The organism is Paenibacillus sp. Soil787 (assembly GCF_001429545.1).
Classification (GTDB): domain Bacteria; phylum Bacillota; class Bacilli; order Paenibacillales; family NBRC-103111; genus Paenibacillus_E.
Window position 1 is genome coordinate 252,743 of record NZ_LMSP01000048.1, and the last position, 57,671, is coordinate 310,413.

The following is a 57,671-nucleotide window of genomic DNA, read 5'->3' on the forward strand; positions in this document are numbered from 1 at the left end:
AAAGATCCCTATTGGGGATACCGAGAACTTATACCTTCTGTGGTAAATAAAGGGTAAGCTTCGCTTACCCCAAACCCAAAACATATAAATTCTTATCTGTAAACAAAAACCCGCATTATGCGGGTCATTAACGGAATATTCTATTGTTTTGCAACACGTGCGTTATTCCTCTTCATCTTTTTTCCGTTCCCAATAACTTCCCTCACCAAAGTAATCCTGACAAACGTTATCAAGGGTCTGCAACGTATCAATAAATCCTTTTAAATCACATGTGTGGAAAGTATCCTTAAGCTCACGATTTTCTTCTGTAACTGAATATACGTGAATTTCTGTACAACCATCCCATCTAACATTAACATCAAGACGCTTATCATCGGTTTCCAGTTCTAGAGCTACAGTTCCACCATCTTCATCTCTTTTATGTTTTGTTTTTATAATCCACAATATAAAACACCCCTTTTGGTATATGATTACCAAAAGGGGAATCTTTTAAAAGCAATTGTTTACTGTGGCGGTGTCTGTCCGATAACATTTATTCAACTCTTGATTCCCATCATTGTCAATATCCGGATATTCGTCGATTGCGCGATTGTTGCCGTCACCAGCAAAGTTCGCCGTCACCTGTTAACTTAATTGAAAGAGCCTACCGCATTTTCGAGATGAGCGGAGGCTATCGTGTCAATCATTAGTTCTGCTCCCAACCGTCTGCGCTCCCGTGCTTCGTTACATTCACATCTATGCCATCTCTTCCCCCCCACGCTCGGCACTTAAGCCATTTTCCTGAACCCATGTCCACATAGCCGCAAAAATAGGCTGCAGATTCCACCCTCGCTCAGTTAGCTCATATTCGACGTGCAGGGGCACTCCATGGAACTGCATGCGCGTTATAATCCCCTTCTCCTCTAGCACCCGTAGTCGATCCGTTAACGTCTTCGGGCTAATCGGGTGTAGCTTTCGCCGCAGCTCTCCAAATCGCTTGGTGCCGACAAACAACTCTAATAGAAGAGGGAGGGTCCATTTACCATCCAAGATTTCCAGCAAAGGATCAATGGCTTCGATACAAGAGCGATCCAACATTGACGTTTCCTCCATAGTTCATTTTTTGAAACTATTGCACTTTATTGTAACTACTTTTCAAATATACCACAGTGTTGTAGTCTTATTGAAGAGCCATAACACAAAATTCTACTTCATATCGATATCAACCCCTGAGTGGTGCGCGCAACCAGGGCGCTCAATCGATATTAATAGGGCTTTGAGTCACAATAATAATCTGAATATTTAGATATATCCAAGAAAATTAAAACGCTGCTTAAAACAATGGCAGATTGGAGGCATAAATGCAAAGACCGTTTGATGTAGATGCATCGGAGTATCCGTTCAAGGACCACTGGATGCCTTATCGCGATGGCATGATTCATTACGTTGACGAGGGGCACGGGCCTGTCATTCTTCTCCTACACGGAAACCCCACCTGGTCGTATCTTTACCGGAACGTCATCAAAGAATTGAGTGGTGAATGCCGTCTGATTGCATTGGATTACCCGGGACTCGGAATGTCACGAGCTCCCTCCGATTATGGCTATACGCCAAAAGAGCATTCTGAGGCTGTCACCGAATTCATCCGGCGACTGAATCTCAAGGAATTCGTACTAGTAGTCCAAGATTGGGGAGGCCCGATCGGATTTAACTACGCCGTAAGGTACCGTGATAACCTGCGAGGAATTGTCGTGATGAATACCTGGGCATGGCCGGCCACGCTCCCTGCGATGAAGCTATTCTCGTTTGCCATGGGCGGATGGCCCTTCGGGTATTGGCTGCAGACAAGGCGAAACTTCTTCGCCAAGAAGATTGTCCCGCATGGGATCTATCATTCCGAGAAAATCACGGATATCTTGAGAAAGGCCTACACCGATCCATTCCCAACCCCAAAATCCCGGAAACCGACATGGGTATTCCCAAGGCAGATCCGAAAAGCGCGTCCGTGGCTCGCGGAAATCGAAGCAAAACTTCCGGTTCTATCCAATTTGCCAGCACAGATTCTGTGGGGGATGAAGGATAGCGCGGGCTTTCCACCCGAAGAGATGGCTAAATGGCAAGGTTATTTGAAATTGAACGAAACCGAGTTGTTAGACGATGCCTCCCACTACGTGCAGGAAGATCGGCCGGACCGGGTAGTCGCATCCATCCGCAGAGTCCTTGAACGGACATCGCGGCAATCCAGAAAGCTAGGCTGAATTATAATCACCAGTTATTTCTATCGACTTTAGGAGGCTAATCTAATGAAAACAATTCTATGGGCAACACTAACAGGCAATGGCAACTACGCGCAATCGAGTCCGAATAATCCCCCAAAGAAGGAAGCGCTCGGCGATTTTGCGGCACATGTTCAAGCAGCTGGTAATTTCATTGTCGGAAGGCGCACGTTTGAAGGGATGCTGGCGAGCGGAGGCGGGGGTGCTTTTACCGGTATGGATATCGTCGTCGTATCGGCAACCGTGAAAGAAATTCCCGGTGTGACGGTTGTCGGCTCGCCGTTCGAAGCCTTGAGCTACCTGCAGGATAAAGGCTATCAAACCGCCCTCATCTCGGGGGGCGCGGACCTTCACAATGCTTTTCTGGGGCAAGGGCTCGTTGACGAGCTCATATTCAATGTCGCGCCGGTACTGGAAGGGAAGGGACTCAATCTATTGATTGACACGGAGAAGTACCAATACAAGGATGTGGAGTTGTTGAACTTCAAATCACTCGGCAGCGGCGTCGTTCAATTACACTATGCGATTGGTCATTAAAACGGCAGCCAGGTAGATCGCACCAAACGTATGAGTGGGGCAATTGAGCAATGATCAAATCTTTACGGTTCAACGAGGCCGTCGATCGTTTCCGTGGCAGCCTCGTTGTGTATGTAATATGAACTAACGTTTCCGTTAGCGTAGCGAGCTAAGTTCGCACTATGATAAGGTTCCCCGAAAGAAATGTATCAATGACGCCAGTTTTTCTATAGGACAAATTATTTCTCTTATTTTATGAATTTGTGTCACCTTTTTCACTCCAAATCAAATCCATGTTTTATTGAAATTAGTTGTTCTTCTCGAATACGCCCAATAACAAATAACCAAAAACTAAGCCACTAATGGTAAATGATATTTGTCCAGAATTAAATAAAAGCATCGCAAAAGGTAACTTAATTGTATTTAAGCCTAAAACCATAAACAAGGGAATCAATACGATATAAAGTGAAGGTATTCCTATAATACAAAGTTTAACCCAATCAATCTTCCAAGTTCCATGCTTCCGAAAAGTACGATAAAAACTTGGCACAGAAAAGAGAATCCCAAGAATGAGAGGAAACATCACTGCAAAAATTAGAGTAGAACTAATTTTATACGTTTGTTGTGCCTCATTATCCAAATAATTCTGATACTTAAACCCAAGTGAAATTATACCAATCATTACAACAGCATAAATCAAGTACATTGCAATTCTTTTCATCGAATTACGCTTCATTTATTCAACCGCCTTTAATTGGTTTTTTTAAATCAAATTGCTCTCTCATCAACATATAATTGTCACCCCACTATACCATATGTTGGAATTTATATGTTGCTCTCTCGCTGCCGGCGAGGTAAGCTCCTCCACTATCGTTTCCGTTAGCTTAATGTTCGGAATCGTTTGTCCCATTTTTTATACAATTCTACTGAAACCATATACACCATATATCCAATTAGGCAACCAGTCATGTTTAAGATCACATCATCGATATCCGTTGCTCCTAAATTCGTTACATACTGGATAATTTCAATCGCTACAATTATTCCAAGAGATATACCCATCGTTTTTAGAAACGACGATTTTCGCAAAACGAACGGAACCAAATAACCCATCGGGACAAATAAGATGATATTAGCGATAAAAGCGATTGACGCAGGATGGTCAATACCAAAACGAAGGAATGAATCCATAGACGTACTCGCAAATACCGGCTTACTTCTTATTTACTTCTACATATAATCATGTTATCCAGTCACACGACTCACAATTTTTAGAACCGCATCTCTCGTTAATTTGTTTCCACCAACAGCGATGAGGTTTACCGTAGCATGAGCTNAATATATTTAAAAAGCAGTCCCTTACTTGGGATACCGGCTTACTTCTTATTTACGTCTACATATGGAAAATCATGTTATCCAGTCACACGACTCACAATTTTTAGAACCGCATCTCTCGTTAATTTGTTTCCACCAACAGCGATGAGGTTTACCGTAGCATGAGCTAGCGCTAGTGGTACCTTGCAAAATTTCAACGCTGGACCTTCCTTCAGGTCTGCGACATATGAGTCRGCTAGTTGTAAATTGCGACGTGTGTACTGTTGCATCTCCTTGAATCCCCAACCGTCAGGAAAGAAGTCAACGCCACGTTTAAGATCCTCCACTCTATTTCGGAGGATATTTACCGACTGAAGTCCTCTTCCGAAGGCAATCGCCTTCGTTAGATCGGATTGCGTCCCGTCATGCCACAACCATAGTTCTGATAGCATTTCTCCAACCATACCAGCCACGCTATAGGTATAGCGGTCYAAATCCTCTTCCGTATGAATGTTCCACCCGTTTTGAACCCATTCGGCCATTTGTAACGACATCTTTGCGATGTAATGATATACGATTGGAGCTCCAGAGGCTGGACAAAGAAGCGCCCACTCATCGAGTTGCATTGTAACTTCCGGTAATACTGCCCCATACGGTGATAGTAATTTTTGTGTTGCTTCGATACTATGTGGGGATTGGAATGTTTCGTGTATCCCGAGTAATAAATCCACTTTCAATTGGTCTGTAAGTTCATCATGATCCTCGATTTCATCTATAGCTCGCATACACAGATAGGCAGATGTTACAGCCTCCCTCAATCCTAAATCCAAGTAACTTATCGGAATATAAAAAGTACGGCTCGTTTTCTTCAACATGGTCATTGCATCATTCAGAACGACGTTATTAATAGATTTTCCCTCCAAGTAATAGCTTAGCTTCTAACTTATTCATAGCTTGATATCATGATAACATACGTTGATATTGTCAATCCAAATATACTAAGCCGCCTTTTAGNCCCTCCAAGTAATAGCTTAGCTTCTAACTTATTCATAGCTTGATATCATGATAACATACGTTGATATTGTCAATCCAAATATACTAAGCCGCCTTTTAGCTTAATAGCAAAAAGAGACCCCCAACAACGGGCTGAGGGTCTAAGTTCATATTTTAAAGGGGGGCGACTTTTAGTATAATCTTAAATGATTTATGCCACATGAAAATAAGATTTCAATCATGTAACAATTACTTAACTTGTTGTGCTTCCATTTATTGCTTCTGTATATTTCCCCTCGACTTTTGTGAATTTGTTCCTTGTTTGGACTACAACCTTTTGTTTCCAAATGCGATAAGAACTGAACAAAGCAATCATTAGCAACAAAATAAGCATGATTAACCAAATACCAGGTCGATTCATATCAATTAACCCTTTTGTATTTGCGAACACAAATACAGTAAGACCCAAGAACAAGATATACATTAAGACATTTGGAATAATCCAAGCAATTCTTAGTCCCATTTTTGGTTTAGTCATGATCAACCTCCAACTCGTTGCTGATAATCTATATACGTTTCCACACATTGGAAGTTGTATTAAACTGCCAGTTAGTGGAGCAGACTGCCATTATGCCGGCAGCCTGCTGTCATTGTGCTATCGTCTTCCGTTTGTTCAAGAAGCTTCATCATTATTTGCATAATATCTTTTTTCAAAAAAAACTACGACTGACCAATTAACGTACAGTACTTGTTTTCTGTTTCTTTAAGGTATTTTGCTGGATTTCTTCTAAAGCGACGACGCTTTTTTGTTTCTTGTAACCGAACAGACCATCTTTGTCTTTCGATTTGGAAAGTTTCATAGCTAACACTTTGAAGTCTGCTTAATAAATTCTTCTGGCGGAGAGCATCATCGACAAAAACGACACATTCTCCGGAGCGAACGATGTACTCGTTCCAACTTCGGAGTCCCGTCATTCTCCGATGGCGTGTTTTCGTTTTTCTGAAAAATCTCTCATGGTCATTATTTGTCCGTGGGACATGAGAGTGGTCGTAACAGGTAAAAAGTCCTTTCCAGAACCCCTTCGTACAGCTCTTTAGATTGAAACCATGAGTTGATCATCTTCTTTGGTATAGGTCAAATCTACCCATTGTAACAAACACTGCATGTGGAATCGCCAGGCAAATCCAGAGGAGGATTACCATCTTCCAATAGAACGGAACGTACTGCAGCTATTTTCTGAAGGACTAGATAGTACATTTTAACGCAAAAAAGCCCCTAAAAGAGGCTTTTCATCATTTCAATTTGTTATCGTATCGTTAGTTATAAGAGAAACATTTTCTTCAATGTCATTAAAATCAACTACCACTTCAACTCTCTGCTTTACCACTACTTGTGATAAGGTTCTCCATAACATCTATAGAGCGAAATCGAAGGCACCTGATCGGGTGCCTTCTTTGCGGAAGTTATTCAAAATATACGAATTCGGCCCATATAAATAATAATATAAAAGTTTAGGGGCAAAGTCGTATGAAAAAGATCCTCGTCATTGGTGCATTGGGTTCATCCTCTACGCTTGGCTTTCGATTTAAAATTTCTTCGCCAGCTCAATTGCTTGCTGCAGGGCCTTGCTCTTGATTTCCTGCGCTTGTTCTTTATATTGCGCGACACCTTCCACAAAGATGGATTGGAAATCTTCAATGCCAAGGAGTTTCATCACCGCTCTCAAGTAACTGTCGCTAAAATTCAATTCTTGATAGTCTCCGTGTGACAAAATGGTTCCTGAAGCTTGAATGTGAGCAATCTTTTTGCCGGTTGCCGTGCCTACTAAGCCACCTAATCCCCTAAGACCGTTATCAGCCTGCTTGAACGTCATGCCCGGTACAGTAATCGCATCAATGTATGCCTTCAACACAGGAGGAAATAAGAAGTTCCATACCGGATTTGCGATTACAATTTTGTCCGCCGAGACGAATTGCTCGACCAATTCCCTCATGCGAACGGCTTTCTCCTTGGCTTCGGGACTCAGTTCATCAAAAGACGGACCACTTGGCGGTTGTCCCCAACGTTTCAAAAGATCTGCATCAATTTGCGGAATGTCAGCTTTATACAAGCCCAGATGGATGATCGTATCGTTGGGATTGACCTCCCGATATGTCTTAATAAATTGTCTGCTGACAGATAGGCTATTGGTATCGGTGTCAAGCGGATGAGTGGTTATATACAGCAATGTTGTCATAATCATTTCCCTCAACTTTCATTTTTTGTATGGTTAATGTTAAACTGCTTGCTGACTTCTATGAGTACACCTTTATTTAACTTTGCATAGCATCCTCCTTATACACCACGCTCATCATAAATTTGACAGCAGCAAGGCTCTTTATTAAAATGACAGAGACAGGTCTGTATCACTTGTAATCAAATAATACAGACAGTTCTGTCTCGTGTCAAATTGAATTTTATAACTGTAAGAAATATGACATTATAGTGAGAGGAAGGTTGTTATGAAGAAAAAAGAATCCGCTAAGGAGCGTATTTTAAATGTGGCCTCCGAGTTATTCTATTCAGAAGGTATACGTGCCGTAGGGATAGATCGGATTATTGCCGAATCAGAGGTTGCCAAAGCCAGTTTTTACCGAAACTTCGCAACAAAGGATGATCTAGTTGTTGCTTTTCTGGAACAACGCCAAATTCGAAGCCTCTCCAAGGTCGAGGAAGCAAAAAATCTGTACCCGGATGAGCCGGTTAAGCAGTTGCACTATTTGATTCGAATATTATCAGAAAGCATAAAGCATCCCAATTTTCGAGGGTGTCCTTTCACGAATACGCTGCTTGAGTTCCCCGATGCTGCGCATCTCGGTCATCAGACAGCTTTGAAGTGCCGTGTCGATCATGAGGGCGAAATCGCAAAAATCGCCCGCCAAGCTAAGGCTAGGAATCCTGAAGCTTTAGCTGCACAACTAGAAATGCTTTATGGTGGTGCTATCGTGGATGCCTATATTAACAAGCCCACATTTGATAGCCATAATTTTTACGACGCTGCGATGGTGCTTGTTGAATCTCAGTTAACCTAAATCCCTGGTTTGTCTGTGAACTATCATTTTTTTAAAAAGGTGAAACTCTACAAGTCCATTTTTTGAAAAATAGGTTATACAATCACGCCTCTCTGTCTACTCCATCATACTTTATGGGTGTGAAAGGAGAGGATTGTCTTGAGGCATAGCCATCGTAAAAATATTTTCGATTAAAGCGTCAACCTTAATTGGTTGGCGTTTTTTGTTTTTAGGAGGGGAATCATTTTGATATTTAATAATAAAGAAGAGCTAGACATGTTTTTTAACTCACTAAATAGCTATTACGCTAACAAGAAAGTACGACAAGTTCTGCTATAAGCACCAAACAGTGCGAAAAGCAGGAGATTACACGAGTAATCTTAACTTTACAACCAAGGATGGGAATGACGGAACCATGTATCTCGAAACCATCTCGCCAATACTCCTGCGCGCGTTATGTTTAACAGAACATAAGGTGTGAAGTACAGGTGGATAGAAGGTTAGAGCCATTTTGAAAAAAAAAAAAAAAAAAAAAAAAAAAAAACATAAAGCCCTTGACTTCGAGTTTACTCTAATACGTATAATTTGATATCGAAATGGACTTCCCCCAGCAAGCAGCGGGGAATTAGACACGCTTAGATTAAAGGTGGTTTTCAGTATGTACTCAATCAGCGAAGTGTCGAAATTAACTGGCATTTCTGCATATACTCTCTGATATTACGAAAAAATAGGTGTGCTTCCTAAACCCAAACGTCTGGATGGAAGGCAAGACGGGATTAGGCGATACGATGATCAAGAACTTCATTTTATCAACTTTGTTCATGGATTGAAGCAAACCGGAATGAAAAAAGGAATTTTTACTACAGATTGTTAAAGAATACGGCAATGGAGATAAAAAAAATGGATAAAAAAATGCGTGTTGATATCATTGGGGGATCGGCTAACAATCAATGGGCAAGTTCAACTCACATTCCTGCATTGCAACGGCTTCAAAAATTTAGAATTACGGCAATCGGTACGACTCGAATGGAAAGTGCGGAGAAAAGTGCTTCCTTATATGGGGTTCCTCATGCATTTGCGGATTCAAACGTATTATCGCAACATCCTGATGTAGATATGGTCATTGTAAGTGTTAAGGTTCTTGGTCATTACGATGCGGTCATGACAGCCCTCAATGCTGGAAAACATGTTTATTGTGAATGGCCTTTAGGTTTAAATACTTCTCAAGCCATTTCGATGAATCATCTGGCATTGGAGAAAAAGGTTCACACTGCGGTTGGTTTGCAAGCCAGACAATCCCCTGAAGTTAACTTTGTAAAAGACCGGGTTATTAAGGGATATCTCGGAAAAGTGCTTTCTTGGATCAATATCGTTGGGTTCCTGATACAATCCCTAGCGGACCAATCCTCAATGTTGCACAAGCGCTCGAAAAATTCGGCAAGGATATTTTAGAGGGAACGGATTACGTTCCTACTTTTAAGGATGCAGTAAAACTTCACACACTCCTTGATCTAATTCAAAAAGCCGCCGAAACTGGTGAACGCCAGGTTCTTTAAGTTGCTGGGTACCGGATGCTAACAGCAACTTTTCGCTTTCTCCGAAGATCGGCAGGCAATCTTAGAACACAGAAATGTTAGTAAACTGCCGTTTACTTCAACGACCAGGAGTAGATCGCCGTGGCGCCTGCTCCTGTCATACTCATTTCGCTATAGTTTCCGTTAGTTCAACAAGAACCTTTCGTTATTTGAGAAAATAATTCCTTACCTCTTGCCAGTTGTTTACTCTAACATAGCCTGTTTCTTTAATATTATGTGGAGATGTAAACAAGATTCCCTGGCCGGGGAATCTTTTAAAATGTCTTACATTATCGTCAATAAGATAGTTTGCATTAATAACACTCTTATCACCACAAAAGACAAAGTTCATATCATTCAAGAAACTAAAATGTTCTTTTAACCATTCATACTTTGCTGTAAATGATGTTGGAAACTCCATTGCAGCCGTAGTAATAAAAATTTCGTAATGTTCGCCTAATTCCTTTATTACTTCTTGACTATCCTTCATTACTGCTAAATCCCGAAAAAAATTAGGTTCGGTTAAATAATTCATAATTTCTTCTTTCAACTGAGGGCGTAATTCTCTTAGTTTTTTCCCTTTCAAGTCTTCAACTGTAATATTTTCGTTGTACTCTCGATTAAAAAGTGCTAATTGTTTGGGAATAAAATCAGCAATTACTTCATCCATATCTATTGCAATTCTCTTCATAACAAATCCCCTTAATATGTACAGTTTATTTTATTATTCAAGATTTCTTATGAAACAGTGCTAATGCTATTAGTGTACCAATGGAAGCCGCAGCTAATATTATTCGAAAGTTTCCAGCAAGGTCAAATTCCAAATGGCTTTTAGCAAAATCAATAAAATTTCCCGTCATAGTTCCCTGAGATATATTTCAATGATTTTACGAATAACTTTGATCACTCCTCTCTTCTCTCCGTTACTTCAACAGGCTGCCGAGTAAGACGGCAGCCTGTTGTTATTGTGCTAACGCCCAGCGTTAGCTTAGCGCTCTTGTTTTATCCCGATTATTTGTCGGTCAATGATATTGTCTGTATTCCGGAGTCGCCTGAAGTAGCAACGAGAATTCCCTCGTCAGACGTGAGTACGCGCGAAATCGGATCCGCCACTTCTAGTCGCAGACGGCCTGAACCGTCCAGCAGTACGACACCGTAGTCTTCCTTTTCGCCAAGTCGGCAGATGAGTTGATTGTTCAGCACTTGCACTTCGGAGACTGGCGTCATCCATACGAGCGGGTCTTCTTCGTTCGGATCGGCCTGGTACAGATCAAATTGGTTCGCTTCGTTCTTGGTTGTGTAGTATACATTGCCATCGATGCTGTCAAACCATGACACAGCATGGTCGGACAGTTTCATTTCTCCCGTTCCGTCCAACGTAGACGAATATAATGCTTTGTCCTTGTCTTTTACATAGTATAGCTTGCTATTGATAATCCGGAACCAACTGACACTTGTGTCGACGATTATAGCGCTTTTATTCGTTTTTAGGTTGATTTTGCAAATTTTATTAGCGTCGGATTGGCCGCGTGAAGCCAGTACGTACACTTCGTCTCCAAAGATGGCGGTGGAGGAATCGCTGCTATATCCTTCGCCGCCGTTGTACGTGGCATGTACACCGTATTTCACGCCCGACTCTCCGACACCCTTACGTCTCGTCTCATCCAGCCCTGGTGGTAACAAATACAAGTTGCCACCTTCGAACGCCGAAGCACCTTGAAGGACGATCAACGTGCCGTAAGGCGTGTCCTGGAAGTTCAAATACCCTGAATGCATCAATACAGCTTTCCCGTCGTCACCGATTTTCACGAACTTGTCGCTACCCATAATATTTCCACCGAGGTGATAGGTAAACCACAGCGTGTTGTTACGGATTTGAAAGGTTAAATTCTTTTGCAGTCCTTCAGAGGTATTGATGTTATACGAATAAATCTCTTCCTTATCGGACGGCGTCTGCACAGGAGCCCGATATACATGGTTCGTCGTGTCCGTTGTCTCTACAAAATAATAATATCCCTTGAAAAAGGCAACATCGTTCTCTCTGGCATATACAGGAAGGCCTACCGTTTGCAGCTGTGCGTTATGGGACTGAATTGAAAGACCGTCCACCGTATTCCAAATGTAATCCCAGCTAAACTGGTCATGTGCGAACCTCCAGGTAAGGGGGAAGTACGTAACATCCCGGAAGCTTAGGAGCGGATACTCCTCCTTAGCGTTGTCGATTGTCTGACCGTTCACGGTAATGGCCGAAACTGGCACCTCCGCGCGATAGGATGCCGCATTGCGGTGATCCGACTTGTAAGAGGCATAGGCCGAAGCCACCTGCCCCTGATAAATCCGGAGCCCCTCCTGCTTAGACCAACTGGCTTCCAGCCCTAGCAGCCGAGAATCGTACCAGGTCATAGGGAAGTACGTGATGTCCTTATAAACCAACAAGGGGTACTCGCGATACGCGTTATCCACCAGGTGTCCATTCAATTTCACCTTATATCCTGGAATAGTCACCTTCACATCCGCCGAATTGGCATGCGCCTGTCTGGTATGGGCAAGCATAGGCAAGCTCAGCGATCCGATTAGAGCGAATAAAGCCAATTTATTCTTCAATCCCACTCCCCCTAACATCAAAAAATACTAATATTGGACGAATTCGGATATCTCTCCCACCTTACCAAGGATAAACGACTCCGTCGTTTTTCAGGGACGAGCGCGTTTATCAAGGTAGATGCGAAGCAAAAGTATCAAACTTATACTTTCTACTTAAAAAGCGTTCACCAAGTAGAGTGAACGCCTAATTACTTCAAAACTTTTTTGTCCTTCAACACCTGTAATTATCACCGTCCCAATATGGGAAGGGATTATCTAATTCGATGTTTTTCAGTTTTTTAGTCCAATGCCCCGTAAATGGCAGCCCGCAGTCGGGAATGAATGAAGGGCTCAAGGCTCGGAAGCAACTGCTGCATGTACACGACAGACAATTCTTCCTTCGGATCGATCAACAAGTACGACCCGGCTAGACCGGCCCAGCCAAATTCACCGATCGAGCCGTTGATGCCGCCGGCTGCAGGATCGATCATAACACGGACCCCCAAACCATAGCCATAACCATTCATATGCGGCCAGTTGAAATCCTTGAGCTGCTGTGGACTTAAATGATTGGTCGCCATCAATTGAACCGTTTTGGGACTAAGAATCCGCACTCCGTCCAGCTCTCCGCCCTTTGCCAGCAGCTGCGCAAACCGGCTGTAATCGCCGATCGTCGAAAGCAAGCCGCCTCCGCCGCTTTCATGACGACTTCCCGGTTGATAGTGGGCGTCCATCCTTGTATTAGGGGTAAGCGTGCCGTCTTCTGCACGATCGTACATGGTGCATAGACGAACCCGCTTCTCGTCCGGTATCCGGAATGAGGTGTCGGTCATCCCCAACGGATCGAAAATTTCCTTCTGCAGAAACTCTCCGAATGTTTGTCCGGATAGTACTTCGATCAATGCAGCCAAGACATCATGGCTTGTACCATACTTCCAGTGCGTACCGGGATCAAAAGCCAGCGGAACGGATGCCAACGCTTTGGACAAAGCTTGCATGTCTACGGTCGCAACAGCATTCTCCATGAATGTACGGGTTTGTCGTTCGGTTTCCGTGCTGTCCCCGCCGTAAGTTAGTCCGGAGGACATCGTGAAAAGATCCTTGATCCGGATCGGGCTCGCCGCAGGAGATAATGACTTGGCGCCGTATTCGTTATATCGGTACACCTGCGGACTTTTGAACTCCGTCAGGTATTCCTCCAACGGATCGTTAAGCAGACAAAGTCCTTTCTCATAAAGCATGAGCGCCGCTGCACAGGTAATCACCTTAGTCATCGAATAGATCCGGTAGATAGTATCCGGAGTGATCTCCTTCTTCTTCTCCAAATCCGCATAACCCAGGGTTTCCTGATATACAACTTCTCCCCGCCGAACAACAGTACAAGCACAGCCGGCAGGTCCCTTTTCCATGACGCTCTTCAGCAGCGGAGTCAACCGCTCATTCAGTCGCTTACTTGGGTTCATTTTCCTATCCCCTCCCAGAAACGTTTTCAACCATTATTATAACATAATCTTCCATAAGGGTTCCGAACCCTTATATTCCATCCAATTCATCTATTTCTTCTTTAATGTTAAATAACTTATTTGTCCCTCTTTTGAATCAGCATTAAAGAAAACCTGATATTCACCCGCTTGATACACATAAGCCCATCCGCCGTCAACACCTTCACCTTCTGAGAGTGGTTTCCCGATAATATCTCTAACTTCATTTAAACGATATGGTATCACATTCCCGTTAACTCTAATCGCACCAGCATTTTCATCAGGTTTCCAAAAAAAGAAATAGTAACTATGCCATCTATAAAATTCGGTTTGCCAGGAACCAATTTGATGTGGTTCTCCCCAGTTTTGAATTACGTCATTTTTATTTGCACCTAATCCGAACTCGATACCTTTGATTTTGCCTTCAGAAGCAAAGGTAAGAAATTCTTTATCTAACGTCAACTGTTTACTTAAATTAGTGTTTTCGATTAAAATGGTTTTCGTTTCATGTTCGTATTTTACGAGTGCCCCCATATTTTCAGCTACGAAACGAATAGGTACATATGCATGACCTTGGTGATTCAATACTACATATTCCTTACTATCCACTTCTTTGGTCACACCATTAAATTCAAATTTGGCAGGAAACAAGTACGCTTGAATTGTGTCTGAGGCATATACGGCAGTTGTCGCTGTTAAACCAATTCCGCAAATTAGACCTAAAACAAACTTTTTCAAAACTCATCACTCCCAACATGTAGTTCTTTAAACTAAGACGCAGGGAGGAAGTAAAAAGTTTCCATTCTTTATAACTTTCTTACACGCATGCACTAACCTGCCCGATAGTTGAGAAAGCTGCCGAACAATGATCATCGGCAGCCTTCTCGTGTTTTTTATTGAACTAAACAAATGGGGAACTGCTAAGAAGCAGGTCCCTCAATCCATCAAAAATGTAATAATTTTATAGCAGTGGGCTCACTATTGTTCCATGTATCTTTCAACGGAACTATGCGATTAAATACGAGTCTGTCGCCAATTGTGAGCTTCGTATCTACACAGAAGTAGCCATGGCGGAAAAATTGGTATTTTTGTGCCATAAGCGTATGTTCAACGATAGGCTCCAGCAAAATATCCTTTAAAATAACAATCGATTTAGGGTTGATCAAATCATTAATTCGTGTGTATGGCGTAGGCGCTTCCTATATGGAGATAACCATTGGGTTCGGGAGGAAATCGTGTGCACATCTACCTTCCGAATGCACTAACTTCAAGTTCCTCATTGATCAGCCTAAATAAAAAATTTTCGGTTTGATGCTCCTTTGCTCCTTTTCAGCTGCCGGAGCTCTCTGTGCAAGAACGTTTTTCCCTACTCTTCTCATCATCGCGTTTGATTATTGCTTAATGATAACAAATAATTTCCTTTTTTGTAAACTCTTGTTCTCCGCATTAAAAAGGAGAAATTCGTCATCTTTTCTATCCTATCGTTTGTTCAAAATCAAGGCAGGTCGATGAAGTGACTGCTTTGTTTATCTGGCTTTATTAAGCTAACGTTTCCGTTAGTTTAACAACTACACAAAAATTAGATTAGCTTATGAAGGCATCTTACTGTTCGCATATGCAGCCGCGCCGATCATGCCAGCTTGTCCACCTAATTCCGCTTGTTCTATCTTACAAGCATGGGAAGAAAGCTTTAAAGCATGATTTCCTACGGTTTCACGTACTGAATCTAACAAGCGATCACCAGCTGCCGACATTCCGCCACCAACTATAATTATTTCTGGATTTAATAGATTTACTACATTCGAAAGACCAAATCCAAGAAGCTTTCCTGTTTCATGCATAACCTCAATTGCAAGTAAATCTCCCAGATCGTATGCCTCTGAGATCATACGGGCAGTAATTGCCGTCCGATCGTCCCCCACCCATTGCAATACGATACTTGACCGACCTTCCTCAAGCTTGTCTGTAAAGGTTTTGACCATTCCTATTGCTGACACGTATCTCCCTAGACAGCCTGAGCTTCCACAACGACAAGGCCGACCTTCCCGGTACATATTCATATGCCCAATTTCGCCCGCGCTAGATGTTATACCATAGAAAACCTTTCCATCATTTACAATACCTGACCCTAAACCGGTACCTAACGTGATCAATACCAAGTTTTTGTAACCAGCGCCTGCACCAAACAGCCATTCACCATACATATTTACCCGCACATCATTGTCGATAAAAACGGGAAAGTCAAAACTACTTTTCATTTGATTCACAACATGAATGTTTTCCCAACCTGGAAAGTTTGGTGAAAATATGGATAGACCTTCATCTGGATTAAGTAAACCAGGGATTCCCATACCCATGCACTTAATAGAAGTTTGATTGATTCCTTCGAACAACATCATCTCTTGAACAATTTCTTTAATTCTGTTTAACACATGAGTAGGTCCTTTTGCTGCTTCCGTGGGGTCACTTCTTTCGTGAATTCTTTGAAACTCCATGTTGAAAATTGCGGACTTAATATTTGTTCCACCAAGGTCAATTCCAATAACATATTTACTCATAGCTATCTCCGCCCTCATATATTTACAAATATTGTAAATTACTTGTAAGATATTATTTGATGATCTAATGTCTCTTAAATCAATCCAAACACTTTAACACGACAAAGCAACGCAGTAATGAAATTCGTGGTTTCGTGGGGTTCACGTTCGCTCACGTTAGTTACTTTTCACCACTATCAGTTGGATAAAGTTTTGTCCACGTTTTCCCGTTGTTCTTCGTCTTAAAAAGTGCTGAATCTCCGTAACCACCGAAAATCGCGATCCCGCTTTGTTCCGAAAAAAACTGCGGGGCAGTCGCATATTCCACATCAGCAGGAGGATTGATCCAAGTCCACATCTTCCCACCATCCGTCGTTTCTGACAAACCACCTCTCTGTGTGGCTAGCCAGCCTCGCTTTCATCTAAAAAAAACAGATCTTCTACGTGACCACTTTCGATTTTTGGCTTGTTTACAAGACTCCACGTTTTCCCGGCATCAGTCGATTGAAAATAGCTTCTCTCCGACATTGCCGTCGCAGGTTCTCCGTTACATACCATTACGCCGCTTGAAACCGTTGCGAAATGTAAAATTTGCCGCCCGTTATCATTTGTCTTTTCGCATGGACTCAAGACGGGCTCCCAGCTTTGCCCACCATTTTCGGTACGAAGAAACGTATCGTTTTGAAGTGTAGCACTCCCCCACAAACCAGTTTTGTCCTTATAGCCAGATAAGAAAAGATGCCTTTGATCAAACGCTTGTACGCGGTTCACCTGCTGCATGCCGGAGACGCTTAATTTGGCCCACGTCTTTCCGTCGTCGATTGTATGATACAAACCGTCTGTTGCTCCAATCCAGCCGTGCTCTAGATCACTGAACGTGATAGAGTTAATGTCGGTCACCAAGAGACTAGAACGATCCGCCCAATGCGTGCCGCCGTCATCTGTGTAAAGCAGCTTATGATCGGCCCAATGCCAGCCATCCGATGCTTGCTTTTGTCCAGATGTAACAATATATCCGTGCGTTTCGTCCAGAAAGTGGGCATAGCGTATTTGCCGTTTGGTTTCTGGTTTTGTGGGGGCGTGAGTAAGAGGATGAGTGGAAGAGAATACAACTGAGGTATCCTCTCCAGGCGGTTTCGTGGTCGCAGGTACTGTAGACACTTCATTTGTAGTGGTGACAGGCAAATTCTTGCAGGCGGTTAATACCAATATAAGCAATACAATTGAGATTAATCGGCTTTTCAACATTGTTTCCTCCGTTATTGATTCTGAGTTGATTCCGGGGATTTCACATCCAAACGTTAGTATTCAAAATCTTAGACGTAAACCATGATCCGAAAGTTAACGATAAAGCAACAAATATTTCGAATTATAGAATAATATTGTCCATCAGGATGTTATGATGTTATACCAAATAGTTCGGTAAGTAGGTCAACGTTGGGGATTTGAAAGTGGGACGACGTCTACTAATCTATTTGGAGCATTTTACCATCCTCTTGGCTTTATTTCTGCTTGGACTGAGCCGCTTTCTGGGCATCATCCGCTTGTTTGGCTTGCTGTAATTGTTCTTGTCCTTTATCTTGAATCGTCTTAAGTGCTTCATCAGACGATTTCTCCCCATCGATGACTGCTTGAATTTCTTGATTGGCAAGCATACTGAACGGCTGGTAGAAACCACCTGGGATTTTCTCGTAGCCTTTAGTAATCTTGTCAGGATTAGGTTTCAGGAGATAAAATGGCTCTAAATTATGACCGTTCCTCTCTTTGGAGTAAGTGGTGCGGGTCATCAGGCTGCTCGAAGATTTGGACATGACTCTAGCGAATTCATCGCTGTTGATATATTTCAAGAATTCCCAGGCTGCCCGCGTATTGGGTGATTGGGCATTGATACCGAATACATTAGAAACGGAAATACTGTTAGAAAAGTCCGGATTTTGAGGATCAACGGGAATCGTGACGATATCCCAATTGACAGGCTTCACATCTTTCAGGCGGTCTTTGGCCTCTTGCAGATTTTGCATCATATAGTTGCCGTCAATAGTCATCGCAACCTTGCCCATGGCGAACAAATTCTCTTTGAGATAATCCTCGTACATGCGCGGTGCATTAGAATCGGCATTTTGATTTTTTGGTATGTACAACGCACCGGATTTTAGTGAGTCGACGGTAAGCTGCAGAGCCTTCTTCCAGGCATCTGTCTGAATCGTCAACTTCATCTGCTCAGGATCGATGAAAGACAGACCCAGCGTCGTGCCGATGCTGTTCATATATTGATAGGCGACTCCTTCACGCATGTAAGAGTAAGCGGAAAATCCGTATATACGCTGATCTCCTTGACCGTCGGTCGGGAAACGTTTGGCGAGATTAATGACATCTTCCCAGCTCATCTTATTTTTCGGAAGCTCTATGCCATACTGCTCGAATAGATCCTTGTTATAGTAAAGAGCCTGACTGTAGAAGTCTGGTGAAAGTCCATATAGCTTGCCCTCGCCTTTGAGCTTAATCGTTTCCAGTGTAGCTGGAAGGATATGCTCCACATCGAATTTATCTTGCTTTATGACATCGTCCAGTGCATACAGACGTCCTTTTTGTACGAACTTTTCTAGCTGGTCGGTCCCGTTAACAAGGAGAACATCCGGCTTTTCTTCATCGATGAGTTTATCAAGCGCTTCCTGAGGATCTTTGCCGGGCCCATAAATGCCTTGATTCGAAACGACCTCTACGTCAATATTCGGATTTTTGGCCATGAAAAGATTACCGTACTGTTGGTAAAAGGAATTCTTGTCATAATACATCACTTTAATCGTTGCTTTCTCGTCTTCCCCCAGCTTCTTAAGCGATCCGGCTTCTCTTGAAGTCCCGCTAGCCTTCTCCGAAAAATTACACCCTGTCAGCGAGGCAGTTACCGCAATCGCAGCGAGTGTACACATCCAACGTTTCATTTGATTCCCTCCACATTGTTTCTATTACCATTCTTTCACTATCATACACATATCGGAATTAAAATACAATTTATTCCAAATTTAGTAGAGTTGAAGAATGTTGTGTCGCGATTTGGCGGACTCCAAACTGTACGCTATCGGGAAGCCTTCCGATTCTCAGCAACCACGTATAATCTTTTTTATATCCATACTTTACCATGAAGTGAGCTTCCGGGCATGGGATAATGTCTAAGGGAGTTTACTTGAATAAGGTGGAGGTTGGAGAAGATGCCAAAGTTTGTCATCCGAAGGATGCGACAACCGGACGATTTTGTGGCGGTTGCGCCGTTGCTGAATATGATCTGGTCGGAGCCAATAACGGCTAAACGGCTGAAGGAAGACGAGGACAAAATTCCTCCAGGCAAATTGCATTACAATGAAGTGGGCGAGCTGATGGGATGGGACCGTCCCAAATGGGTAGCTGAAGATGAGGATGGACAAGTCGTCGCCTACGCAATCGCTTGGCGAGCTCCATGGACAGAGCCCGGAGCATTAATCCATACCGTTGTAGTTCACCCAGAAAGCCGTGGGAATGGGGTAGGAAGAGCCTTGTATGCTTCGCTTCGTCAATGGGCTGTAGAGGTCAAAGCCTCTCGCCTAATTGACTTCATGAGGGAGACAGACAACCGGTCGTTAGCTTTTGCGGAAAGTCGCGGTTACGTAAAGGAACGCCACACGTTCGAATCCGTTCTGGATTTGGCATCGTTTGATGGCGGCAAGCTGTATGATTCAATTAACAAGGCGGAGCGATCTGGAATCCGGTTCGTCACATTAGCGGAAGAGCCAGGGGAAGCGAACGAGAGAAAGCTGTATGAGCTCTATAAGGTCACGCATCCCGATATACCGGGTTACTCCGGCAGCTTTCCCTGGTTCGAAGAATGGAAAAAGTGGAGCATCGGACAAAGCGGTGTACGCCCGGAATGGATCCATATCGCCAAGGATGGTGATCGCTACATCGGGGTTGTCACTCTTCAGCAGAACGAGCAAACTCAGGCGATGTATCATGAGTACACCGGCGTGCTTCCAGAATACCGTGGCCGCCGTATTGCACTTGCCTTAAAGATGCTCGGCGTGCAAACAGCCCGCGCATGCGGTGTCCCTTATTTGAGAACACACAACGATTCAATGAATGGTCCAATGCTACGAATTAACCGTGATCTGATCGGTTTCCGGGCGGAGCCCGGGAATTACAAGATGGTGTGCGAGCTCAGATAAGTATGCAGTGCAATCGTTCAGGAAAGAAGCGGCAGTTTGTAGTGAGTTAATGGCTTTCGCTTTATGAGACCGTGCAGCATTAGACGCTCATTTTGAAAAGCAAACTGCTTATCTCATGGAAAGTTTGATTTAAGCTATTTTCTCCCACGATTTCCAGACTCGACTCGCATATGATAAGGGTATACTAGCAGTAGAGTAATACAAAGGAGAGATTTTAATGTCTGAGGTCGTTCTTAACTAGCAATTTCATAGTGCAATCTGTTTTGCTTGGCGTAGGCGAGTAAACCGTTCAATTGGACAGGTTTGTTTTGTCGTGCTCTACTGGCAGGTTGCATGTGATGCTGTTAAGAACATCAGTTTCTCCCTAAGCGGACTGGAAACGATTGTTGTTTCCAGTCCGTTTTTTTGTACCCAAAAGGAGGCATTCATTTGAACAAGACCACTTATCAACGTTTGGAATACGACCGCATTAAACAGCGTTTGGCCGACTTTGCCATGAGTTATTTGGGCCGCGCCCACATTGAGAACATGGAACCAAAAATCGAGATGGTCATGGTCGCAACACTACTTCAAGAGACCGAAGAAGCGGTTAGTGTCATCGCCCACGGTGCCAGTGTGCCTATCCCGTCCCTAGAAGGAATTGAGCCGCTTATAGGCACTTTCGGGAAAGGATTTATTTTTACGCCGCAGGACTTTATGCACTTCGCCAGATTCATTGAAAGTACACAGCAGCTTAAGAGTTTTATGAAAAAGAAGGAATCCGCCACCCCGCGCATCGCCTCATACGCGCTATCCCTATACGACCTGCGCGAACTGCTGGCCGAGATCCGGCGCTGTATCCGCAATGGTCAAGTCGATAACGAGGCGAGCGCTGCCTTGTCGCGTGTCCGCAAAAAGATGAACATACTCGACGACCGCATTCGCAAGAAACTCGACACGGCATTGTCCAAATACCACAGCTACTTGCAGGAAAGCGTCGTCTCGACGAGAGGAGGCCGGTACGTCTTGTCCGTGAAGAAGGAATACCGCAAACAAGTTGGCGGTGCCGCGCTGGACGAGTCGGCAAGCGGTCAGACTGTATTTATTGAGCCGGCTGATATCGCTGACCTGCATGTCGAACTTTTGCACCTGCAGGCCGCGGAGGCCGCGGAGGCCGCGGAGGAAACAAGGGTACTCAGCGATCTTACGGATCTGGTTGAGGGCAATAAGTATGAAATTTCAATCAATTTGGAAACGATCGGCTATTACGACTTTATGTTCGCAAAGGCTAAATTCGCGAGAATAATCGACGGACGAACGGTCAAGCTAAACGATCGCGGTCGGATCTCCATTCACAACGGTCGTCACCCGCTGCTCGGCGGGCATTCCGTGCCGCTTGATATCCACATCGGCGACGATTACCGCGCGCTTGTTATTACAGGGCCCAATACGGGAGGCAAAACCGTTTCGCTGAAAACCGTCGGTCTGCTTACACTTATGGTGCAGTCGGGTTTGCTCGTTCCGGTAGGAGAAGGAAGCGAATTTGCTGTGTACAGATCCGTTATGGTCGATATCGGAGACGGACAAAGTATTGAAAATTCGCTCAGCACATTCTCTTCACATGTCAAGAACGTGATCGGCATCCTCAAGGAGGCCGGACCATCGTCGCTGGTCCTTCTCGACGAGCTTGCCTCAGGAACCGACCCTGGTGAAGGAATCGGCCTATCGATCGCAGTGCTTGAGGAACTATACCGCCGCGGGGCAACGGTCATGGCGACGACGCATTTTAACGAGATTAAGAAATTTGCCGACGCTGCGCCCGGCTTCGAGAATGCGCGTATGGAATTCGATGCGGAAACGCTTGAGCCCCTTTACAAGTTGACGATTGGTCAAGCGGGCTCCTCCTATGCCTTCTATATCGCGCAAAAGCTCGGTATGCCGCTTGCGCTCATCGAGAGATCGAAACAGATCACATACGAGGCGACGCAGCGCTCACCCGAAGCGCCTGCAATAGCTGCGGCGGTTACAGGAGAAACGCCTGTAAAAGTCCCATTGAAAGAAAAAGCGGAGCGAGCGCCGATGCCGAATTTCGCTTTTGGCGACTGCGTATGGGTGCACTCGCTGCGCCGCACAGGCATTGTTTGCAGCGAGCCGGATCATCGCGGAAACATTACGGTGCAAATCCAGAAGGAGAAAGTGCGCATCAACCGCAAGAGATTGTCTCTCTATATCGAGCGCAGCAAGCTATACCCGGAAGGAGACTACGATATGGACATTGTGTTCGAATCGAAAGACACACGAAAGAAGCGAAAGCAGATGAGCAAACGTCATGTTGAAGGGCTAACGATCGAGTATAAGGAAAATCAATAAACCGAGACCTCAAAAAAATAATTTTTTGTATGCAGGTGACGAATACCCGGATCTGCTTGAAAGCGATTATTAAATAGAACGAATCTGGCTGACGTTACTTCATACCGGATCATTATTTCATGCATGGTTGCATCGAATTGGTTATCGCCATCCCCAGGAAGGTTATGATATTGCGCCTTATAACAACCTTCGTACCGGATGCCAAAAAGCCCGAGGATGTTTTCTCTCGGGCTTTTGTTTGTGTATAACCCAAATGGCTGTTTATATGTAGTTATAATATTGGGATTTTCATGTCGCAAGATTTGGGGTAATTGCGGCTGGCTAGGACTTGAAAAGATAAAGTCTTAGTCTACTGCCGCTGCTATTTGATTGAACTAACGTTTCCGTTAAGCTTAAGCCCTTAATTCCTGCAAGACTTAATAATCATGTCTGCGTACTCTAAAGGACGTGTCGCATCTAAGTAATGGTCTTCCGCTTTCCGTACCTGTTTCTAAATTTCTCGATGTTGCCTCTGACACTCTCCGCTTCACGTAAGAAGCGTGTTTCCCTCCGACAATCCAAATAAACAATGTAATCAAAAAACTCCCGCCACTCTTTACGTTGAAGAAATACACCCTCAATGATAACAACACAATCATCTGGAATTAACACTATCTTTGTAATCTGCTTGTCAAATTCAGCCTTGTAGAAGGGGAGATTTACCTCGCTATGGTTTCGTATTTTTGCGAATAAATTTTCCCTCAAATACTGAATATCCCATTGTAGGTTGTAATACTCATACCATTCCTCACTCCCAGTATGGTATCTATTCTTGCGTTCCACAATATGGTCGTCAATGTGAAAAATATGAATATTTTTTTGAATTTGATTTAACCTATTTCGCAAATCTTCAACTAATGTAGTTTTACCAGAACGACTTAAGCCATCTATTCCGAATATAAACCGATGACCGATATGCAAACTTAACGTACAATTATTTCCTCTATTCTGTTTTTGTTCGAAGAAAATGCTATAACATCCAATCCTCACCAACTAGTCACTCCGGTTACACCGCGTATAGTTCATTCCTTAAATTCGAATACTAGGGAAAAAGAAACATAGTATTTCGGGTGGTGCCTTTATGATTATTTCGTTTTACTTGTTTTTTTGCTGGTTCCTTTTTGGTATTTTGTTTACGTTAACCAAACGGTTACCTAAACAACACCTCTCTTTTGTTTTTTTGTTCGTCGATTTCGTGAATACGAGCATCTCTTATTTACTGTCCGACCCCTTCGATTTTTACATGATGGCGAAAGAAGCATCGCGTTACATTTCCTTTTCGCTGTATCAGAGCATCATCATCCCCGCCCTGCTGACACTTATCATCAATATTTTTATACGTTCCCATCCACTCCATAAACCAGTGGTTTTTTTGATTTCAATATGTCTGTTCCTTTCATTAGATTTCATCGCACGCTATCTGAACTTGTTTACTTATACCGGATTGTGGCATTTGCTTGCACTGCTCGGATATCGGCTGATTTTAATGCTTCTTACCATTTTCGCATTAAAAGGCTTCGGAAGGATGTGCTACAAATAAGATGAAAAGCTACATGCCCTTTGATGAAGGCGCATTCGATTTGAACGACTGTTTTTTACTTTCATGCATTGCAGTCGCTTATGGATTTATGTACATGCTGCCGAAACGTTTCCCGCTATCTGTTGCATTCCTGTTAATGCTATTTAGCTCTACAGTATCGAGCATGTTGGATAATTCGACTGGCGGCAATATCTTTGACCTGTACGATATTATGGACGGACCCGCGTATACGATCATGGATTTTGTCGTCTATTTGCTGTATGCTCCGGCCGGTTATTTTTTTATTTATTTCTACGATCGATTTCGGGTTAAAGAGATATGGACCATTGTCTATATTACTTGTTGGTCATTGCTATCCACCTTGTTTGAATGGGTCTGCTTGAATTTTGAAGTTTTTCATTATAAAAAAGGGTATTTAATTTGTTACTCCTTCTGCATTTACATCGCTTCCCAAACTGCTATCGTATTATTTTACCGATTCATCGCAGGCAAGCATGATCCGACAGCGGATCAGATTAAAAGAGCAAGCCAACACGAAAACGGAGATATGGCTCCATGAAGGTGAGGTATTCGGCCATTTTTTCCATGCTCGCTTCTACCAAACCTATATGGTTTCAGGTCGGATTATTCCCGATCGAATGGGATGGGCTTTATCCGTGAGACAATTGACTGTGTCATGTTTTATTGATTAGGGACAAATCCTGGAAAGAGTCATAGAGAGTGAACGCGTGTTTCTCAGCTGTCTTTTACATCATTGGATAGTTTTATAAAGGAAAGAGGCTAAAACAATATGGAAAAACAGTTCAAACTTTGTTTCATGATTTTGTCCTTATTGCTCACGCTCACTTGCTGCACTACAAAAGCTACCGGGCAGAAGCAGGGTACTGCTTCCCTTATACCGACGGATACCTCAAAGCCGTCAGGCAAAACGCTTGATGCGATCAAAAAACGAGGCAAACTGGTTGCCGGAGTAAAGTACGACACGAAGTTGTTCGGTCTGATAGACCCCGTTACGGGCAAGGTGGAAGGTTTCGACGTCGAACTTGCCAAGGCGCTGGCGAAGAAGATTTTCGGCGACGAAACCATGGTTGAACTGAAGGAAGTTACGTCCAAAACTCGCAACCCGATACTACCTCGTAGCCCAATGCTTCAAAACGGTAAGATTGATATCATAATCGCCACGATGACGATTAACGATGAGCGCAAACAGCAGGTCGAGTTCACAGACGATTATTTCAAAGCTGGTCAATCGTTACTCGTGGAAAAAGGCAGTCCGATCAAGGGCCTCCCTGATATTAAAAAAGGTACAAAGGTTTTGGCGGTGAAACGCTCCACATCGGAGAAAAAGATCCGAGACAAAGCGCCGGATGCAACAGTGATGCTATATGATAACTATCAAGACGCCTTTACAGCATTAAAAGCGGGTAAAGGTGAAGCGTTGACGACCGATAATGCGATTCTGTATGGGATGCAGCAGCAAGATCCGAATTACCAAGTCGTAGGCGGAACGTTTACCGATGAGCCGTACGCCATGGCCGTTCGGAAGGGCGACACCGATTTCCTGACATACGTAAACAATTTCCTGAAAGAAATTAAAGTGAATGGAGAGTACGAAAAAATGTATATCAAATGGTTCGGCGAAAGTCCGAGCAAATGAGAGCAGCCGCAGTAGTGTTGTATTCCCATTGCTGACCAGTATTCCAACAATTTAGACGAAGTCTACCACGCTCTACTGCCCGTTCAGTAACATTTTCAAATGGTATTTAGTAGCTGGAGTTCCTCTTCAATTCGACTAATTTCAATCCTTTGGAATAATACTTCAACTTGCGAAAGTTTTCTACCAGATGGGCTCTCAAGATAGACCCAGGAGGGCTCTAACAAGCCTAGGAAACCTCGAATCTTCTTACAGGAAAAGGGTACAAATGGTTCCAGAATAGTCGACAAATTCGCAATAATTTGTACACAAGTAAATAGAGTATTGTTACACAAGTCCACATTCTCTTTTATCTGGATCCACGGTTTTTGTTCGTCAAAATATTTATTACAGCTTCGAATGAAAGCAAACACTGTCTCCAACGCCTCTTTCAGCCTACCTTGTTCGATAAGGTCTCCACAGAGGGTAAACAGTTCCTCGACTTCTAGTTTAATTTTAATATCTATCGCACCATTTGGGATTCGGCCTTCATAAAACTTCTCTATAAATACCAAACTTCGATTCACAAAATTTCCAAAAGCCCCAAGTAACTCTCCATTATGGCTGTATATAAATTCTCTCCAGGAAAAATCTGTATCACGATTTTCAGGTCCATTTGCGATTAAAAAATACCGCACAGAATCCGCTTCATATTTTTCTAAAATATAGGGCACCCACACTGCCCAATTTCGACTTGTTGAAAATTTTTTTCCTTCTAAAGTAAGAAATTCACTAGATATGATTTGATCTGGTAGTTGCAGATCCTTCAAACCCAGCAAAATAGCAGGCCATATCAACGTATGAAAAGGGATATTATCCTTTCCATGGATATAGTAGGCTTTTACACTTTCTATAGCCCAAAACTTTTCCCACGATTTACCACTTTGATTGGCCCACTGTTTACTGGCGGATAGATACCCGCTTACAGCCTCTACCCAAACATAAATTTTCTTCCCTTCAAAACCTTCTAGAGGTACATCTACTCCCCAGTTCAAATCCCGAGTAGCAGCCCGATCATGTAGCCCTTCTGCTAAATAACGCCTTGAAAGTTTGAGGGCGTTCTCCCTCCACCCCTCCGCTCGATTAACAAAGTTTTCTAGCTCATTTTGAAATTTCGATAATGCTAGAAAGTAATGATCAGAAAACCTTGATGATGGACTCCCACTGCATAACTTGCATGAACGATTATGGAGTTCCAAAGGATCCAATAATGCCGAGCAGGTGTCACATTGATCACCACGAGCCGCACTACCACAATGAGGACAGTTTCCTTCAACGTAACGGTCTGGCAAAAAGCGATCGCAACAGTTACAGTAAGTTTGTTCAACTGCTTTTTTATAAAGAACACCATTTTCCAGCAGTTGAACAAATAGCTCTTGTACTACTTTATGGTGGAATGGATTATCCGTCCGAGTATAAAGATCATAGGAAAATCCGATTTTACGGAAACAATCAATAAATTCATTATGGTACCGGTCGGCAATTACTTTAGGGGAAACACCTTCATTGTTCGCTTGAATTGAAATCGGCGTTCCGTGACAATCACTTCCTGATACATAAAGTACCTCTTCTCCCTTTAACCGAAAATAGCGGGCAATCACATCACCAGGTAGCAAGCTCGCTACTCGCCCTAAGTGAAGTGATCCGTTTGCATAGGGCCACGCTCCACCAATAAAAATGCTCATTTACAATTCCTCCCTGTTATTCATATATTTTTGAAAACAAAAAAAGCTCCCGTCCTCAAAGGACGAAAGCTGTCGCTCACGTGTTTCCACCTAAATTTACCGATCCCTCACGGTGACCGGCCTCTACAGGTACGTCACCAAATGAGGTGATTATACCCTGGCACGTTAACGGGTGCGCCCGGTGCGGCCTACTACCTCACTGGGAGGGTTCGATGCACAGCTCTGAGACCATGTTCGTCAGACGTTTCTTTGCTCCTTTGCACCTACCGGAGCTCTCTGTTAAAAGAACGGGGTCCAACTACTCTTTCTCGTCGTCGCCTTATTCATATTCCTTATATAGCCAATTATATATATTTAATTCCAAAAATCAATATTATTTCAAAAAGCTCTAGATATGATTGAATGATGCCTGCTTAACACATTATCCATACAAACAGTTATTCATATTTACTAAATATGAGTTCAACTTTATCTATCAATTTTAACGGCAACTAGAGCGTAGAACTCTGGAAATCTATTCAGAGCGTTCTTCCTCGGGCAGCAACTTAGCAAAAGCCACTTGTCCTTCCTTAATACTATCATCAAAGTAATTACCAATTACTTTATAATATCTTAACCCTTCATTCCTTTTTGCTTTTTACTTTTACAGTAAAGATACTCAATATAATGGAAAGAATCACATATGTCCAAAATCCATGAATTTCAAATCCCGTTAAATACTTATCAAGAAGCCATAACTTTATTGGTGTCAACACAAGTGAAGCTACCACTAACAATGGAGTAGTTAAACAACCAATCCCAACTACCATGGAAATCATTGAAACTGTTAATAAAAAACCGTAAATGAAACTGATAACAAACATAAGCACTGTAGCAAGTATCAATGTTTTTGTATCCGATATGGATATATACGGATTGAAGTAATAACTCCCACACCAAAAAACAAGAAATGTAACCAGTAAGTTAAGTATGTTTCTCAAAGAACAGTCCTCCTTGCTTTCTACTGATAAAATTAGCCTTTCATCACCTATTGTACTGACCACGATATCTTTGTTCAATTTCACCATTTAATACTTCTTTATAAAATTTCAAGTACTTCTTATAAGTCAAATAATGCTTTTGGACATTAAATACTATATGAAAATTTCTTTCGTCACATGATTACTTCAACAATAAACCAAAGGAGGAGCTGCCTGATGCAAGCTCCTCCACTATCAAACGTTCTCATTAGCTTAACAATCCATTGCTGTTAACGTCTGCACACTTTATATAGTTTTTCGACCTATTGCCCCCACCATATTACTAAAGACCTCTTCCCAGTCAAGGTTTACATTTTTAATTGTATAGCTTGGAAATGGCAGCATATCAAGCAGCCTCAATTCGATCCGCTTGCGGTTTTCCATAAACTTTGTTCAGTTGCGAAGCGGGGTCTTGAACGGATGGAAGAAATCCAAACCTGCTGCTCCCGCACACTAGGCTGAGTTAAATAAATTACCACAGGATGCAAAGCAGCAATCTGATCGGCGATTCCCTGAATATGCTGCTCGATATGGCGATCAACAGCTTGATAATGACCTAACAAATCATGAATCTGATGCTGAAAAAACACTGCTTCTAGCACATATACCTCCTCTGAAGTGCTGGCAAGCTCAGCGAAACGTGCCCATTGCCGTTGAATCGAATATGTAAACTCTGACAGCGCGGTTACGGGCGAATCCGTCCAGCATAGCTCACGGGACTTCAGCTCTGAATAGAGTGCATCCAACTCGTTGAATTCCTTAATTTCACGATAAGGAATCAGATAATTGCTACCATTTTTTATGGCCCATGAACGGATTTCATTAGCGGTGTCTGGATACCGCATCAGAAGTTCCTTATATTCCTCTTCGCGGAAGAAAGCATGCCAATTCAAACTCGTTGGATGCCCTTTTGCACCCTCGTCATAGAAACGGGAGGAAATGCCTTGCTATACCAGGTAGCAATGCAATCGTTCTGCTAACGTCGATTTGCCCGTGCCGCACAACCCTTCAACCAAAATCAATTTGCAATTCTTTCGCATGCGATTTTTGCTCCTAATTCTTATTTACATCCGTAACTTCACTATATTTATCCGTTAGTTTAGTGACGACACCTGTTAATTAAGCACGAAATAGAATATCAATATCCCCATTCATCACAGACACTCTCCTCTGTTGATGTGGAGTAACACGTTGCAGTTTTATGGTTCAACCACGGACCCTACAAAAAGCCATGCACCGGTCTGGCGGTCTTCTATTGCGAAGAAAAACGGCCGGTTTATCGTCACCTGGAACGGTTCATCGATTGGTGCGGAAGCCCCTGCCATATGTACCGCCGAAAGAAGTTTACTTATTCTAAAATTATCATTCATTTCGGAACCCCCTGACCTCAGCTTTTGGACATCCCTCGCAATTACTTTCGTGACGATTTTGCATGTATTTATATCTACAAAATATAATCTACTATGCTTACTAATGGACTGGATCCCCCCCATCCGGTAGCAACCTTTCAAAAAGCATTTACAATTTTATTAGGAGGAATCTTTATGCATTTGCAGGCTGAAGAGAATGGCATCGTGTCATTGACCCCGGAAGGTGAAGAACTCATTAAAGACAGCCCTATGTATAACGAAGGGTTGCGTCCAACGAGGAAAGATGAACATAACTGGACAGCTTACAACTTTTCCAGCTTATGGATCGGCATGTGTATTTGTCTTCCGTCTTACGCGCTTGCTGCCGGGTTAATTTCGCTTGGGATGAATTGGTGGCAAGCGGTTGGAACGATTATTTTAGGCAATCTGATTGTTCTCGTCCCCATTTTATTAAATGCTCATGCCGGAACAAAGTATGGTATTCCATATCCGGTCTATGCTCGTCTCTGGTTCGGCTCAAGAGGAGCACATATTCCATCGATCGCTCGAGGCATTATTGGCGCAGGCTGGTTCGGTATTAACTGTTGGTTCGCCGCAGGAGCGCTTGATACCCTTCTAGTCGCCATGAGCGGATGGGAAAATGTGGCGGGACACCTTGGAATTTCCTTTGCAATTATGTGGGTCTTAAATGTCTGGATTGCTTACAGAGGACCTGATGCTATTCGCCGGATGGAATTCTGGGCAGCTCCTACTTTAATTGTGATGAGTCTTGCGTTATTGGTATGGGCTTTAACTTCTGCAGGGGGCTGGGGGCCGATGTTATCCGCTCCTTCTAAATTGACCTCCACAGGAGAATTCATGAAAGTCTTCTTCCCCTCCTTGACAGGAGCGATTGCTTTCTGGGCAACTTTAGCACTGAATATTCCTGATTTTTGTCGTTATGCCAAAAGCCAAAAAGCGCAAGTTATCGGTCAATCTTTCTCATTGCCTACAACAATGGGTCTGTTCTCCTTCATTGGCGTAGCCGTTGCTTCGGCCACAGTCGTTATTTTTGGCGAAGCCATCTGGGATCCCGCGACTATTTTAGCTAAATTTTCACCTTTTGTCATCTTCCTTGGAACCTTAGGAATTATTTTAGCTACAGTCACCACAAACGTAGCGGCAAACGTCATAGCTCCTGCTCGCGCCGTAGAAAATCTCATGCCTAAAAAGCTGACATATCGTACAGGCGTTCTTATTACAGGTCTTATTGCACTTCTCATACAGCCGTGGTACATACTGGAGAATTTCGGAAACTATATTTTTGTCTGGCTTGGAACATACGGCGCATTATTAGGTCCCATTGATGGAATCGCAATTGCCGATTACTGGTTTGTTCGTAAGCGCAGAATCCATTTATCTGAGCTCTATCAACTGGATGGAAGATATTCCTACAGCAAAGGCTATAATCAAAAAGCGATTTATGCTCTCTTAATAGGTGTTATCGTCCCATTCGTATGTAAAAATATAACCCCATTAGCTTTCGTGTGGGACGGAGCATGGATCTTCGGATTAATCCTCTCCATGTTCTTTTATACATGGTTTATGAACAACGATGGATCTTTGGTTTCCCATACGGAATATAAATCCTTCACTAAACATATTGGCGAAAAAACCTCTATGTGACGAAATGCTGAAGAGGCTGTCCCTTTGATCATGATAGACCTTTGAACTGCACCCTAGGGTGCAGTTCATTCGAGGAGCAGCCTTTTCAGCATTATTAATGAATCATCGGCGAAGTCGAGTAGATTCTCATATGTTACTACAACCATATATTTTTATTTCATTTCCTTCATCATCAGATTCTCTTATTGTCTTCTCATCATATCTTTCAAAATAATAAGACACATCATCGTTGATAAAGCCATTTCCTTCATCCACTTAGTTATATAATCATAAGCAGTCACCGTCTTGCTTGCAGGTCCAATATAATGAGTCATCGAATATGTTCGTTATTCACTCCCAAATTCAATTTTTATTCTTGATATCCTTCCAGGTACTGTATGAAAGATGCAATAATTTACGCTAAACTGCCCGTAGCGAGCACGTTATACGGGCCAAGTTCAATCGCGATTATGCGCATATGTTTGTGTCGTGGCCTCGCGACACAAACATATGCGTTTAATATATTGTTACACATTATATAATGTGTATTTTCGATCATCAGCTTCTACAATAGAATATAAAGTTCTTCTGCGTAATTCAGTTCATTCAGCCTCCGGAAAGACGATACACACTTTCGTTCCTTTTCCGGGCTCGCTCTCGTACTTCAGCGTGGCGTTCATCGCCTCCAGCAAGCGAAACGTCACCATCAGCCCTAAACCGGTTCCTTGTACCTTCGTCGTATAGAATGGGTTTCCGAGTTTTTGGAGTTGCTCTGAAGTCATTCCTTCCCCTGAATCGGAAACAAACACACTCACTTTTCCGCCCGACGAACATGTCTCTACATGAAGCGTCCCTCCGTCAGGCATGGCTTCGATAGCGTTTTTTAAAATGTTGATCAGCGCTTGCTTGAGCTTGCTTTTGTCACCGCTTACGTACAGGTTTTCGCTAATCTCGCTGATTATCTCTACCCGGTTCATTGATGCGTACGACGAAACGATTTTCAAAACGCTAGTCATTTTTTCTGAAACGCTAATTTTACCGACATTATTTAACTGCGGTTTCGCAAAGTCCAAGTAATCGCTCAGCACGGATGCGGCCCGATCCAACTCCGCAATGGCTATTTCCATGTACCTGCGAAGCTTTTCGTCAGCTGAACTCTTTCCAAGCTGAAGAAAACCACGGACGACCGTCAACGGATTTCTGACCTCATGCGCGATGGAAGCCGCCATCTCGCTTATGAGGGCAAACCTTTCGGAACGTTGCATTTGCATTTTTAAAGAAAAATTCTCTCTAATAATTTCAATAACGTTAATAGCGAGCACAATCGACAACCAGGCAAATAAAAATAACACCGCATAAAATCCCCAACCGAAAAAGGTTCTTTCTGAGAAAAAGTACCATAGGGAGAGACTTAAAAAGTAAGCGTAAGAAATCAGTCCAACACCGATTTCAATTTTTTGAAAACGTCCAGATTGCGTGTATTTATTTTCCAAAAAAATACAAGGCGCCGCGATGAGCAACAAGGCTAACAAAAATCCTAGACTTGAATAAAATCCCGCCAACAGGGAGAACCGATAAATCGAAATCAACGACGCTGAAATCCCGCCCCCCAAAATGCCTCCGTACAAAAAACCGATAGTGAAAGGAATCCACCGCATATCCACCAGAATAAGACTTTCACTAAGATGCAAAGGAAAGTTCATGCACAAAATGCCCGTAATTCCCGCAAAAAGGCCGATCACAATTTGTTGATGGCTCTTTTTTTCCAAGGGTCGAATTTCCATAAAAACCAATTGATAAACCAATATCGGCAATAGCACTATAAAAACGTTCACAATCAGTTCTTTTATCATCAATGTTGCTCCTCGGGAAGTTGAACTTATCGAATTATAACAGAATTCCGAAGGTTTTTGTCGAACATTTTTTTCGGAAAAATGTTGCTTTTAGTCGTGGAATGAAGAAAGGACGGTTGTAGTCCGCCCTGTTGCCTTTTCTTAATCTACGGGATCCCAAAGCGCCAGCTGTTGAAAGTCGCTTTCACCGTTTCTTGACCGAGAAACGTTTCAATCCCAATATCCCGATGACCGCCTCCTTGATGAAATCTGTATGAGAGAAACTTTTCATGCCGATTCAGGGTACGTTTTAGTTAACTTAAACATCCCTGGTTACACGTTAAAAAACCCTCTTGTACATTCACGGAAGTTTATTTACATTCCGTTTGCACAAGAGGGGCTGATCTACAAATAGGCTCTTAAATTATGCAGCTTTGATACGTCGTTAACGGAAGAAGGCAATACCCTCTTACTATTTGGATAACAAATACTGGGCATCCCGAAGCAAATAGCCTGCGGCTTGCGCAGAAATATGCTTGCCGCTTTGAGCCTGCACTTCGCTCACGAAAGTATCTAGGTTGTTCTTGGCCAATTTGCTCTGCAAGCTGTTAGCAATGCCCGCGTTATCGATCCATCCGGTATTCATAAAGCGTGTGACCAACGCCTGCAGGGACTGGACGCTAGTCGTAGTTTGGAACAATACGGTTTGACTACTTGTATTCCCTGCCAAGTCACTTGCCGTTACGATAAATGTGTGCGAACCAAGCGGCAGCGTATATAGCGGAATAGCGGCTCCTTGCTGCACGGTTTGGGGTTCACCATTTGTACTTATCGTGACCGTTGTCTTGCTGCTGTCGACTCCGGACAAGTTATCGCTGAGCGTAAGGATCGGCGTAATATCCATAGAATCGCTGTATGTGCCGTACACAAATCCGGTAACCGTAATTGTAGGTAGCGTCGAATCCAGATTGAAGCCGATCGTTTTCACCGCTTCTGCATTGCCGGCGTTGTCCGTCGAACGGTAGCTCACGGTATATTTGTCATCTTTGTCGAACATTAGCGCCGATGTATAAGCCTGCCATGTATGTCCGTCATCCAAACTGTACTCGGTTTTGGCTACGCCCGACAGATTGTCATAAACGTTAAGGTTAACTGTCACAGCGTGCCCATACCACCCATTCAGCCCGTCCGGCTGAGCTGGTGAGACTGCAGCCATCGTCACAGGCGGCTTCTTGTCGATTGCGATGGAGAAGGTAGCGCTGACGGTGGCCTTTTTGACGGATGTTGCCTTGATGACGCCGACGGTCTCATAAAGGTCAGGTATCTCCCTCAATTTCAGCTTCAGCATCGTGTCGCTGATGATCTCGGAATCGATATATGGCTTCAGCGACTCTGGAATATCCCAGTTTACGCGCTTGATGCCGGAATCCGTCTGCACATTGGCCGTTAGGACGATTTCATCGCCTGCGGAGCTCAACACGTTTTTATTGGCGCTCAAAGTCATTGCAACATCGTAAGGCTTATCTGTGAAAATCATCGCGCCGAAATAGTTAGCCTTCCGGCCGGCTTCGTTATTTACAGAGCCCGTACGCAGACGCATATTCGCCGCTTTATAAATTAAATCCGTTTCTCCCTCAGAGGCCACGTCCGCGACCTGGTTGAGATAATGGTTGCTGACAATCTCGTATCCGATGGCTTCAATACCGCTTTGCGTTCTGTTCTTGTCGGAAATGAACGTCGCGGATGCCACTTCCTCGCCGACTGCATATCTCGCGTTGTAAACCATGCCTGTGAGCAGGCGGTTGTCATTGGCCCCGTAAAGATCGACGCCCTGGTTCCAGGCGATATCCGCCTGAGAGGCAAGACCCGTAATGCCCATCCTGGCGTGCGTCTGATCACGGCTGCTTTCCTGCTGCTCGCCGGACGGGTAAATATAGCTGGGCAGGCTTCCCATGGACACTGTGTTGCCTCCCCTGTAAGTGCCGAGATACCGCTGCTTCAGCGCGTCGTTAAATAAGCCAACATCCTCCAAATAAGCCGCTGAGGCCATGTTGAAGCCGCCGAGAATAGCATCCCAGTTGCCATTGGCCTGGGGATAAAAATCGTAGGTCTTGGTCAACAGCAAGTGCAGGAAAGACTCAAATTCGCCGATGCCTGCCTCCTGCCATTTGTCCGCTGGCGCAACGCTGGGATCATTATTGTAGACATGCTTTATGATCTCAGCGGCGTTCACGAAATCCGTCCCCACGATGGCGATGCGCAGCTTCACGTCGTTTCCAAGCCCGAGGGTCTTCAGTGTGTCGGCCCACCCGTTAAGGACGTCTCTCGCTTTTTTTCCGTAAGCTACGTCTCCATCCAAATAGTACCGTAAAGCGTAATAGAGTGCCTTGCTGCCGCCACGGGTATATGCCGTACCTCCGATATTGGGGTTGTTGTAAGGACCCACATCGAGCACAGGCGCCGGATTAACCGTATTGGTATCGAACCAGGTAGTGGCGCTTACGAGTTCCTGATATCCCTTTCCATATACCGTATCCATGTTGTTTTTATTTGCCTTGATGTTATCAAGGTCCTCCAGTGTGAAATAGACGCCCGGATGCTGGAAGACGAAATCGTCTCTCAGATAGGGGATCTTGTCCTCGCTGACATATTGATCGCCTTTATAGGTCACATCGAAATAGTCCAAGTTGGGTCCGTCGTAAACCGCCTGTCCCGGAGGTGCCTCCATTCCCAGAGTAACGGTATTTTCACCCTTCTCCAGCCAGACGTTCATATAGTTGTTATTCCAAGCCCTATTGCCTTTTACGTTTGCATAGCCATTGTCCGTCTGCGGAGTCAGAGATGTGTTGGTCTTCGGATTATAACTGTCAATGTATCCCGACATATTGAAAATCATCCAGCCCGCCCAATGCGGATCCATGGAATTCGTAAAATCCGGTTCATCATTGTTGATAATAATGCGGCTATTCCTCTCGTCGCGGACATTTCGGTAGCCGTCCACCTTTGTGGCTGGGTTGTTATATTTGAAAGCTAATTCATAAACGCCCGCCGCCGGTACAGTCACCCTCCAGCTGGCCTTGTCCTGCCCCGATGGAATGGTGTTATTAATAGAACCGTTGCCCGTTTTGTAGTTGGCGACAGGGTCGCTGAAATCCACAAATTTGCCGCCCGAGGCGCCTGTTAAGACGATACTATCCGTGGCGGCGGATCCAGGTACCGTATCTCCGTTGTCCCTTATATAGATATTGCCTGTATGTTTATAAAAATCTTCCGCCTCTATCCTTGTGGTAAAGCCTTCGGGAGCGGTTGGCACGATAGGATCACCCAGAGTGACGTTCTCTGCCGCAGCTGCAACATTCACTGTTGATCCCAGGATAAGCGTCGGCATACATATTATTGGTACACATAACAATAACGATAAGACCTGTTTCAAATATTTTTTCATATTCGCTCTCCTTTCTTAAATTACGCAATTCTTTGACTTATTCCCAAAATAATCCTTAATGCCTCTGTCTAGATACAGGGTGTAACCGCTAACAAAACAGGATGCGGGCGAGGCCAGAAACACGGCTGGGCCTTGCAAATCGTCAGGCGTGCGTAAACGGAACGCGGGCATCTTGCTGATGATAATCTGGTTGAAGGAGGTTGCCGCCGCCTTTCTTTATCATCGACTGTATGAAAGCGTTTGCCATGATGAGCGGAGCCTTTAAGTCAAAGTCGATGAAAAGAGACTTTGCGTTTAGTAGAATCGCCGTTGCGCAGCCCGAATGGGTGCTCCAATTCGGGGGAGTTTCCCAATCCCCTCGTTCCGCCGTGCCTGCAAAGTGATGTCCGCCAACATCTCCTTTCCATCCATTTATTTAGACAGCCGCAAAACGCATCGTTTTCGGGCGAGCACAGTCCGCCCGTGGCTTATGTGTTCAGCGACACCTCGACAAACTTCATAGTAACAAAGTGAGGAAGCGATTCATATGCTGTTTTTTATGAATAAAGTGAGTATTTTTAAGAATTGAACCTCCAAGGCGCTGAACATAACATAGGCGCATAGAAAGCCCATGAGGGACTGAAGGTGATCGACTCTACCATTTAATAACCTCTCGGAATTAGAAGTTATTGTGATAAGAAACTTTCTAGCACTAGGTTTCCAAAGCTTTGAATGTCTTTTAAATAATCATATTCTGTTGGGTTCGGTTCAATTTGGTTTAACATTCGAACGGCTACAATATTATACTCAGGAATAACTAACACAGCATTGCCGTAAAAACCAAGCGATTGATAGGACCCCTTAGGAACTTCATTACCTAGTTCGGACAAGTGGCGGGGCTTGTCTTGCACCCACCAGAAGAATCCATTTCGCGGATAAGTTTCATCAAGACGGCTCGGAGTCACAATTGAAACAGATTGTTCAAATATCGAACTAGGTATTATTTGTTGTCCCTTATATTTCCCTTTAGTAAGATGTATCTGTCCCCAGTAGGCTAACTCCCGTGTACTTACAAATAGATTAGCCTCGCCGCCTTGGTCTCCTATGTAGTCCTCATAAAGCCAAACCAACTTATCATTTTTCTCTTTTCTCCACCCAGTCTCTTTGAAGCCAAGAGGTTTAAATATTCTTTCCTCTAATACCTGTGCAAGAGACATATCAAAAACCTTATAAATAATCCTAATAAGTAAATTAATACCGGCGTTGTTATACTTCCAGTCTGTTCCAGGCGGAAAAAGTCTCTTGTTGGGGCCTTCTAAACCGTGAGTGTGGGTCAAGAGATGTCGTATCGTTGTATTATTTAACACGTTTTCATCCAGATCTTCTAAATATTCAGTTACATAATCATTGATGCTTCTAATTTTCCCTTCATACAGAGCAAGACTAATTGCGAAGCCCAGATAAGTTTTGCGTATGGATGCAACATTGAATTGCGATTTTGCATCTATTGATCGACTATTCGGAGACTTATCATGATTGCCTGCATAAAACTCGTTCACGATATGGTCATTTTGCATAACTAAAACCGATGCTGCAGTGGCAGATATCAGATTCCTAATACTCAAAACATAACGATTAAGTTCGTCAAAACCATTATTAGATTTAATATAATCCATTTCACTTCTCTCCCCCATTATTACATGAATTACGTACTAATTATTCGGGAGACTGCTAGGCAATCCTGCCCTTCCCAACAAATGAAAAAAGAGCTGCCGTCATGCAAGCTCCTCCACTCTAGTTCCTATATTGTAAAACGACGAAAACGTTCCCTACGTTGTCTATAGTTCGGGAGGGACGACATTAGCTTGCTCTTTTATTTACTTGACCGTAGTCATTCTTAATTTGACTCACTAGTTTTAAAATTTCAGTGTCAGGGTAAATGCGCTCAATTTTGAATGTAGAGTGAGTCGTATATCGTTGTTCCATAAGTAAATCCTCCTCCTAGAGAACTCATGTCAAATTATCGTTTAGAAAATCGCCAAGCAGATCAAAACGGTGTTCCCAGTTCAGCCGGTGTTCAATGATATACTTTTCGTGGCTCATCTTCATCGTTTCCAGAATTGAAATAAATGCATCAATGGAAGGCGGCTCCTGATGCTTCATTCGTTCGGCCACGCGTTCGAGTTCGGCCAGAAGCTTCTGCCCAGTTTTTATATTTCTCCGGATCCGTTCAATCTGAATAGCCACGATGTCAGACGGGGTATACGTATGACCCTTTAGCACCGTCTGAATTTCTTCAAGCGATAAGCCCAACTCTTTCAGAGACAAGATTTGTTGCAGCCGTCTAATATCGGCTTCGTTATACAACCGATGACCGGTTTTAGAATATCCTGACGGTGAAAACAAGCCAATCTGATCGTAAAATCGCAAAGTACGGACTGTAAGTCCGGTCAATTTGGCAAGATCCCCCACCTTCCAATTCTGTTGCATAATCCACTCCTTTCTTTGGCGCTAGCTGTACCGGTATCTTTAGTATAAAACGTAACGTTACGTAAGGTGCAAGAAGTTTTTAAGGAAACATTTACATCTTTTCTTCGCTTTCTATTAGGGGTACCGCCAACCAAACAACGTAAAAGCCATGCAAATACATATTTCACCAAAAGCAAAGTCGGTTTTCCTACGCTAAGGAGGCAGAGTATGGATAAGTCCGCTGATTTTTTCGTTGTAAATACAACAAAAATGATGTACTATTTTTTTACCACGTTTGAAAAATACAATATTAATGGAGCTGCAAATATGAAGGAAATTCTACGTGAGGTTGGAATGATTGCTAGGGCATTGGATTCTATAAGTAATATAGAATTTAAAAAATATGACCTTACAAAAGGACAGTACTTGTACCTCGTTCGAATATGTGAAAATCCAGGAATTATTCAAGAAAAGTTAGCTGAAATGATAAAGGTAGACCGAACAACAGCTGCTCGTGCTATCAAGAAACTTGAGATTAATGGTTTTATTGAAAAGAATGATGATCCATATAACCAAAAAATTAAAAAACTATTTCCTACAGAGAAAGGGAAGACTGTTTACCCTTTAATAAAAAGGGAAAACGATCATTCCAATATGGTCGCACTATCTGGATTCTCCGAAAGTGAAGTAGAAACCATTTTAAACCTGTTGCAAAGAGTCAGAAAAAATGTAGAAAAAGACTGGGAGTTTGTAAAAAAGGGAAACAAGCGAAATTATTGATTTAATACAAGGAGGACAAATAAAATGACTATAAATATAAAAAAGTGCACGTTTGAAGATTTAGGCTTACTTCAAGAAATTAGTGTTGAAACATTTAAAGAGACATTTAAGGATCAAAATTCACCTGAAAATATAAAAGCCTACTTGGAAAGAGCATTTAACTTAAAACAATTAGAAAAAGAATTATCAAATATCTCTTCGGAATTCTATTTTATTTATTCTAATGAGGAAATTGCCGGGTATTTAAAGCTAAACACCAATGATGCTCAAACTGAAATAATGGGCAATGATTCGCTTGAAATCGAGAGGATTTATATAAGGAAAGAACTGCATAAACAGGGACTCGGTAAATATCTAATAAATAAAACTATACAAATAGCTATAGAACGGAATAAAGAGAAGATCTGGCTAGGAGTTTGGGAAAAAAATGAGAGCGCAATTACCTTTTATAAAAAAATGGAGTTTGTTCAAACAGGCGTCCACTCTTTCTATATGGGTGATGAAGAACAAATAGATTTTATTATGACCAAAACACTCATATAACGTTTCTCTGAAATGATAATTCAGATAACGGCAAACCGTTAGATCAGCGATCCAGGGAGCAGTTTGCCGCCGTGGCAGTTGCTTCTTCTGTCATTAAGCTAAACATTCCTCCCTCTGTCACAGTCGATGCTGGCTCAAGCGATGGTAAGCTTACTCCCACTCAATGGTCCCATCCGGAAATATTGGAGTAATGTACTGCAACGCGGGTCAAGACGAGTATGTATCATCGGATACTTTTGATGAAGCATAAAATATAATCAGGGTTCGCTCGTCCAACGAAATCATCCCCCACGCCGATAGTAGGTACCTCTCTATATCAGCAAAGGAGATAAGACGAAATGAAAATAATCATTTTCGGAGTAAGCGGAACAGTCGGAAAAGCACTAACTAAAACTCTTACAGCTAATCAACATGATGTTTATGGAAGTTATCATTTGAGGAAACCATCATTTTTACCTTCAGATCGTACTATTCAGCTTCCGATTGGTGAACTTGATTTACTGGAAAAGTTTTTATTGCAAGTCAATCCAGATTTCGTAGTTATGGCTTTGCGTGGAGATTTTGTAAAGCAGCTTAAGTTCCATATTCAAACGGCTGCATACTTAAGAAATACAGGTGGCCGAATGATTTTTTGTTCCACCTCTAATGTATTCGATGCAAGTACCGACTCGCCGCATTTCGAAGAGGATCCCCCCTCCGCAGCCAGTGATTATGGACAATTTAAAGCGGAATGCGAAAGGCTAATGGCTGAAAGACTACTCGACAAACTTACCATCGTTAGGATTCCAACCATTTTGGGTCATGACACACCTCGAATTAATGAATTGAGACAACAGCTTCAAGACGGAGAGTCAATAAAGATCTATTCCAATGTGTATTCCACCAGGAATACCGATCAGTTATTATCGATGCAGATTACCTATTTGATGGAACAAAGGCTCACAGGCATTTACCACCTTGGGACTACAGATATCATGAATCATTCAGAATTTACAAAAAAACTTGTGACACGCTGGGGTTATACGGATGCTGCATACGAAGTATTAAAGCAAGATACTTTTTCCTCCGTCATTCCCGAAAGATATGATAACTCTCTTTTAACCAATAATCCTTTGCCGAAAAAACTCCAAATAAACCACGAGCAGTTGATCGAATATTTATCATAGCAATTACTTTGTTCAACAAAAAGCCCGAACTGTGACCACATGTCCGGGCTTTACTTAATATAACTTATCTTGTGCTTTCTTCCACTGCTCCTCTATAATCCACTTTAATAGTAACGCTTGCTGCCATCGATCAGAGACTTCCTGTTCTTGCCCATGCTCATCTCGGCGAGTGATTCCGTAATAGTTGGGCGGTCCAAGCTCTGCGCAGAACGGGAATAAGTCCCCGGGCTGCGCTTGCTTAAGCCAATGCGCCATACCTTTACGCCACCAGCGTGTAAAATGCTCCATCATAGGATGATCGCCATCCACTCCTACATCTACCTGGACTTGTTCTCCACTTGAGACACGGCCATGTATACCTGCGGAACGTTCCAGAAGCTTATTGAAATAGACTTCCACTTTTTCACTTGTTCCGAGGATTTCACCAGCAACGACATAATGAGATAAATCGATCATCAGTCTAAGATCCGGTAGAGCTTCAACATATCCTGCGGTGCGGATCAAATCTTGCGTGACCGTCCCTCTGTGCGTCTCGATAAAGTGTGGAATTTTATATTCCTCAGACACTTTTAACAAACCATCAAGTAAGTGAACCGCTTCTTTATCAATAACAAAGGAATTCGACACTTGTGAGTTGATGTATTGTACTCTGCCAAATTGGTTGGCATGATGAATGATATCAATCATATCTTGTGGTTTAGCAGGGTAAGCAATGGCACTGAAACTTAGCTTGTAGCGGTCAAGTAAACGATGCCAGGTATCCATATTTTCGGGAGAAGGCAACAAATAGCTAACACCTTTAAATCCCGCCTCAGCGATTTTCTCGAACTTTTGCTCTAACGACCATTCCTTTCCGTTCTCTCCTAATCCTTCCATGGCCCATATAGCTTGTTGGACATCCAGTCTAGGTAGATTTAAGGTCCCATCATTAATTCTATTCCAATGGCTCATGGTTATCTCCTTAAAATGGTTATTAAATCGAATCGAATGACATCTTCCTGTTTATTTAACTAGACCATGCGGATCGATTACAAATTTTCTGGAAACACCTCGATCAAAATCTTGGTACGCTTGCGGAGCAGCATCTAACGAAATGAGTGTGGCATTAACCGCTTTTGCAATTTGTGCTCTGCCGCTGAGAATCGCCATCATCAAGTCTCTATTATATTTCATTACTGGCGTTTGCCCCGTTACGAAGGTATGAGACTTCGCCCAGCCAAGACCGAAACGAATCTTCAAAGTGCCAATCTTCGAATCCTCATCTACCGCGCCCGGATCGCCGGTTACATAAAGCCCTGGAATCCCTAGGCTTCCTCCAGCGCGTGTAACTTCCATAATCGAATTCAGCACGGTTGCCGGTGCTTCGCCATGAGCTTTACCATGACCGTGTGCTTCGAAACCTACGCAGTCTATGGCAGAGTCCACTTCAGGCGAGCCCAAAATTTGATCAATTTGTCCTGCCAAATCGCCATTTTCACGGAGATTGACGGTTTCGCAACCAAAGCTTTTCGCTTGTGCCAGCCGTTCTGCATTTAAATCGCCTACTATAACAACGGCTGCACCAAGCAACTGTGCGGAGTGAGCCGCAGCAAGGCCTACTGGACCTGCACCTGCGACGTATACGGTTGAGCCCGGACGTACGCCTGCGCTAACTGCACCATGATAGCCTGTTGGGAATATATCAGAAAGCATCGTTAAATCAAGAATTTTTTCCATGGCTTTCTCTTTATCCGGGAACTTCAGCAATTGGAAGTCCGCATAAGGAACCATGACATATTCCGATTGTCCGCCGACCCATCCACCCATATCTACATAACCATAAGCGGAACCAGGACGATCCGGATTGACGTTTAAGCATACATTCGTATTCCGTTCTTTACAGCTGCGGCAACGGCCGCAAGCAATGTTGAACGGAACGGAGACCAAGTCTCCCTTTTTAATAAATTCAACATCGCGTCCTACCTCAATGACTTCACCGGTTATTTCATGTCCTAAGATGAGACCTGACGGCGCAGTTGTCCGACCTCTAACCATATGCTGATCGCTGCCGCAAATGTTAGTAGTTACTACTTTCAAAATGACGCCATGCTCGCATTTTCGTCCTATGTTTAATGGATTGACACCTGGACCATCTTTCAGTACCAATTCTGGATAATCCGTATTACGTACCTCAACACTTCCTGGTTGACTGTAAACGACTGCTCTGTTTCCTGCCATATTCTCAACTTCCTCTCATCATTTAGTTGATCATTGCTTGTGGCTCATTGCTCACTTGCGAAGACACTGCTCTGTCAGCTTGATCCCCATAAAAATAAGGATTTGCTGTACTCGGAAGAGGACGATCAACGACATAATGCGGGTCTTTTTTCTGTTTAATCAGTGCTGTAATAACCTCTTTGAGTGCCGCCCAAAGATTAGGACTTGGTGCCGGATAATCAAACATCAATTCTTTGTGCAAAGCAGGCAAGGCATGATAAGGAACCATCGGAAACATGTGATGCTCTATGTGATAATTCATGTTCCAGTAAAGGAATCTAATGAAAGGATTCAAATAAATCGTGCGCGTATTCAAGCGATGATCCAGAACATCTTCATGCAGCCCCAAATGCTGAGTTATACCCACTACAATCAGGAGAATTGGACCATAGAAAGTCGGAAGGCCAACAAACATAAGCGGTAAAATACTCCCTATTTGAAAGCACCAGATGAAGAGGCCAATGAATATCAGCATCCAAACACGTGAGATCCAAACCGCTTTTCTGAATTCAGACTCTGGTACATAGTCCTTTTCGGTGTCAGACAGCTTCCCAAAGCAATGCGTGATAATGCTTTTTAGATCTCGTGAGCCGCCATAAATATGGATGATTTCTCCAAAAAGGATGCGCCAAACGGGCGGTCTAGTCATCGCTATTTCTGGATCGCGACCGACAATATAGGTGTCTGTGTGATGACGGGCATGACTCCAACGCCAAGGAGTTGGTGGTCTTAAGTCCATAAAAGAGGCAACTTGATAGAGAGCATCATTCATCCATGCAGTCTTGAAAGCTGTGCCGTGACCGCATTCATGCCATCTGGAATCAGCGGTTGAAGCGTAGCTGATGCCATATAGGGCAAATGCCGGTATGGCCCACCATGTACCCCACGAATAATAGGCAAGAATTCCCGTAGCTATGAGCCATGCAAACATGATGATCGTATCCCGAATTGCGGGTCCATCCTTACGCTTCATTAGCTCTTTAAGACGCTTACGCGGAATCGGACTTGTATACCATTCAGCCGCTGCTAATCCACGTTCCTGTGCTCGTTTGTTTTCTGGTCCTGTGAGAGAGTAATCTCTTTTAGCGTTTTTATTTGACACGGAATAGCCTCCTCACTCGTCATGTTAGCGCTTTCTATAATAATAGACCTTTAGGGACTCCTTGTCTTTGAAATAAGCGGACATTCATTTGCACTATATGGACATATAAGATTGATTGAAGGGGATTTCTGTCAATTGTGACTTACGAAACTGTTCCGAAGGAACGCCCTGTTTTACGGGTAAAAACAACGTTCTTGCACTGCGCTTTCATTTAAAATGCGACTCATCTTCTTGAAATCTGATTTGGCTGCCATAGGAGCCCCTCCCGATAACAAATAAGCGCGATTTTTCAATTATTTCTTGATGAAGGCGACCATGAGAAAACAGCGATTAAACCAAGTGAATCGTTACTGCTGAACCAGGCAAAGCTTCATATTCGTGACAACTTATCCATACGGATCAAATTTCAGGATTTGGCCAAGCATTTACATACATCTGAAAGACAACTTTCTCGACTTTTCAAGGATGAGCTAGGAGAGTCCTTCTCGGATTATTATCGTAAGGTCAAGATCCAGGCCGCAACCTCACTTTTGAAAACGACTAGCTCCTCATTGAAACAAATCGCCGAATTAACCGGTTTTTACTCGATCCACCATTTCACGAAAGCGTATAAACAAGCTACAGGATATAACCCTGGGCAATGGCGAAAAATGGAACAAAGCCGCTAGAATAATGCGGTTCTGATGGACTTTGCCAAACTTACAACTCGCTGGATTAATATGGAAGCGAATCCACTGGTTCTGCGTCTGTGAATCTTATCTTGAAGATCAAGAGTCTAACCACGATTTGGCTGCGCGAAGAACTCGTCATATACATGGGCGCATAGGTTATCCTGAAGCATCTCAAGTTCCTCATCCGGACAGAATAAAGAGGCCGCTTCTACATTAGTATATGAAATCCAATGTAGAAACGACCTCTTTGCTTATCTTAGAAAATACTCCGATCGAAAACTTCCGATACTGCTCCAGCAAATGCAGTCCAGCTATACTGCTGCCTTAGGCGTGCATCATTTCACGAAAGCGTCTAAACAAGCTAATAGTTATACATTCGGTCAATGGCGCAATATAAAACAAAGTGAGGGATAGCTCATACATTAATCGATTACTAAAAACAAGGCGTAACGGCATTATGCCGTTACGCCTTTCTTGAATGTGACGGGGAACATATCTCCCTGAATGATATCGCCATCTTTACCCCCTGAAGCCACGAATTGTTTGGTCGACAAGTATTGGAAGCGCTCATCGTACCGAAAGCGCGTTTCGCCAGTCATTAAGTGAAGCGCCGACGAACGGCGTACCCGGTCCGATACGTTGGGCCCACTTCCGTGTATTGTCAAGCTGTGATGAAAGCTGACTTGCCCCGCTTTCATGACGATTGGCACAGTCCGAAAAGTATGCCCTTCAGGTACGTTCATCCCCTTCTTTTGATTATCTAAATTTTGTTCGTAAAAGTCACTGCCTGATAGAAGCCCCCAATGGTTGCTGCATGGCACCATCATCATGCAGCCATTCTCTTCATCAACATCATCGTAGGCTACCCATGCCGTAAGCAGCGTCTCTGCGTTTTGAAAGCACTTCCAATACGTATAGTCCTGATGCCAACCCACGCCAGAAGCGTGTCCTCCGGATTGTTCAGGTTTATGCAGCAGCTGATCGGCCCAGAAACGGATTGTATCCGTCTCCGTCAAAGCAGCTGCAATCTCGCCGATCACCGGATCGTGGGCGAGTGCGCGGATTGTTAAATCGGCGTAGCTCGCCATATCTGTTTTGCGAAGAGCTTTCGGGTGGCCTTTTTCGTAGCTCCAGATGGTTTCTGGAGGAGTTCCGGTTTCGAATTCGTTCCTGTAAACTCTCTCCATTCTTTCGCGCAGCTTTGCCAGCCTTTCATCGTCGATAATTTTCGGAGACACCCAGTAGCCATTCGTCTTGAAAAAAGAAATATCCTCTAGCGTCGGTATTCCATTTGCATTTGGCACTTCAGCTCATCCTCTCGTCGCGAATTCACTCTCGCTTTAAGACCATTATGACTTAATGCGGGACATTCTGTCTTTGTCTGAAAATATTTTATTTATCCGATTGTATGATATTATTTAAGAAAAGGTTGGTGATTACATTCATTCCTGAATTTATTAATCCTTTTGTACGATTTTCGATCCGTGTCCCCCTGCACGCTGGCTATCGGAATGGTCCTCGGTTCTGTTACGTCCCCTCCCTATATCTCATCGAATCCGGCTGCGGCGTCATCATCTACGAAGACCGCCCGAATATACGGTTACAGCCAGGAACTTTGTTCTTTATTCAGCCTGGCGTATCCCACACTTGGGAGGTGGATGTGGATAGTCCGCTCACGTTTCGTTGTGTATTCTTCGAATGGTCCTATCGACTGAAGACGGGGATACGGATGCCCAACGATTTATTGTGTCAACATTCCGAGAAATCAGATGACCGTTTGTTGGACGTGCAGCTCGACTGTGGGATTCCTGACTCGCTAGTTGTGGATTCGATCAGCGTATGGAAAGGATTGTTCGAGGCGGTAACATCTGAGTTCGAGGTGGTATCTCCTGAGTTTTCAGTTCTCGATCACGAGGATTATCCGAATTCGCTAGCCATCACTGGCCATTTCAACCTCCTGCTTCACCAAGTCTATCGGCTGGCTAGACGCCAATCCAATATCACGGATCCGCGTATAACCAAGCTGATCGCATCGATGGAACGCCTAGCAGATGGTGGATACGAGGACGTCGAAGGTTGGGCAGAGAAGCTTGGATTGAGCCGAAGCCACTTCCATATGCTTTTCCGGACACATACTGGCTTTACGCCAAAATGGTATTGGAATCGGTGCCGCATCAACAAATCCAAGAACGACCTGCTAAGTACGAACGATACGGTAACGGAGATCGCCGAACGGTACGGTTTTTCATCGGTTCACGCCTTTACCAAATTGTTTCAAAAAATGGAAGGCGTAGCTCCGACGGTCTTCCGCCGTCAATATCGATTGAGATAATGAGCTTCGCTTCAAACATTGCTGGGGCGCAATATGAAACAAAGCCGCTGATGAACGCAATCAGCGGCTTGCTTCGATCGAAACCTTTCCATCGCTGCATAAATTCGGATTGCCGACGCATAAGCCGATCGAAAACCAGCTTGCTTCCGGCAGCCGGTATGCTTGTTTATCGAACCAACTTAACTCAACGTCAATTCGGACCTCGCGTGGCGCACCGTGTACTTGACTGAAGTGCTCAGGCATGCGTAACTGGACGCAAACGAGATCGTAAGCCTCTTCGGCCCAAGCCCTGATCTGATTCAAGACGGGGGTGAATTGCGCGCACTGGCGTCGGGAACGCGAACTCCATGCTTAGGAATTGGTCAATCGTCCCATAGTGTTTATGCTGAAGATGCGACTGCTCGTCACTCAATCGGGTAATCCGAATCCTTTAATCGTGTTATTTCCGAGGGATTTGGCGACCGCGTCTGGCGATTCATATTTGGATCTGTGGACGAACGAAACTGTCAGCGTTGGCACCGGGGGAGACGTGGCGATCAGGGCGGAAGAAGGCATCGCGCTGTTGTGGCAATCGGATTGCAGCTGATCATAGGAGGCTACTTTCTCTATGGCGTCTCGCGAAAGCTGCTCTCGATCCACGCGATACTTCTACACATATTGCATGGGCGTCGTATGGTGGGTGCTTTGTGAGGGAATCTGGTATGGGGTTCCATCCGCTCTTGGAATCGTGTTTCATTGAACTTGTTATGCGATAGCAACACGATTCCAAAGGCTGACGCTGTCGCTTCTTCACCCCATACATCCTGTCTCATCCTGGCTTCAACGCTTGTCCTTGCCTGAACCGAGTTCGATTGTGCCCAATTGGAGTGTGGGCCTTGCTTGGTTTTCTTCGCCTAATTCAGAAATGCCCACTTGCAGCGCCTTTTGACTTGAAAATCAGGAAAACCATTCGCTATGTAGGAAAAGTCGAGTTACAGCGACAAGCTCCCTTCGTGACGATCACCCAAGTTGGCAAAATCGAATTCCAGCACGGATTTCCCACGGAAGATCGCCTCGCTCGTCAGGTGATCGGAGCAACTGCATCATACCATTGCCATGCGCGGGTACTACGATATACTTTCTGGCGAGAAAGGGTACCCCTACTACTTAGTTATGTAAAGAATTTAAACATTATATGTTAATCAAAACTAAGAGTCACTGACAAAATCAGTGACTCTTAGTTAATAATTTTTAAAAATACGATAAAGTTATTGAAGCTATAATTAGCTCCATTTCCGTGAATCATCGTATCGATGGGAACGAATTCCTGATGTTGGTTGAAACATTACCTGTTTTTTGTAAATACGGTCGTATAATTCACATCATCTGCCGAGAGTTCAATCGTATAGTTGGTTGCATAATGAGCTTCCCAATCGATGTTTACTCCTATTACAGATTGATTTTGCCCCAAATCCACCTTGAACCACTCTGCGCTGCCGCTTGCTGCAGAAGACCATCTCGTTAAGCCATTGCCATCGGTTACATTGCTTGCTGGGAATCCAGTAAACGATCATATAACACGATCGTATCGATGACTTTTGATGCAATCCAATTTTCCGCACCACCGACAACTTCAAACTTAACCCAAGTCACATTTTTCGGAGATTAAAATCCCATATTATTTCATATACTGCACGCATTCTCACCGTCGCCCGTTAAAAGAATAAAATGAATCGTTTGCTGCTAAAATACCTACATTTCCGAGCTACGAGGCGACTCGGCTCTTACCACGTTTGATCTTTCATCAATTAGTTGTACCTAGCTTGGCTAGGCGCGCAACTAAATGAAAACAACAATAGCCTACCCTCTTGACGAGGTTAGGCTATTGTCGCCCCTTTAATTCCCGAACAAGCTCAATTCTCCCACAATGACATAATTGGAATAGCTTGAAGTGCCTTTAAACTTAACATACCTGGCATTCACAGGAGTGAAGCTTACCGAATGCGTCGCCATGTGGAGAAGTGAAGGTATCGTGCCAGACGAGATTTCGAACTTTTCGTCACCAAAGGCGCCTGTAGAGCTGCCATATAATATATAGTCCTTTACATTTCGATTATCGCTTACGTCCTCGTTCTGAATCGTGAAGGAAGACAAATTATAGGTTTGGCCGAGGTCGATCGTCACCCACTCGTCTCTGGTTCCTGAGCCGTAGGCTGATGCCCATCCTCTGCTTGTGGAATTGACCACTCCGTCATTAATGTTAGCTGACTTCCATGTCGTTGAATCAAATTGTGAGCTATAACCTGTTACCGTCTTGTTGAGTGAAACATTTGCAGGCAGCATGAGACCGTTGATAATTTGATTATAAGTCGTACCGACAGGCGCAATATCAATCACTTCATTTACAGAAGTCGAAAGGGTGAATGTACTGCCCGACGCCGTCTCGTTGCTTACGTTCACGCCGTTTCTGTAGACAACGAGTGTTTGCCCTGGCCAAGGATTGACGAAGGTTGCGTTTCGCCCTTGTTGGCTTATGGTCCTTACGTATTTTACCGTATTGTTCGTCATTTTGCTGGACACCAGAAATCCGCCATAAGCCATTAGATTGCCGAATTTGGCATCCGTATTCGTTGGCCAGTTCGCGAATACCCGGATCTGATTTTGGAACGATTGCGCGAGCATCTCGGTAAGCGTAGCGGGCACGGTCGCCAAGTTCTCGATACCGCCGCCATAGAAATTGTACGAGAAGTTCGATAAACGCCCGGATGCATAATAATCAAGCTTTGAAAGAATCGTGCTAGGCGAATAACCGACGCGGACGGCGGCAGGATAGAAGAAGCTCGTTGCGTTTCCGTCCCTCCACGTGTTCACCGCGCTTTTTTGATCTACCGTATTGTAGGCGATTTGAAGCAAGTTCGGATCGCTGTTCAGACCGATCTGGTTGCCGGGAAAGATGTGAAGCGTAGCGACGGAATTGCCGTCTTTCCAGTCCATGCCCGTTTCGGTAAGCCGGAATACCGTTTGGTTATTCTTTTGCATCGTAGGGTAATCACTCAGCTTGCTTAAGATATCTTGCCACGTAGCCCTTAACGTGCTATCTACGTTCTTATCGATGCTGATATCGATGCAGCCTTGAAGAATGAGACGTACAAAACCCAATGACATGACATTATTCGTCTGAGGATAACTACCGCCTTCATGCGGCGAGTCATTTTCGATGATATACCGGTTGTTGGCGCCGTCCCAGGTTAAATAACCTTGCCAGAAGAGCGCTACTTTCTTCAAAAAGTCATAGATTTTATCGCCATATGCGGGATCCCTCGTATAGTAATACCGCTGGACCATATTGCTTACGGCAAAAGCCGCATCCGATTTCTGATTGTGATACACACCGTCGTTAGCGTTAATCGGGTTCGGTCCAATGCCCACGGGATAGTAGACGCCGCTCTCTCCGATCGACTGGGCAGCCAACTCGCCTTTGGGCATATAATCCAACACGGGCTGGTCATAATTGTCCGTCAATTCGATATGATTGGTTGAGTATGCCGAGTAGAACGGCATTTCGTAATTGTAGTTTAAGTGATAATCGCCTTTCCAGAACGGATCAAGCTGATTAATCCAGTTTCCCCATATGCCGGGCGCAACGGCTCCTCTGGAAGTGATAGCCATCAGATAAAGCGAACCGTACCAGCTACCCTCGATAGTTTTATTCGGAATCTCGATGAACGATTTGCTCCAGAAATTTTGCCACCATCCCCTGTGAGAAGCGTTCTTGGATGAAATTTGCGTTGATGTGAGCGTGCTCACGTCCGATAGAGCCTTATTCTGATAATCCGCGTCGTCTCTGCTACTGATGATGGAAGTCGCGATTTGATACTGGCTTCCCGGTTGCATCGTGAACGTCAATTTGCCGTCGGCGACGGTGGTCGAAGCGCCTATGACTCGGGTTGCCATTCTTACCTTGCTGAACGGTTCGGACGGACTGGACTCGGCATAGGACGTAGAAGCGACAAGCGTCCCGTTCACGTAAGCCTTGATCGTGGCTCCGTCATACGAACCGCTAACATATACCCAGCTCCCCGTCGTTATCGCCGCTGCGGATTGCGCATAGTTTCCCTTATACGCGACCCTAAGCTTCCCGCCTGATAGACCCAAGCTAATCTCGGAATTCCAAGCGCTTTGGCTGAATATATAATTGGCTGAAGTGGCGCTGGCCGTATTAATCTTAATCCATGATCCGATACTCCATGTCGTCGGATAAGTCGCCGTATTCAAACGCCCCGCGTCGACATAGCTATTGGATCCGTTAAAGCTCAACGCATTCGGATTTACTTGCCCAGTCGTCAGCGTAGCATTATACGCATTCGAAGGAACGGCGTTATAAGCGTAACGATAACTTAAACCCGTCGTAACGTCTTGCATATTGGATAACTGCGTCATCTCGGAAGCCGACAGCGCCCTATTGTATATGCGCAAATCGTCGATAACGCCGTCAAAGTACCAGCGCCCGCCTCCATACTGCTCACGGCCGATATTGGTAACGCCGGAATAATCGGGAGTGGGATCGATATATACGATGTCGTTCGACGTTGAAGTGATTCCCGAATCTACCGCGCCCGCTCCATTCAAAGGCGTAACGGTGACGGTCTGAGCCGCGGAGCCCGTATTGGCGAGATTCGTAATCAGCTGATCTTGGTTCGCATTGACCCAGCTTGTCGTTTTCAACGTATTTCCGCCTGTCGAGAACGTTCCTCTTACCTCGGCGTTATACATGTCTTGTACGGTGTTATAAGAGGCACCCGACATACCCGGTATACTTAGCGCGATTCTTCCTACGGGTTCGATACTGCCTTTCGGGATGCTCCAAAAATCGGTTTTGCCGACATAGAACGTAAGATTGCTTGCCCCCCCTCCGACCGCGACGCCTACGTCTCCGTTTCCGATTAGCGGTGCGTCCGTGTTGCTCGGGCTAGGGATCAACGTCGGCGGTGTATTCCTAACGCCAGAGTACTTGGAAGCAATATTTTGCGCATTCTGACTCGTGATCGCGTTCGCATCGTCAATCGGAGCAGCTAAGACTGGATTGGAATATATCTGCAAAGACACAGTTGTCAAAGTTACAATCAGCATGCATTTCATCATTTTCTTAGTAAAATGTTTGAACTTGTTAACCATTTCAGAAACCTCCTCCATGTTTATGCTCCAAACAATTAAGTTTTTATCACCTTCTTTCACGTAAAATATTATTTTGTAAGCGTTTTCAATTGTACACTAAAATTATAATGGTCCATCGTTCAACAAAATAGTGCAACAATTAACGTTTTACTCAAAAAATTAATGCAAAAAATTAAAAGCAAAAGGTGACGTGGCCAATTATCTGAATATCACTAATGGGCAACTGAAGTGAATGAACAATAGCCAACCCTCCTGTCATGACAGGAAGGGTTAGGCTATTGTCAGGTACGATTTCTGTTTCTCGCCTTTAATTTCCGTACAAGCTCAATTCTCCCACAATGACATAATTGGAATAGCTTGAAGTGCCTACAAACTTAACATATCTGGCATTCACAGGAGTGAAGTTAACCGTATGTGTCGCCATGTGGAGAAGTGAAGGTATCGTCCCAGACGAGATTTCGAACTTTTCGTCGCCAAAGGCGCCCGTAGAGCTGCCATATAATTTATAGTCCTTTACATTTCGATTATCGCTTACGTCCTCGTTCTGAATCGTAAAGGAAGACAAATTGTAAGTTTGGCCAAGGTCGATCGTCACCCACTCATCTCTGGTTCCTGAGCCGCTTTTCGATGCCCATCCTCTGCTAGTGGAATTAACCACTCCGTCATTCATGTTAGCCGCTTTCCAGGTGGTTGTATCATATTGGCTGCTGAAATCTGTTACCGACTTATTTAGGGCAACATTTTCTTTACCTGCAGGAGTAGTCATTCTATCAAGAATTTCACTGTAGGTGGTTCCATTAGTTGCAATATGAATGGTTTCGTTCGGAGAAGTTGTTATCGTGACCTCATTACCCGACAATGTTCCACTGGTTACACCGTTGCGGTAGATAGCCAATGTTTGTCCTGGCCATGGATTGATAAAGGTTGCGGGCTTACCTTTTTCGCTAATGATTCGTAAATATTGAACGGTGTTATTATCAATATGACTGGATACCAGGAACCCTCCGTAAGCCCGGAAATCCTGGAACTTTGCATACGTATTTGCCGGCCAATCGGCAAAAACACGGATTTTGTTTTGATGCGATTGCAGCAACATTTCGTTCACAGCTGAAGGAACGGTGGCTAAATTTTCAATGCCGCCCCCGTAAGAATAAATGTGCATATTTTTATAACTGTGATTTGTAATCCAAGAATTAAGTTGAGTCAAAATGGTCGCTGGATCGTACCCGACTCTCGCAGCCGCCGTATAAAAAGCTGGCGTACCGTTGTCGTCGGACCATCTTTGCATCTGACCAACTGTATCTTTGGCTGTTTGCAACATCGTTGCATCACTACTTAGTCCAATTTGACCGCCTGGGAAAATATGTTGGATTTCGACTGAATTGTTGCTGCTCCAATCACGTCCAACTTCAGTCGTTCTGAAAACCGTTTGACCATTTCGAGTTTGAGTAGAGAAATTGCTTATATGATCCAATTTGTCTTGCCAACCTGAACGAAGCGATTCATCTTGATTCAAATCCGTACTAATGTTAATAAGTCCTTGATATAACGTCCGAACAAAACCTAAAGAAATAACGCCGTTTGTTTGTGGGTATGCATCACCTTCACGCTGTGCATCATTCGCAATTACGTATCTTGATCCATCCCAAGTCATGTAGTTCGACCAAAAATCCCCTACTAATTTCAAGTAATTGTAAACTTTATTGGCATAGACCGTATCTTTTGTGTAATTATATCTCATAATCATGTTTACAGCAGCGTATGAAGCATTGGATTTTTGATTATGGAAAATTGCCACTGCAGGGGAACCTTCCGGCAAAGGACCAATGGCAACCGGATAATATACGCCGCTGAAACTGTTGGATGCTGCAGCAGCTTGACCTTTGGGAATCCAATCCAGGATCGGTTGATCATAATTATCCGTCAAATCAATATGATTGGTAGGGTACAATCCATAATAAGGGGTTTCATAATTGTAATTGAGAAAAAAAGTTCCGTCCCATGCCATGACCTGGGTCAGCCAAGGCCCGAACAAAGCCGGGGCATATTCATTACCTCGCATACTACTGCCTAATAAATACAGTGAACCATAGTAACTCTTCTCGATCGTTTTGTCTGGAATTTCTACAAACGATTTCGTCCAGAAATCAGTCCACCAACTGCGATGGTTCTGATTTATGGAATCGACATTGGCTTGTGTCAGGGTACTGACTTTTGAAACTGACGCATTCAAATAGTCTGTGCTGTCTGTATTACTGATTAGAGAGGTGGCCAATGTGTAGGTCTGACCAGGTTGCATCGTAAAACTAAGCTGACCGTTAGAGATGGTCCCTGTCGTACCTACTATTCTACTGGACATAAGCACAAGTGGAATAGGGTTTGATACGATAGCTGAAGTACTCGTTTTTACCAGCGAACCATTGATATATAATTTAATATACTGACCGTCAAAAGTCCCCATAGCATGTACCCATTGATTCTTAGGAACCACAGAATCCGAATCCAAATAATTGCCATAAGCCGTCTGAAAACGGAGTTTGCCATTGGATAAACCTAAGCTTGTGTTTTTATTCCACTCCCCTTGGGCTAAGATGAAATTGGCATCTGATGAGAAGCTCGGGACATAGATCCATGTCCCGAGCGACTTGGGAGCACCAGGGTCTATAGTCAAATTACCCGCGTCCCAATAACTAGAAGTGCCATTGAACGCTAAGGCATTGCCGATTTTGCCTGCGACGGATGACGTATTAACTGCACCCGGAGGGATGGAATCGAATGTATACTGAGTTGTCAAGCCGCTGCTAACGGATTGCAGATTGTATAGCTGCGTTACCTCTGTGTCAGTAAGCGCCCTGTTGTAGATCCGCAAATCATCGATGTTGCCATTAAAGTAATATCTTCCGCTGCCATAATCCTCTCTACCGATTTTGGTATTAACCGTAATAGGGTCGGCTTGGAGATCTAAGCTCAACACATCATTGGTGGCTGTAGTATTCGCACTTAACGTATTACCGAAACCATCTTTCAGTGCAACTGTTGCCGTCGTTGATGACGTACCCGAATACGACAACTTGGTTATCAACAGATTGTCTGTTGCTGAAATCCAGCTAGTCGTGTTAATCGTATTCTCGTTTAAGGTAAAGTTTCCGCGTACCTCGGCATTAGCAATATCTTGCTCCATATTGTAAGATGCCCCGGTCATCCCTGGAATGGATAAAGAAATTCTCCCTAGCGGCAGAGGTCTTTTCTGGCTTCTGGACCAAAACTCGTTTTTCCCAGCATAGAAAGTCATCTGATCAATTCCGCCGCCGATCGCGACTCCAACATCACCATTCCCTAGTAGAGGCGCATCCATGGTGTGATTATTAAATACGGTAGGTTTAGTTGTGAATACACCGGTATAATTTTTAACTATGCGTAACGGATCCGGTGATTGATCGGCTTGGGCGATGTTGAAGCTCATTGGTATTCCGAATTGAAGCAGTGAGGCTGATAATAATAGTAGTCTTGCTCTTCTTTTCATGTAATTTCCTCCCATTTCGTTATACAACATCGCGTGAAATCAACTAATTGAATACGCTCAAAGCTGCTTTCTTAGGTGAATTGTTTCTATATTTTCTATACGACCTCCCCTATCAATTTACGCTCCTTCACACTATAATTGGAAGCGCTAACATTATAGTACCTTGTACGATTTTTGAAACAAGTACAATAATTAATAATTTGCTCAAAATACTAGCGTACTTACAAAAAATCATTCTTATGGAAACCTATATAAAAGGCAAGGTGATGAAATGAGTTATTTCATCACCTTGGTTTACGTCAACAAGAGTTGACATTATTTGATCTTTGACATCCTATTCATCCTTTCCTGAATTCAGTCGGCGATTTCCCTGTTATTTTTTTGAATTGGCTATAGAAATAATTTGGTTCCGTATACCCTACTTTTTCAGAGATCTCCTTAGTGTTTTTATCGGAAAGCAAAAGCAGGTTTTTGGCTTTGTTGATTCTCACCTGATTCAGATAATCATTGAACGTTTGTCCAAGCTCAAATTTAATTCTTTTCCCTAAATAAGGTGCGGATAAATAAAACTTTTGTGATA

The 57,671-nt window shown here is 43.7% G+C and carries 50 protein-coding genes, 3 pseudogenes and 1 other annotated feature (1 of these 54 cut by a window edge); of the genes and pseudogenes, 16 read left to right on the forward strand and 37 right to left on the reverse strand.

The features are described 5' to 3' along the window. Positions 1 to 162: 162 nt before the first annotated feature. Both ASG93_RS33195 and ASG93_RS33200 read right to left on the reverse strand, forming a co-directional pair. Positions 163 to 444, reverse strand: a complete 282-nt coding sequence (locus ASG93_RS33195) for a hypothetical protein (protein ID WP_235551050.1) — start codon at positions 442 to 444, stop codon at positions 163 to 165. Positions 445 to 735: 291 nt separating this feature from the next. Then, the gene (locus ASG93_RS33200; protein WP_056839386.1) at positions 736 to 1,077 is read right to left on the reverse strand and encodes a winged helix-turn-helix transcriptional regulator; all 342 of its coding nucleotides are present in this window, start codon (positions 1,075 to 1,077) and stop codon (positions 736 to 738) included. A gap of 263 nt (positions 1,078 to 1,340) precedes the next feature. Between ASG93_RS33200 and ASG93_RS33205 the strand changes: the two genes are divergently transcribed. Continuing rightward, the gene (locus ASG93_RS33205; RefSeq protein ID WP_056839387.1) at positions 1,341 to 2,237 is read left to right on the forward strand and encodes an alpha/beta fold hydrolase; all 897 of its coding nucleotides are present in this window, start codon (positions 1,341 to 1,343) and stop codon (positions 2,235 to 2,237) included. Positions 2,238 to 2,282: 45 nt separating this feature from the next. Next, a complete protein-coding gene (locus ASG93_RS33210) occupies positions 2,283 to 2,792 on the forward strand; it encodes a dihydrofolate reductase family protein (RefSeq protein WP_056839389.1) in 510 nt (169 codons plus the stop codon). Between the two features lie 286 nt (positions 2,793 to 3,078). On the opposite strand, the gene ASG93_RS33215 is transcribed toward ASG93_RS33210, so the two are convergent. From ASG93_RS33215 to ASG93_RS33235, 6 genes are all read right to left on the reverse strand, one after another. Then, a complete protein-coding gene (locus ASG93_RS33215; RefSeq protein ID WP_056839391.1) occupies positions 3,079 to 3,507 on the reverse strand; it encodes a hypothetical protein in 429 nt (142 codons plus the stop codon). Between the two features lie 143 nt (positions 3,508 to 3,650). Next, a complete protein-coding gene (locus tag ASG93_RS33220) occupies positions 3,651 to 3,962 on the reverse strand; it encodes a VanZ family protein (RefSeq protein WP_056839393.1) in 312 nt (103 codons plus the stop codon). A gap of 221 nt (positions 3,963 to 4,183) precedes the next feature. After that, positions 4,184 to 4,966 (reverse strand): squalene/phytoene synthase family protein, encoded by a 783-nt coding sequence (locus tag ASG93_RS33225; protein ID WP_056839541.1) that lies wholly within the window; start codon positions 4,964 to 4,966, stop codon positions 4,184 to 4,186. 365 nt (positions 4,967 to 5,331) lie between these two features. Further along, positions 5,332 to 5,616 (reverse strand): hypothetical protein, encoded by a 285-nt coding sequence (locus ASG93_RS33230; RefSeq protein WP_063892018.1) that lies wholly within the window; start codon positions 5,614 to 5,616, stop codon positions 5,332 to 5,334. 196 nt (positions 5,617 to 5,812) lie between these two features. Then, entirely contained in the window at positions 5,813 to 5,947 is a 135-nt protein-coding gene (locus ASG93_RS36885) for a hypothetical protein (RefSeq protein ID WP_268796077.1), read from the reverse strand. A gap of 717 nt (positions 5,948 to 6,664) precedes the next feature. After that, the gene (locus tag ASG93_RS33235; protein ID WP_056839395.1) at positions 6,665 to 7,315 is read right to left on the reverse strand and encodes an FMN-dependent NADH-azoreductase; all 651 of its coding nucleotides are present in this window, start codon (positions 7,313 to 7,315) and stop codon (positions 6,665 to 6,667) included. Between the two features lie 265 nt (positions 7,316 to 7,580). Here ASG93_RS33235 and ASG93_RS33240 point away from each other — a divergent pair, with 265 nt between their 5' ends. Together ASG93_RS33240 and ASG93_RS33245 are read left to right on the forward strand one after the other, a co-directional pair. Continuing rightward, complete coding sequence (locus tag ASG93_RS33240) at positions 7,581 to 8,150, forward strand: TetR/AcrR family transcriptional regulator (protein WP_056839397.1); 570 nt, start codon at positions 7,581 to 7,583, stop codon at positions 8,148 to 8,150. 879 nt (positions 8,151 to 9,029) lie between these two features. Further along, complete coding sequence (locus ASG93_RS33245) at positions 9,030 to 9,581, forward strand: Gfo/Idh/MocA family protein (protein ID WP_056839399.1); 552 nt, start codon at positions 9,030 to 9,032, stop codon at positions 9,579 to 9,581. Positions 9,582 to 9,869: 288 nt separating this feature from the next. On the opposite strand, the gene ASG93_RS33250 is transcribed toward ASG93_RS33245, so the two are convergent. The 10 genes and pseudogenes from ASG93_RS33250 to ASG93_RS33290 all read right to left on the reverse strand — a co-directional run bounded on the left by ASG93_RS33250 (position 9,870) and on the right by ASG93_RS33290 (position 19,246). After that, positions 9,870 to 10,394: a 5' nucleotidase, NT5C type gene (locus tag ASG93_RS33250; RefSeq protein WP_056839400.1), complete on the reverse strand. Its 525-nt coding sequence runs from the start codon at positions 10,392 to 10,394 to the stop codon at positions 9,870 to 9,872. A gap of 320 nt (positions 10,395 to 10,714) precedes the next feature. Beyond that, positions 10,715 to 12,307 carry a DUF5050 domain-containing protein gene (locus ASG93_RS33255; protein WP_056839402.1) on the reverse strand — a complete coding sequence of 531 codons (1,593 nt, stop codon included), beginning with the start codon at positions 12,305 to 12,307 and terminating at the stop codon, positions 10,715 to 10,717. A 278-nt stretch (positions 12,308 to 12,585) separates the two neighbouring features. Next, on the reverse strand, positions 12,586 to 13,749 hold the full coding sequence (locus tag ASG93_RS33260; RefSeq protein WP_056839404.1) for a serine hydrolase domain-containing protein: 1,164 nt from the start codon (positions 13,747 to 13,749) through the stop codon (positions 12,586 to 12,588). Between the two features lie 90 nt (positions 13,750 to 13,839). Further along, a complete protein-coding gene (locus ASG93_RS33265; RefSeq protein ID WP_056839406.1) occupies positions 13,840 to 14,505 on the reverse strand; it encodes a stalk domain-containing protein in 666 nt (221 codons plus the stop codon). A gap of 206 nt (positions 14,506 to 14,711) precedes the next feature. Continuing rightward, entirely contained in the window at positions 14,712 to 14,933 is a 222-nt protein-coding gene (locus ASG93_RS36890; RefSeq protein WP_056839407.1) for a hypothetical protein, read from the reverse strand. A 7-nt stretch (positions 14,934 to 14,940) separates the two neighbouring features. Then, positions 14,941 to 15,054: pseudogene (locus ASG93_RS37370) on the reverse strand (glutamate--tRNA ligase family protein); the annotation flags it as partial. A 302-nt stretch (positions 15,055 to 15,356) separates the two neighbouring features. Beyond that, positions 15,357 to 16,325 (reverse strand): ROK family protein, encoded by a 969-nt coding sequence (locus tag ASG93_RS33275; RefSeq protein ID WP_056839409.1) that lies wholly within the window; start codon positions 16,323 to 16,325, stop codon positions 15,357 to 15,359. A 160-nt stretch (positions 16,326 to 16,485) separates the two neighbouring features. After that, the gene (locus ASG93_RS33280; RefSeq protein WP_056839411.1) at positions 16,486 to 16,689 is read right to left on the reverse strand and encodes a WD40/YVTN/BNR-like repeat-containing protein; all 204 of its coding nucleotides are present in this window, start codon (positions 16,687 to 16,689) and stop codon (positions 16,486 to 16,488) included. A gap of 17 nt (positions 16,690 to 16,706) precedes the next feature. Then, positions 16,707 to 17,552 (reverse strand): WD40/YVTN/BNR-like repeat-containing protein, encoded by an 846-nt coding sequence (locus tag ASG93_RS33285; protein ID WP_056839413.1) that lies wholly within the window; start codon positions 17,550 to 17,552, stop codon positions 16,707 to 16,709. Positions 17,553 to 17,806: 254 nt separating this feature from the next. Continuing rightward, positions 17,807 to 19,246 carry an ABC transporter substrate-binding protein gene (locus ASG93_RS33290; RefSeq protein WP_082615246.1) on the reverse strand — a complete coding sequence of 480 codons (1,440 nt, stop codon included), beginning with the start codon at positions 19,244 to 19,246 and terminating at the stop codon, positions 17,807 to 17,809. Between the two features lie 267 nt (positions 19,247 to 19,513). Between ASG93_RS33290 and ASG93_RS33295 the strand changes: the two genes are divergently transcribed. Beyond that, complete coding sequence (locus tag ASG93_RS33295) at positions 19,514 to 20,500, forward strand: GNAT family N-acetyltransferase (protein WP_056839415.1); 987 nt, start codon at positions 19,514 to 19,516, stop codon at positions 20,498 to 20,500. A 429-nt stretch (positions 20,501 to 20,929) separates the two neighbouring features. Beyond that, on the forward strand, positions 20,930 to 22,849 hold the full coding sequence (locus tag ASG93_RS33300; protein WP_056839417.1) for an endonuclease MutS2: 1,920 nt from the start codon (positions 20,930 to 20,932) through the stop codon (positions 22,847 to 22,849). Positions 22,850 to 23,249: 400 nt separating this feature from the next. Here the strand turns inward: ASG93_RS33300 and ASG93_RS33305 are convergent. Continuing rightward, positions 23,250 to 23,809 (reverse strand): annotated as a pseudogene (locus ASG93_RS33305) (kinase). A 160-nt stretch (positions 23,810 to 23,969) separates the two neighbouring features. Between ASG93_RS33305 and ASG93_RS33310 the strand changes: the two are divergent. The 3 genes from ASG93_RS33310 (at position 23,970) to ASG93_RS33320 (ending at position 26,085) form a co-directional block, all read left to right on the forward strand. Beyond that, positions 23,970 to 24,428 (forward strand): hypothetical protein, encoded by a 459-nt coding sequence (locus ASG93_RS33310; RefSeq protein ID WP_056839419.1) that lies wholly within the window; start codon positions 23,970 to 23,972, stop codon positions 24,426 to 24,428. Between the two features lies 1 nt (position 24,429). Further along, positions 24,430 to 24,987, forward strand: a complete 558-nt coding sequence (locus tag ASG93_RS33315; protein WP_056839421.1) for a hypothetical protein — start codon at positions 24,430 to 24,432, stop codon at positions 24,985 to 24,987. Positions 24,988 to 25,218: 231 nt separating this feature from the next. Then, positions 25,219 to 26,085, forward strand: coding sequence for a transporter substrate-binding domain-containing protein (locus ASG93_RS33320; protein ID WP_056839424.1), 867 nt, complete (start codon positions 25,219 to 25,221; stop codon positions 26,083 to 26,085). A gap of 95 nt (positions 26,086 to 26,180) precedes the next feature. On the opposite strand, the gene metG is transcribed toward ASG93_RS33320, so the two are convergent. The 4 genes from metG to ASG93_RS36735 form a co-directional block, all read right to left on the reverse strand. Then, positions 26,181 to 27,806 carry a methionine--tRNA ligase gene (gene metG / locus ASG93_RS33325; protein WP_056839426.1) on the reverse strand — a complete coding sequence of 542 codons (1,626 nt, stop codon included), beginning with the start codon at positions 27,804 to 27,806 and terminating at the stop codon, positions 26,181 to 26,183. 55 nt (positions 27,807 to 27,861) lie between these two features. Continuing rightward, positions 27,862 to 28,130 (reverse strand) — a binding site (T-box leader). A gap of 296 nt (positions 28,131 to 28,426) precedes the next feature. Beyond that, positions 28,427 to 28,786: a phage holin family protein gene (locus ASG93_RS33330; protein ID WP_056839427.1), complete on the reverse strand. Its 360-nt coding sequence runs from the start codon at positions 28,784 to 28,786 to the stop codon at positions 28,427 to 28,429. 395 nt (positions 28,787 to 29,181) lie between these two features. Next, positions 29,182 to 29,718 (reverse strand): hypothetical protein, encoded by a 537-nt coding sequence (locus ASG93_RS33335; protein WP_056839430.1) that lies wholly within the window; start codon positions 29,716 to 29,718, stop codon positions 29,182 to 29,184. 306 nt (positions 29,719 to 30,024) lie between these two features. Beyond that, complete coding sequence (locus tag ASG93_RS36735) at positions 30,025 to 30,195, reverse strand: serpin family protein (RefSeq protein WP_235551051.1); 171 nt, start codon at positions 30,193 to 30,195, stop codon at positions 30,025 to 30,027. A 174-nt stretch (positions 30,196 to 30,369) separates the two neighbouring features. On the opposite strand from ASG93_RS36735, the gene ASG93_RS33345 reads away from it, so the two are divergent. Next, positions 30,370 to 31,860, forward strand: a complete 1,491-nt coding sequence (locus tag ASG93_RS33345) for an NCS1 family nucleobase:cation symporter-1 (protein WP_056839434.1) — start codon at positions 30,370 to 30,372, stop codon at positions 31,858 to 31,860. A gap of 581 nt (positions 31,861 to 32,441) precedes the next feature. On the opposite strand, the gene ASG93_RS33350 is transcribed toward ASG93_RS33345, so the two are convergent. The 5 genes from ASG93_RS33350 to ASG93_RS33365 all read right to left on the reverse strand — a co-directional run bounded on the left by ASG93_RS33350 (position 32,442) and on the right by ASG93_RS33365 (position 39,585). Next, complete coding sequence (locus tag ASG93_RS33350; RefSeq protein ID WP_056839436.1) at positions 32,442 to 33,692, reverse strand: ATP-binding protein; 1,251 nt, start codon at positions 33,690 to 33,692, stop codon at positions 32,442 to 32,444. A gap of 451 nt (positions 33,693 to 34,143) precedes the next feature. Beyond that, positions 34,144 to 37,116, reverse strand: coding sequence for an OmpL47-type beta-barrel domain-containing protein (locus tag ASG93_RS33355; protein ID WP_056839439.1), 2,973 nt, complete (start codon positions 37,114 to 37,116; stop codon positions 34,144 to 34,146). A gap of 665 nt (positions 37,117 to 37,781) precedes the next feature. Continuing rightward, positions 37,782 to 38,771: a serine hydrolase domain-containing protein gene (locus tag ASG93_RS33360; RefSeq protein WP_200984558.1), complete on the reverse strand. Its 990-nt coding sequence runs from the start codon at positions 38,769 to 38,771 to the stop codon at positions 37,782 to 37,784. A 184-nt stretch (positions 38,772 to 38,955) separates the two neighbouring features. After that, complete coding sequence (locus tag ASG93_RS36895; protein WP_268796078.1) at positions 38,956 to 39,081, reverse strand: hypothetical protein; 126 nt, start codon at positions 39,079 to 39,081, stop codon at positions 38,956 to 38,958. 24 nt (positions 39,082 to 39,105) lie between these two features. Continuing rightward, positions 39,106 to 39,585 carry a MerR family transcriptional regulator gene (locus tag ASG93_RS33365; RefSeq protein ID WP_056839444.1) on the reverse strand — a complete coding sequence of 160 codons (480 nt, stop codon included), beginning with the start codon at positions 39,583 to 39,585 and terminating at the stop codon, positions 39,106 to 39,108. 306 nt (positions 39,586 to 39,891) lie between these two features. On the opposite strand from ASG93_RS33365, the gene ASG93_RS33370 reads away from it, so the two are divergent. The 3 genes from ASG93_RS33370 to ASG93_RS33380 all read left to right on the forward strand — a co-directional run bounded on the left by ASG93_RS33370 (position 39,892) and on the right by ASG93_RS33380 (position 42,053). After that, on the forward strand, positions 39,892 to 40,344 hold the full coding sequence (locus ASG93_RS33370) for a MarR family winged helix-turn-helix transcriptional regulator (protein WP_056839544.1): 453 nt from the start codon (positions 39,892 to 39,894) through the stop codon (positions 40,342 to 40,344). A 24-nt stretch (positions 40,345 to 40,368) separates the two neighbouring features. Further along, positions 40,369 to 40,887, forward strand: coding sequence for a GNAT family N-acetyltransferase (locus ASG93_RS33375; protein WP_056839446.1), 519 nt, complete (start codon positions 40,369 to 40,371; stop codon positions 40,885 to 40,887). Between the two features lie 338 nt (positions 40,888 to 41,225). Further along, complete coding sequence (locus ASG93_RS33380; RefSeq protein ID WP_056839448.1) at positions 41,226 to 42,053, forward strand: sugar nucleotide-binding protein; 828 nt, start codon at positions 41,226 to 41,228, stop codon at positions 42,051 to 42,053. A 54-nt stretch (positions 42,054 to 42,107) separates the two neighbouring features. Here the strand turns inward: ASG93_RS33380 and ASG93_RS33385 are convergent, their stop codons facing one another. From ASG93_RS33385 to ASG93_RS33395, 3 genes are read right to left on the reverse strand one after another with little or no spacing between them, the layout of a single operon-like run. Continuing rightward, positions 42,108 to 43,004: a sugar phosphate isomerase/epimerase family protein gene (locus tag ASG93_RS33385; protein ID WP_056839450.1), complete on the reverse strand. Its 897-nt coding sequence runs from the start codon at positions 43,002 to 43,004 to the stop codon at positions 42,108 to 42,110. Between the two features lie 51 nt (positions 43,005 to 43,055). After that, positions 43,056 to 44,270 carry a formaldehyde dehydrogenase, glutathione-independent gene (gene fdhA, locus ASG93_RS33390; protein WP_056839452.1) on the reverse strand — a complete coding sequence of 405 codons (1,215 nt, stop codon included), beginning with the start codon at positions 44,268 to 44,270 and terminating at the stop codon, positions 43,056 to 43,058. A gap of 22 nt (positions 44,271 to 44,292) precedes the next feature. Continuing rightward, entirely contained in the window at positions 44,293 to 45,411 is a 1,119-nt protein-coding gene (locus ASG93_RS33395) for a fatty acid desaturase family protein (RefSeq protein ID WP_056839454.1), read from the reverse strand. Between the two features lie 374 nt (positions 45,412 to 45,785). On the opposite strand from ASG93_RS33395, the gene ASG93_RS37375 reads away from it, so the two are divergent. Continuing rightward, positions 45,786 to 46,079, forward strand: coding sequence for a helix-turn-helix domain-containing protein (locus ASG93_RS37375; RefSeq protein WP_414858910.1), 294 nt, complete (start codon positions 45,786 to 45,788; stop codon positions 46,077 to 46,079). Between the two features lie 458 nt (positions 46,080 to 46,537). Here the strand turns inward: ASG93_RS37375 and ASG93_RS33400 are convergent, their stop codons facing one another. Then, entirely contained in the window at positions 46,538 to 47,386 is an 849-nt protein-coding gene (locus ASG93_RS33400) for a phytanoyl-CoA dioxygenase family protein (protein WP_056839456.1), read from the reverse strand. A 128-nt stretch (positions 47,387 to 47,514) separates the two neighbouring features. On the opposite strand from ASG93_RS33400, the gene ASG93_RS33405 reads away from it, so the two are divergent. Beyond that, positions 47,515 to 48,414, forward strand: coding sequence for an AraC family transcriptional regulator (locus tag ASG93_RS33405; RefSeq protein WP_056839458.1), 900 nt, complete (start codon positions 47,515 to 47,517; stop codon positions 48,412 to 48,414). Between the two features lie 60 nt (positions 48,415 to 48,474). Here the strand turns inward: ASG93_RS33405 and ASG93_RS33410 are convergent, their stop codons facing one another. Then, on the reverse strand, positions 48,475 to 48,717 hold the full coding sequence (locus tag ASG93_RS33410) for a hypothetical protein (protein WP_156411130.1): 243 nt from the start codon (positions 48,715 to 48,717) through the stop codon (positions 48,475 to 48,477). A 79-nt stretch (positions 48,718 to 48,796) separates the two neighbouring features. On the opposite strand from ASG93_RS33410, the gene ASG93_RS33415 reads away from it, so the two are divergent. Further along, on the forward strand, positions 48,797 to 49,000 hold the full coding sequence (locus ASG93_RS33415; protein WP_056839462.1) for a hypothetical protein: 204 nt from the start codon (positions 48,797 to 48,799) through the stop codon (positions 48,998 to 49,000). Positions 49,001 to 49,738: 738 nt separating this feature from the next. On the opposite strand, the pseudogene ASG93_RS37380 reads toward ASG93_RS33415, so the two are convergent. From ASG93_RS37380 to ASG93_RS33435, 4 genes and pseudogenes are all read right to left on the reverse strand, one after another. Further along, positions 49,739 to 49,942, reverse strand: a pseudogene (locus ASG93_RS37380) (discoidin domain-containing protein); the annotation flags it as partial. 347 nt (positions 49,943 to 50,289) lie between these two features. Then, complete coding sequence (locus tag ASG93_RS33425) at positions 50,290 to 53,568, reverse strand: glycosyl hydrolase family 95 catalytic domain-containing protein (RefSeq protein WP_056839466.1); 3,279 nt, start codon at positions 53,566 to 53,568, stop codon at positions 50,290 to 50,292. A 307-nt stretch (positions 53,569 to 53,875) separates the two neighbouring features. Next, positions 53,876 to 57,091, reverse strand: a complete 3,216-nt coding sequence (locus tag ASG93_RS33430) for a LamG-like jellyroll fold domain-containing protein (protein ID WP_056839469.1) — start codon at positions 57,089 to 57,091, stop codon at positions 53,876 to 53,878. Positions 57,092 to 57,429: 338 nt separating this feature from the next. Beyond that, positions 57,430 to 57,671, reverse strand: partial view of a response regulator gene (locus ASG93_RS33435; RefSeq protein ID WP_056839472.1) — the 3' end only. It continues 1,348 nt past the right edge of the window; the window shows 242 of its 1,590 coding nt (coding positions 1,349-1,590); the start codon falls outside the window, past its right edge; it ends in the stop codon at positions 57,430 to 57,432.

Bases quoted from the DNA above. Each gene is read 5' to 3' on its own strand.
- ASG93_RS33240 (WP_056839397.1), top strand. From the start codon at position 7,581: ATGAAGAAAAAAGAATCCGCTAAGGAGCGTATTTTAAATGTGGCCTCC.
- ASG93_RS33200 (WP_056839386.1), bottom strand. From the start codon at position 1,077: ATGTTGGATCGCTCTTGTATCGAAGCCATTGATCCTTTGCTGGAAATC.
- ASG93_RS33370 (WP_056839544.1), top strand. From the start codon at position 39,892: ATGAAGGAAATTCTACGTGAGGTTGGAATGATTGCTAGGGCATTGGAT.
- ASG93_RS33310 (WP_056839419.1), top strand. From the start codon at position 23,970: ATGATTATTTCGTTTTACTTGTTTTTTTGCTGGTTCCTTTTTGGTATT.
- ASG93_RS33385 (WP_056839450.1), bottom strand. From the start codon at position 43,004: ATGAGCCATTGGAATAGAATTAATGATGGGACCTTAAATCTACCTAGA.
- ASG93_RS33375 (WP_056839446.1), top strand. From the start codon at position 40,369: ATGACTATAAATATAAAAAAGTGCACGTTTGAAGATTTAGGCTTACTT.
- ASG93_RS33315 (WP_056839421.1), top strand. From the start codon at position 24,430: ATGAAAAGCTACATGCCCTTTGATGAAGGCGCATTCGATTTGAACGAC.
- ASG93_RS33285 (WP_056839413.1), bottom strand. From the start codon at position 17,552: ATGTTGAAAAGCCGATTAATCTCAATTGTATTGCTTATATTGGTATTA.
- ASG93_RS33250 (WP_056839400.1), bottom strand. From the start codon at position 10,394: ATGAAGAGAATTGCAATAGATATGGATGAAGTAATTGCTGATTTTATT.
- ASG93_RS33230 (WP_063892018.1), bottom strand. From the start codon at position 5,616: ATGACTAAACCAAAAATGGGACTAAGAATTGCTTGGATTATTCCAAAT.
- ASG93_RS33210 (WP_056839389.1), top strand. From the start codon at position 2,283: ATGAAAACAATTCTATGGGCAACACTAACAGGCAATGGCAACTACGCG.
- fdhA (WP_056839452.1), bottom strand. From the start codon at position 44,270: ATGGCAGGAAACAGAGCAGTCGTTTACAGTCAACCAGGAAGTGTTGAG.
- ASG93_RS33355 (WP_056839439.1), bottom strand. From the start codon at position 37,116: ATGAAAAAATATTTGAAACAGGTCTTATCGTTATTGTTATGTGTACCA.
- ASG93_RS33350 (WP_056839436.1), bottom strand. From the start codon at position 33,692: ATGATAAAAGAACTGATTGTGAACGTTTTTATAGTGCTATTGCCGATA.
- ASG93_RS33320 (WP_056839424.1), top strand. From the start codon at position 25,219: ATGGAAAAACAGTTCAAACTTTGTTTCATGATTTTGTCCTTATTGCTC.
- ASG93_RS33220 (WP_056839393.1), bottom strand. From the start codon at position 3,962: ATGGATTCATTCCTTCGTTTTGGTATTGACCATCCTGCGTCAATCGCT.
- ASG93_RS33430 (WP_056839469.1), bottom strand. From the start codon at position 57,091: ATGAAAAGAAGAGCAAGACTACTATTATTATCAGCCTCACTGCTTCAA.
- ASG93_RS33245 (WP_056839399.1), top strand. From the start codon at position 9,030: ATGGATAAAAAAATGCGTGTTGATATCATTGGGGGATCGGCTAACAAT.
- ASG93_RS33290 (WP_082615246.1), bottom strand. From the start codon at position 19,246: ATGAAACGTTGGATGTGTACACTCGCTGCGATTGCGGTAACTGCCTCG.
- ASG93_RS33345 (WP_056839434.1), top strand. From the start codon at position 30,370: ATGCATTTGCAGGCTGAAGAGAATGGCATCGTGTCATTGACCCCGGAA.
- ASG93_RS36735 (WP_235551051.1), bottom strand. From the start codon at position 30,195: ATGAATGATAATTTTAGAATAAGTAAACTTCTTTCGGCGGTACATATG.
- ASG93_RS33275 (WP_056839409.1), bottom strand. From the start codon at position 16,325: ATGAGTAAATATGTTATTGGAATTGACCTTGGTGGAACAAATATTAAG.
- ASG93_RS36895 (WP_268796078.1), bottom strand. From the start codon at position 39,081: ATGGAACAACGATATACGACTCACTCTACATTCAAAATTGAGCGCATT.
- ASG93_RS33360 (WP_200984558.1), bottom strand. From the start codon at position 38,771: ATGGATTATATTAAATCTAATAATGGTTTTGACGAACTTAATCGTTAT.
- ASG93_RS33235 (WP_056839395.1), bottom strand. From the start codon at position 7,315: ATGACAACATTGCTGTATATAACCACTCATCCGCTTGACACCGATACC.
- ASG93_RS33425 (WP_056839466.1), bottom strand. From the start codon at position 53,568: ATGGTTAACAAGTTCAAACATTTTACTAAGAAAATGATGAAATGCATG.
- ASG93_RS33205 (WP_056839387.1), top strand. From the start codon at position 1,341: ATGCAAAGACCGTTTGATGTAGATGCATCGGAGTATCCGTTCAAGGAC.
- ASG93_RS33215 (WP_056839391.1), bottom strand. From the start codon at position 3,507: ATGAAGCGTAATTCGATGAAAAGAATTGCAATGTACTTGATTTATGCT.
- metG (WP_056839426.1), bottom strand. From the start codon at position 27,806: ATGAGCATTTTTATTGGTGGAGCGTGGCCCTATGCAAACGGATCACTT.
- ASG93_RS33260 (WP_056839404.1), bottom strand. From the start codon at position 13,749: ATGAACCCAAGTAAGCGACTGAATGAGCGGTTGACTCCGCTGCTGAAG.
- ASG93_RS33415 (WP_056839462.1), top strand. From the start codon at position 48,797: ATGCTGAAGATGCGACTGCTCGTCACTCAATCGGGTAATCCGAATCCT.
- ASG93_RS33295 (WP_056839415.1), top strand. From the start codon at position 19,514: ATGCCAAAGTTTGTCATCCGAAGGATGCGACAACCGGACGATTTTGTG.
- ASG93_RS33365 (WP_056839444.1), bottom strand. From the start codon at position 39,585: ATGCAACAGAATTGGAAGGTGGGGGATCTTGCCAAATTGACCGGACTT.
- ASG93_RS33380 (WP_056839448.1), top strand. From the start codon at position 41,226: ATGAAAATAATCATTTTCGGAGTAAGCGGAACAGTCGGAAAAGCACTA.